The sequence below is a fragment of the Streptomyces roseofulvus genome, from assembly GCF_039534915.1.
Classification (GTDB): Bacteria; Actinomycetota; Actinomycetes; order Streptomycetales; family Streptomycetaceae; genus Streptomyces; species Streptomyces roseofulvus.
Genome location: NZ_BAAAWE010000001.1, coordinates 8,002,275 through 8,059,392, shown reverse-complemented (window position 1 = coordinate 8,059,392; position 57,118 = coordinate 8,002,275). Strand labels below are relative to the sequence as shown.

The following is a 57,118-nucleotide window of genomic DNA, read 5'->3' as shown; positions in this document are numbered from 1 at the left end:
GAAGGGGAAGGCCCTTGTTCGGCATCGAGGAGACGTTCGATCAGCGCTTCAGTGGCCATGACCGACAGCGTACGGCGGTCAGAACGCACGTACCGCGGGCGGCATGCCCGGGAAGTCCGCCGACTCACTGACCGACGCCCATTTCTCGACGTCGGCGAGCGCCCCACGGTAGACGCGGGTGAGGTTGCGAACCGCCTCTGCGCCCAGCGGGAGCCGGAGCGGCGCGTCGGGGGTGCCGAGCATGTCGCGGATCACCCGGGCGGCGCGGGCCGGATCGCCTTCCTGGATGCCGTCGGCCTCGGCCATGTTCGCGCGCACGGCACCGACCGTCTCGTCGTAGATGGAGCTCTGCTGCGCCGTACGGAGCACGTCGGTGGCGTTGAAGGCGGTGCGGAAGCGACTGGGCTCGGCGATGAGAACGCGGATGCCGAACGGCGCGACCTCACCCGCGAGCGCCTCCGACCAGCCCTCGAGGGCGAACTTGCCGGCTGAGTAGCTGCCGACGGCGGGGAACGACATCCGCCCGCCCTGGCTGCTCATCTGTACGATCGCACCCGAGCGACGCTCCCGCAGATGCGGCAGGACGGCACGCACATAGGCGGCCGGACCGAACAGATGCTGCTCGAGCATGGCCCGCAGCTCGGCATCCGTGATCTCTTCCGCGGCGCCGACCTGTCCGGCACCGGCATTGTTGACGAGCACGTCGACGCGCCCGAACACGTCCAGCGCCGTCTGCACGACGGCGGCCGCTCCCGCCGTGTCGCGCACATCGTGCTCGACGGCGAGGAACCGACCCCCGTACCGCGCCGTGAGACCGTCGAACCGGTCGGCCCGTCGCGCGGTCCCGATCACCTGCTCCCCGGCAGCGAGCGCCGCCTCCGCGAGGGCCAGGCCGAGGCCCGAGCTCGCACCCGTGATGATCCATGTCTTCGTCTCGTTCGTCGTGGTCACGGCACCGACGCTAAGCCTTCAAGCGCGCTTGAAGGCAAGCCGCAAGGACGAAGGCGCGTGCGGCTGTTGCAGATCACCGACATCGACGTGGCGGGCCGGACGGTCCGGCCCGGCCGGCGACCCATGCCGTCCCGATGGATCGCGCCTCCTGAACTGTGCCGCAACGCTGCCCGGCCCCACACGTGGCCTGGCCGACGGCCAACCCGCACGTGACGTTCACCGAAGGAACCAAGGCAGGGCGAGAGACCTGACCTCAACGGCGCACCCCTCTCACGCCCTTGACGACAGCGGCTACCCACCCCCGACGATCCGCAGCACCCGGCTCCATGGATCCCGAGCTCGTCGCCACCGCCTTCGGCACGGGCCCACAGGCCACTCCGCGCCACCTCGCCGACCGCGTCGGCGAGGGACACCGCCCAGCCTCGGAACCGAGCCTGAAACGGCTGGTATTACTGGGGCATGCATGAGGAGACCGCACGTTCCGCGATCGACATGTTCATCTCCGCGTTCAACGCCTCGGACGACAGCTATGTGACCGCCCTGCTTTCCCGGGCCTTGACCTCAGACGTGGTCTTCTGGGGACCTTTGGGTCGCAGCGAAGGACTCGCGGAGGTCGAGCGGTTCGTGCTGGACATCCGGCGCCACCCGGCGGGGACCGGCACGATGGTGCGCTGCTCAGCGGTGGACATGCCTGACGAATGGGCCCGGTACCAGTGGGTCTTCACCACACCCGACGGAGGCCCCCGCCTGGCGGGAACGGACATCGTCCATCTGCGAAGGAACCTCATCGACCAGATCATCGTCTTCGCCGGGGAGATCCAGCCGTCCACCTCCTGACCACTCCTTCTGCCGCTGTCCCCTGGGTTCCCTGGTCGGCCGGGAGAGCGTCGTGCGCGGCCAGGGGTCTCCCGTCGCATGTACGGTCACCCGGCACCCACCTGCGCCTGCCGTCCCCAGGGGCCGCCGCGTACCGGCAGCGGGGCCACATCCCTTGCACGTGAGGCGCCTTGAGGGGCGGCCGTTCAGCAGGTTTCCCTATAGGGGACGCCCGGCGCGTAGGTCTTCCAGTCCGACGGGGAGAGCCCGGTGCCCAGGCGGGCGCAGAGGGCTGCGGCGGCGCGGTCGGGATCGATGTCGTACGCCTGGACGAGTACGTGCGCGCCCGCCGCCCGGAGGGTGGTGCCGTCCGGGGCGAAGGCGAGGGCGCGGATCGTGTCGCCGGGCGTCGGGAGAGCGGCGCCGAGGAGGTGGTGGGACGCGGTGTCCCACAGTTGCAGCGTGCCGGAGTTCCCCGCGACGGCGAGGACCGTGGCGTCGGGCGAGAAGGCGAGCGCCGATACGGCCTCGTCCTCCACGTGGCGGGCTCCCGTGTGGGTGCCGGCGAGCGTCCCGAGGCGTGCGCGCAGGTCGCCGTCCCAGATGGTGACGCGGCCCAGCAGGTCGCCCGCCGCCAGCCGGGTGCCGTCCGGGCTGAAGGCGAGGGCGGTGGTGTCGTCACCGCCCAGCACACGCCGCCGGACCCGGCCGGTGGGCAGGTCGGCGACCGAGTCCGCCCAGGAGACGGCCGTGCCGCCGTCGGGGCGCAGGACCAGTTCCTCGCCGCTGAAGTCGGCCAGTGTGCGGAGGCGCTTGCGGGCGGGGACGTCCCACAGTTCGAGCACTTCGCGTTCACCGGTGCGGGAGACGGCGAGCGTCCGGCCGTCGGCGCCGAGGGCGATCCCGGAGAGGTCGAGGGGCAGTTCGTCCTCCGGGAGGGGCGTACCGCCTTCGCCGAGGTCGAGCTTGGCGAGCACGCGGCGCGCGCGTACGTCCCACACGGTGATGAGCTGGGGTTCGGCGGTGTCGGGGTCGATGCCCTGCAGGGCCCGGCCGTAGGCGAGGTATCCGCCGTCGGGGCTGAACGCCAGGCGATCGGAACAGCTGCTTTCGGGCGGTGCCGTGCCGGCGGCCGGCTCCGGGCGGGCTCCTGCCGGTTCCCCGTCGGCCGTGGTGCCCTCCGCGCCCGCGGTGGCTCCGCCGGCCGCCGTCCTTTCCGAGGCCGCCGTCCATTCGTCACTCGCCGTGCCCTGCCCGGCCGCCGTGACGTCGCCGTCCGCGTCCTCGGGTACGTCTTCCGACGGCTCGTCCGCCGGGACTGGCGGGCAGGGGGCGCCCGGCAGCTCGTCGAGGAGCCGGCCGTGGTCGTCCAGCAGCCGGTACGCGGACCGGTCACCGGCGCCGCCCACGGTGGCCAGCAGCCGGCCGTCCGGGCTCCACTCGGCCTCGTCGGTCGCCCGGTCGCGCCAGCCGCCGGTCACGGCGCGGCCCAGGGTCAGCGACCGGACGATCGCTCCGCTGCTGGAGGCGTACCGTATGGCGCCCCCGGCGACGTCGAGGCGCAGGGCGTAGGGGGTCTCGTTGACCAGCGTGTAGCGGAACACCGGGGCTGCGGTGCTCGCGGTGCGCCACAGCAGGATCTCGTTGGCGAGGGTGGCGGCCACGGCGAACCGGCCGTCGGAGCTGAGCCCGAAGTGCTGGACCCCTGAGGCCGCGAGCCGGAACACGGTACGGCCGCTGCGCAGGTCCCGGGCGCGGATGCCGCTGCCGGTGACCAGAGCGATGGCACGGCTGTCGGGGGTGAAGGCGAAGCCGCCCTCGAAGCAGTGGTCCTTGCCCGCGCCGGGCAGCCACGGCAGCGGCAGTTTCCCGCCGCGGCCGGTGCCCGCCGTGCCGGGGGCGGGCCGGAGGCTGCGGATCTCCAGGGGACGTTTGTCCGTGCACAGGGCGAGCCAGCGGCCGTCGGGGCTGACGGCGCTGTCCTGGACGGCTTCCTCGTCCCCGATGGGGAAGGCCAGCAGCTGACGCCGCCGCGCGACGTCCCAGACCTGCACGCCGGCCGGGTCGTCGAACTCCTCCCCCCAGCTCTGCACCACAAGAGTGCGGCCGTCCGGGCCGAACTTCGCGCTCATGGCGGACGGCACGGGGAGACGGCCCGTCCCGCGACCGGTGCGCACGTCCAGGAGTCGTATGCCGTCCTCCTCCAGCAGCGCCAGGGTGCGGCCGTCCGGGCTGAGCGTCGTCCAGGGCGCGCTGTCCCCCTCGCCGGGGTCCGCGCCGGCTCGGGCGGGGGTGTGGACGTGCGTGTGGGTGCGACGGTGAGTGCGTACGTCCCAGGTGTCGACGCGGTCCGGGGCGACGGACACCAGCGAGCGGCCGTCGGCGGTCAGATAGCGCTCGGCGGCCCCGGGAGCGGCGTCCGGAAGGGTGAAGACGTCCTGCTCCTTCTGCCCGAGGGCGCCCAGCAGGGCGGACCGGGTCTGCGGGGTGGGTGCGAGGCGCCAGGCGGCGACGCTCAGGCGCATCGCCTTGAGCGGGTCGGTCAGGCGCAGTCCCTCGGCGACGGCGGCGAGGCGCCCGGCCTCCGCCTCGACGCGCCTGCGGTCGCTCGTACGGCTCTCCTGCCACGCGACACCGACGGCGAGGAGGGCCAGGACCAACAGGCAGGACAGCGCTGCGGTCAGGGCGCGGCGGCGCCGGCGTTCCCGGGTGCGGCCGGCGAGAGAGGCGGTCAGGAAGGCGTCCTCGACCGCGGTGAGCGCGGCGGGCCGTCCGGGCTCAGTGCGGAAGTGCTCCTCGGCGGCGACCAGGCGGGCGCCCCGGTACAAGGCGCCGTTCTCGCGGCCGAGGTCGTCCCAGCCGCGAGCGGCCTCCGTCAGACGGCGGTGGGCGCGCAGGCGTTCGCGGTCCTCCTCGATCCAGGCGCCGAGCCGGGGCCAGGCGGTGATCAGTGCCTCGTGGGCCAGGCTGACCGTGTCGTCGTCGAGCGTGACCAGCCGGGCGCCGGCCAGCCGGTCCAGTACATGGGCGACGTCCTCGGGTGCAGCGATGTCGAGCTCGGCGCGGGGTGCGGGACGGCGGGTGTCCTGGGAGCCCTCGCCCGGTGCGATCAGCCGCAGCATCAGCAGCCTGGCGAGGTCGGCCTGCGCGGGCGAGAGGCGGGAGTGGACGTCCTCGGCGCTCTGGGCGATGGCGCCTTCCAGCCCTCCCGCGGCGTGGTACGCCTCCTCCGTGAGCGCCCGGCCGCGGCGCCGCCGCCAGGTCTCGCGCAGGACGTGCGACAGCAGCGGCAGGCCGCCGGGGCGGCCCTCGACCTCCCGCACGAGCCGGGCGGTGAGGGAGCGTTCGACGATCAGCCCGGCCGCCTGGGCCGGCCTGACGACGACCTCACGGAGCTCCGCCTGGCTCATGGGGCCCACGAGCACGCTCGTCTCGCGCAGCGCCCCGGCCAGGTCGCGGTGCTCGGCGCAGCGGGCGTAGAAGTCCGCCCGTACCGCGATGACGACCCGCAGGCGGCTGTCCGGACGGCGGGCGGCCAGCAGCAGGTCGATGAACGCGGCACGTTCGGCCTGGTCGCGGCAGAGCGTGTACACCTCCTCGAACTGGTCCACGACGACGAGCGTGTCCCCGGCCGCGTCGTCGCCGTCGCGGGGGCGCAGCGCCGCGGCATGCGTGGTCATGGGGTGCTCGCCGGGAGTCAGGACGCGGATGGCCGCGAGGCGGACCGGCACAGCGGCGGCACTGGCGGTGACGGTGGCGGTGACGGTTGTGGTGACGGTGGCGGTGGCGGTGGCGGTGCCTGCGTGGCCGTCGCGCCGCAGCGCGGGGATGAGCCCCGCCCGCAGCAGGGAGGACTTGCCGCTGCCGGAGGGGCCGAACACGGCGGTGAAGCGGTGCTCGGCGACCGACTGCCGTAGCACGGCGGTCAGTTCGACCCGCCCGAAGAACCGGTCGTGGTCGGCAGGTTCGAACCGGGCGAGCCCCTGGTACGGGGCGGCCTCGGCGACGTCGTCCTCCCGGGCGCTCGCGGCCAGTGCCTCCGCCTCCGTCTCGCGCCAGCGCCGCTCCCATTCGTCCGGATCGCCCCCGCAGGCCGTGACGTAGGCGCGGGTGACCGCCAGCGAGGGCAGGTGCTCGCCGGCCGCCGCCTGCGAGAGGGAGGTGACGGAGTAGTGGGCGCGCCGGGCCATCTCGCGGTAGGTGAGGCCGCCGGCCTCCTGACGCAGCTTGCGCAGCTCGTACGCGAACCGCTGGACCGGTCCCGCGTTCGGATCGACCGGTGTCTCGCGACGCCCCATGGTGTGTCTCCCCCCGTCCCCCTGTGCGCGGGTGCGTCTGCGCACGACGGGCCAGGCTAGGGAGCCCACCAGGGGTGCGGCAAGCGCCGATCCGGTCGCCGACCGGCGGTTTCGTGTTTGTTCGGTCCGGCGGAGGGGGCCTGCTGAACAACCGTCGGCGCTGGTGAACTCGGTGTTGCCGGCCCGGTCGGGGCCGGAGGCAGCCCCGGTCACGGGGCACTGACGGGGAGGAACCCTTCATGATCACGACACGTTCGGCCAAGCCCGCGCACCGGTCCCTGAAGGCCCTGGCGACCGCGGGAGCGGCAGCCGTGGTGGTGGGGCTGGTCCCGGCGGCGGCGGGGGCGCAGGCATCGGCCCCGGTGTCGGCGTCGGCGACGGCTTCGACGGCTTCGACGGTGGCGGCTCCGCAGTCGGCCGAGGTGACGACGGCCAAGGCGTCCGCGGCCGCGAGGAGCTACACCTACCTCCAGTTCAAGAAGAACAAGAAGGACCCTTCGAACTCCCGCCTGTCGCTGATCCACGTCCGGCAGATCAGCCCCGACAAGACGCGCTCGTACGTGCTCGACAGCTGGCGCGCGGGGTCGGGCCTGGGCGACGCGAAGAACGCCAAGAGGAAGGTCGGGCAGAACCCCTGCCAGAGCAACGTGGGCTGGCTGCCCAGCGGCGACTACAAGATCGAGTATTTCAAGAACAACTTCGCCGGCACCATCAACGGCATCGTCTGGAAGCTCCAGGACAAGCGGTGCAAGGCGAACGGGAAGAAGGGCACCAAGCGCGACGCGCTGTTCATCCACAGCGAGATGAAGTCCAACGGCAAGCAGGGCAGGACCGAGCCGACGCGCTGGGACGGCAACGGCGACTACAAGTCGGCCGGCTGCATCAAGCTCAAGCCGTCCGACATCCGTGAGCTGAAGGGCTACCGGAGCAACTTCCCGAAGCCCACGCGCCTCTACGTCTCCTGACGTCTCACCTTGGATCGGTCCGGCCCTGCCCTCCATCTCGGGGGCGGGGCCGGGCCCTTGCCGGGCCGCACCACACTGGGCGGGCGACTGATGCTGCGGACGCTTCGGGGCCCGGGTGGACCGGGCCGGGCTGCCGGGGCTGCCGGGGCTGCCGGGGCTGCCGGGGTCGGGTATGCCCGGCATGCGCCACGCGACAGTGTTCCGCGCCGGGATACGGCCGGATCCGACGAGATCGGTTCGAGCGACCGTCTCCCGGCGCACGGTGGAGGGGACGCGGCGCAGCTCCATGCCGCCGACGATGGGGCAAGGTGCCGGCCGCTGTTCCGGCGACGACGCTCCTGGGCCCCCGGCTAGTCAGTGAACGAGGGCACGTGGGGCGGTGTCACCGGTAGTCAGAGGTCTTCCGCACCTCGCCGAAGCGGGGGAAGACACGCTCCACGGCGAAGTCGTGTTCGTCCGCGGCCAGTCCGGACATCGCGTCGACCACGAACTCCAGCTGGTAACCGTAGTCGGACGCGGCCCGCGCAGTGGACTCGACGCCCATCGTGGTCACCAGTCCGGCGATCACCAGCGTGTCCACGTCCAGGGCGCGCAGGCGCTCATCCAGGCCGGTTCCGTAGAAGGCACCGACCGTTTGCTTGACCACCACGATGTCGCCGTCGTGCACCAGGCCGTCGGCGAAGTCGCTGCCGGGCGGCTGTTCCGCGACGCCCGGACGTTCCACCCGTACCATCACCACGGGTCGCTTCCGTGCCCGGAACGACTCGGCCAGCTCGCGGCCGCGCTCCAGCACTTCCACTCCCGTGTGGGGAGCGAGAGGAAGAGCGATGATGCGCGGCATCAGGTCGATCAGGACCAGGGCGGAGTGCATGCCGGTGATCATAAGACCGCCCCGCCCGGAAGAACAGATCTTCGAACCGAGCCCGCTCTTCCCGCCGTCCCAGGGTGAGATGCCGATGATGGACGGTGGCGATCCCGATGCCGAACCCGGCCGCGAGCTGGGCGTAGGCGTCACCGCAGGAGGGCCAGGGCAAGCAGGGCCTGGCGTGCCACGGGAGGTCACCGCCACCGCGTCCCGATGTCCCGGCGGCTGGCCGTCAGTTCTCCGACCAAGAACCGCAAGGTGCGGTTGGAGGACAAGTCGATGGAGGACGGACGGATAGTCAAGCACGCGAAGCTCCTTGCGGACACGGGTGATCTTGGTCGAGAAACCCGTTTACCAGGAGCTTCATAGCTGGGCAGGACAGTCCAACGCGTTCAGCGCTGGCGGCTCTGAAGTGGCCCGCTGACAGGGGGCTTGTGGCGGAAGCAGCCTGCTAGGAGTTGTCTTCAATGTCACGCCCACATCAGGAGCGAGGCGAGGGTGACGGCTGCTTGGTAGGACTCGGCGGTCTTGTCGTAGCGGGTCGCGATGCCGCGCCACTGCTTGAGGCGGTTGAAACACCGCTCCACCACGTTGCGGCGCTTGTAGAGCTGCTTGTCGAAGGCTGGCGGGCGTCCGCCGCGGCTGCCGCGCCGGAGCCGGTTGCGGACCTGGTCGGATCGCTCGGGGATGGTGTGGCTGATACCGCGCCGTCGCAGCCAGGTGCGGATGGCTTTGGAGCTGTAGCCCTTATCGCCCAGGACGTGGGCGGGCCTGATGCGGGGCCGTCCGGGGCCGATGCGGGGCACTCGTATCGCGTCCATCACGGCGGTGAACTGCGTGCAGTCGTTGGTGTTCCCGCCCGTGACCACGAAGGCGAGCGGGCGGCCGAAGGCGTCACAGGCAAGGTGGATTTTGCTGGTCAGGCCGCCCCGGGAGCGTCCGAGTGCCGGTGGGCAGAGCCCCCTTTTCGGGCCCCGGCGGCATGCTGGTGGGCTCGCACGACGGTGGAGTCGACCGACACCAGCCAGTCGATGTCCCCGGCCGCGTCCGCCTTTGCCTGCGCGGCCCGCAGCATCCGCTCGAAGGTCCCGTCCAGGGCCCACCGGCGGAAGCGGGTGTGCAGCGTTTGCCACGGCCCGTACCTCTCGGGCACATCCCGCCAGGCGGTGCCGGTGCGGAACTTCCACACGATCCCGTTGAGGACTCTTCGGTCGTCCAACCGCTTCCGGCCCCGCAAGGGCGCAGGCAGCAGCGGCCGGACGAACTCCCACTCGGCATCGGACAGTTCATGGCGACGTATCACCCGACCATGATCCACCACTCAAGATCAATTGAAGACACGACCTAGCCAGGCGTTTCGTCGCGCTTGCCTCTTCGGGCGAGGCTTCGGGCCTGCCCTTCGTGGATGTTGGTTGCCCACTCCCAGCCGGGCTTGGGCGATACGACCCGTGGGTCCCTGGACACCCGGGCGTCACGTAGGTCCTCCACGTACGCTCGATCCAGTTTGATCCTTGCACGTACCTCCTCATCTCTGGCGAGGGACCCATGTCCGGGGATGAGGACGTCGACGTCGTCCGCTACGCCCTCGAGTAGCCCCAGCCCGACCAGGTAGTCATCGATCGGGTTGCCGGTGTCGTTGAGCATGGGAACGAAGACGTCGGAGAGCATGTCGCCTGCGATGAGAAGTCGACGTTCTTCGATCAACAGAGCCGCATGGCCCGGGGCATGCGCCGGATGCTCAATGATCCGCGCCTTGGGGCCGTCCCAGGGAAGCTGCGTGGTTTCAGCAGGCAGGCCAGTGATCAGGCCGTACAGGTCGAGCGGTGTGTCCTCAGCGATTTCCGGGGGCAGCCCTTCGGTGACGCCGGCTTTCCAGTCCGCGTTCGACAACACCTCCTGCATGACGGCTGCGCAGCGGGCTGTGCCGTAACGGGGCGCTTCTCCGAGTTCAGCGTGCCAGAGCACGTGATCCCAATCGGGATGCGTCGAGAACCCTGCCACCACGGGCCAGCGCAGCTCTCGAAGGTCGTTCGCCAGGCAGGTCATCTCGGCACCGGTAATCCCGGCGTCTACGAGTAGCACGCCGTCCCTGCCCTGCACGACAACGGTGTTGTTCCCAAGCAACTCACTCTGGTGGATCAGCACGCCCTCCGCGACTTGCTTCAGCATGGGTCCCTCCCTGTTTGGTCTCCGCACCCTGCCAGGGGGGCTGGCGCACATCCACACAACCGGACGTGGCGAGTGAGGGTGATCCTGCGGCGAGACCGTCCACGGACAGCTTCCTCAAGGGCCAACCCGCGGCAACTGAGGACCCGAGGAATGCACTTCAGGATGGAAGAGGCTCCCTGTCGGCGGCACCATCCGCCTCAACAACACCCATAACTTCTCCGACGCCAGCCGCTCGACGAGATCCGTCATGCAGGGACCAACGAATGATCACGCCACAAGAAGCGACGTTCTGCTCCTGCGGGGCGGGGTCGGGGTCGGGGCCAACGGGGCCGGCGCCGAGGTGCCGTCGACAGGTGCGCAGCGCGAGCGCCAGGCAGTCGAGGCGGCAGTCCACTCGTGGGCGGCGGGGTTGCGGGCGCCGGTGCGGGGCTCACTGGTCAGGCGGGAGCCGGTCGGGGGTGCCGGCGCCGAGCGGACGGCATTGCGGTGCGGTGCTCACCCGCGCCCATCTCCGCACGAACTCGCACAACCGGCGACGATGACTTCGCAGTCAGCCATGACCCCATCAGCCAGGAGTCGCGCCTTCACAGCAGGGGAAGAGGCTCGGTCACGCTATCGACCTTGAGCCATTTCCAACCTGCCGGCGGGGCCGCGTGTTGTGACTGAGCGCTGCGTTGCCGACTGCGTCCGGACGAAGTCAGCCACGTTGGAATCAACTGGGCGATCGATCCCGATCATGACAGGATGACGGTTCAGGACAGGGGAGGCGGGACGGTATGGGGCTGGACTACAGCTATAAGATCTTCATGCCCCCTCGCAACGTTGCGAGAGCGCTGACCCGGCTGGCCGTGCTCGCCCCCCAAGGCCGCGAGACGCCGCCGCTTCCGGTGACCCTGCCGGGCGGAGAGCAGGTGATCGTGCCGTTCACCTCGAAGTTCAAGAGCGAACCGGTCGACTGTTCGGCAGGCGGCTCGCTCGAACTGGACACCTCGATCGTCGTCGGCGTCGACGACGCGGTGCGCGAGGTCTTCCTCCGCGATTCCGACAGGGTCGACGAGCAGGGACGGGTGTCGGTCGGGTACATCTACCTGACGGTCAGGTTCTCCCCCGCATGGCACCCGAACTTTGCGTCACTGCAGTTCACCGCCGCTACCTCGAGCATGAGCCGGATGTTCGTGCAGTCCGCAAGCGTCAGGAATGTCTTCACCGACCTCACCGCCACCACCGGTGGTGTGTGCTGCCTCCTCGACACCGAGACCGACATCTTCGACATCTGCTGGCTCAACGGCGAGACGATCAGTGGTGAGACTGTTCCTGGCACCCGTTTCTCGGGCTTCCAGGATCTCGTCGCCGCCTGGCGCGAGCCGGTGGAGTAGAACGGGGACGGCGCCCGCACGGGGATACGGCGCACCTGCCCGGTCAACGCTCAACCGGCCAACTGAAGCGCTCAGTCACACGTGTTGGACGGAACTGCGGAACGACGAAGCTCCTGGTAGACGGGTTTCTCGACCAAGATCACCCGTGTCCGCCAGGAGCTTCGCGTGCTTGCCTACCCGTCCTCGATCGACCTGTCCAGTCGCACCCTGCGGTTCCTGACCGGGCGTCTGACAGCCAGGCGGCAAGAGATCGGGACCCGGTGGCGGCGTCTGACCACCGGTCGTCAGGCTCTGCTCGTTCTGGCCCATCTGCGATGCGGCGACACCTACGCCCGGCTCGCCGCCGGGTTCGGTATCGGCATCGCGACCGCATACCGCTACATACGCGAGGCCGTCGACGTCCTGGCCGCGCTCGCGCCCACCCTGGCCGAGGCGATGCGCATCGCGCGGACCAAGGCGTTCGTGATCTTGGACGGCACTCTGCTGCCGATCGACCAGATCGCCGCCGACACCCCGTACTACTCGGGGAAACATAAACGCCACGGCATGAACGTCCAGGTCCTCACCGACCCGTTCGGCCGCCTGTTGTGGGCCTCGCCCGCGTCGCCCGGCTCCACCCACGACCTGACCGCCGCCCGCACTCACGGGATCGTCGAAGCTCTCACCGAAGCCGACCTCAAGTGCTGGGCCGACAAGGCATACCAGGGCGCCGGCGGCTCCATCCGGGTGCCCTTCCGCGGCCGTCGACTCAAGCGGTGGCAGCGCCGCCACAACAGCACGCACGCCAAGATCCGCTGCCTCGGCGAACAGGCCATGGCCACCCTGAAGGGCTGGCGTCTCCTACGGAAGCTCCGCTGCAGCACCAACCGCATCACAGCGGTCGTCCAGGCCGTCCTCGTCCTTCACCACGCGTCAGCGTGAGGTTGGAAAAGGCTCAGTAGCTTCTTCACTCGGTACCCCCCTCTTGGCTGGTGAGGAGGCTAGCACTCTGTGTGTAACTTGCATCCGAGATGGCGTCAGCTCGTCACTTGAGCGTTGCTCCGCAACTCGGTGCGGGGATGAGCAGATCGCCACCGTGGGATCACCTTGTCCGGTTCTGGCCCGGCTCACGATCGCAACGGATACCTGGCTGACCAGGCCGAACCGGGCGCAGGCATGCAGCCTTCAGAGTCGCGAGAATGCCCTTGATTCACAGCCTGCGGGAAGGCGGAGTCCCATGAGGGAAACAACGGGCATACCAACACCCTGAAGAAGGGTTCTCGCGCACCCAGGGATCAGGTGGACGCCTTCTGGCGGCAGCTGCTTCCCTTGGCCGGGCCTGGCCTCCCCCACCATGCCGAGGCGTCGGGTCGGAGCAGTCACGGCTCGTGGCCCTCTTCGCCGCCATCGAGGCGCCCGACGTCCTGGCCGCGTCTGGGCGATTCCTTGCTGAGGGGTGCGGGCGCCGGCGGGCAAATCACGGGCGTCGACGGTGCGGTCGGCGTCGGTGCGGATCAGACCGCCGGTGCGCGGTTTCCTCCAGGGCCTGGCGAAGTGCAGTGTGCGGTGGGCGCCGTGGGCCGTGCCGAGGAGGCGACTGCACGGAGACCACGGGCCGTCGTCGGCCCGCTCAGTAGTCGGGAACGCAGTCGCCATCAGCAGGATGTCCGGGGGCTTTCCACGGCGCGTGGGGAATCGTTGAGGGGCTCGGCGCGGGGACACAGGCTCGTCCGGGTCCAGTACGAGATCGTCGTCGACCCGGGGGCCACGGGCGCTGATGCCCCGGTCGGGAGTGAGGAGGGCGGGGTCGGTGGGCCACGCCGGCTATGGGCGGAGGCCGCGACGGCTGTCGTGCCGTTGCCGACCGCGAGAGGCGCGTCCCGTTCTCGGTTCGACGCTACTTCTGTGCTCAGTCGTCTTCAGGCGGAGTACTTGCTTGTGGACTCCGCGGTGTCGTGGACAAGCTCAGCGAGCTGCAGCACAATCCCGTACGTATCCATCCGGCCGTGGATGCGGAGGAAGTAGGAGCGGCTGGAGCACTTGAAGATCTCTCGCCGCATCACCGTCCAGAGCCTGTGCTCGTACGTGTTCGCCGCCTCCAGCAAGGCCGATTCGGCTTCCACCGCACTGCCGTCGAACTCCGCGAGCGTTCGTGCGTCTCGATCCGTCTCGCCGACACCGTCGACGGGTATGGCAAGCACGATCCACCGGGACAAACTGCGATCCGTTCTCCCCTGCACCGCCTCCTGCGACGCGCACCGCGCCAGTGTGGCACGCGCGCCCTCGTAGTCGCCTGACACCGCACAAGTCGAGCAAGAACCCGAGTCTCGACAGCGGTGTCGTGTGTCACCGGTCCTGCTGGACCGTGAGCCCGAGGTGATCGGGACGGCCTCGCGATCGGATGGCACCGCCGACCGCGTCAACCCCGGGGTGTAAACCCGTGGGCCGATGCCCCGACGAGTTGTCGGCCCGTGGGCCGATGCTGCGCGGGGGTGGCACTTGACAGTGTTCCCCCGTGCCCACGGACTGCCCGGCGCGGCACGGTCGACGTTCCGTCCCCACAGGAGGTCCCATGACCATCACGCCGTTCGACAGCCGGAAGGGCATGACGCGCCGCAGTGTGCTGCGAGCTGCTCTGGGCAGCGGGGCCGCCATGCCGCTCGTCGCCCTTTCCGGTCCCGCGTGGGCCGGCCCGGCCGCGGCCGATCCCGCCGCGACGCGGCTCAGGCTGCCCAAGCCGACCGGACCGCACCCGGTGGGCACGGTCCAGCTGCACCTCGTCGATCGGTCGCGTCCGGACGCCATCGCGGGCTCCGGCCACTTCCGCGAGCTGACGGCCACCGTCTGGTACCCCGCCCGGGACGTCCACCGGTACCCGGTGGCGCCCTGGATGCCGCCCGGCGCATTCCGGGCCTTCGTTGCCGACGCCGGCTTCAGCGACCTCGCCTCCGTGGGGCCGCTCTCCGCAGGCCACGTGGGCGCTCCGGTGAGGCGATCGGGCCGACGGCTGCCCGTGGTGGTGTTCTCGCACGGCGCGCACAGCCACCAGGGCGACCACACCGTCATCGTCCAGGAGCTCGCCAGTCACGGGTTCGCGGTCCTGACGGTGGCTCACCAGTACGACACCTACACCGAGTTCCCCGACGGCCGGATCGCCGTCCCGCTCCGCGACAGGCAGGCGCCGACGCGACCCGGAGATTTCGCCGCCGACCTGCGCTTCATTCTCGACTGCGTGGAGGACCTCGCCGAGGGGCGCAATCCCGACGTCGACCAGAGGAAGCTGCCGGCCGGCCTGCTCGGCTCCCTCGACCCACGGCGCATGGGCGCGTTCGGCTGGTCGAAGGGCGGGACCGCCACCGCCTGCGCCATGCTCGCGGACGAGCGTATCCGGGCCGGACTGAGCATCGACGCACCGATGGAGATGAACCCGCCACTGGCCGGAGACCTGGACCGGCCCTTCATGATGATGTCCGCCGAGTTCGGCCGGGCCACGAATCCCGCAGCCGCGGCGTTCTGGTCACACCTGCGGGGCTGGCGGCTGGACATCCAGGCCCAGGGCGCCGTCCACATCTCCTACGGCGACAACGAGGCGCTGTTCCCCCAGGTGGCGAAGGTGTTCGGATGGAACGAGCAGCAGCTCCAGGCCGTGATCGGCACCCTCGATCCCGACCAGGCGGTCAAGATCCAGCAGGCGTACCCGCTCGCGTTCTTCGACGAGCACCTGCGCCACCGTCGAGCGCACCTGCTCGACGGGCCGACCCGAGCCTTCCCGGCAGTGACGTATCTCCTCTGAACCGCCGGGACCGCAGCACCACGGTCTGTTCCAGTGGTAGGACGCTCCCTGGATCGGGTTGCCATCCCGGACGTCTCCCGCTCCCCAGAACCGCACGAAAGAGCGGCAGACCCGGGACTCCCCATAGCGCGCCAGGACGACATCGCTCCTCGGGTTCTGGCGAGACCTCCCGTGGACCTCCACTCCACCACTGCGGCCAACGCCGCCGGGTGCGGCGCCGGCGGCGTGCGCCGCTCAGGCGTTCCCCAGGGCCCCGCAAGACCCGGCCTTACGAAGACGCCCCCCGCCTCCTATCGCCTGGCGACGAACGCGTGGTCAGGGTCGCTGGGCCTCTCGAAGCCGTTCGACCTTTGCTGTCGGCTGCTGAGCTCGGTGGGGAGCGTCCCCCTCGCCTGTCCCGGCGCTCTGCTCAGCGGCTACCAGATGCCGTCGATCACCTCTTCGAAGACGAGGTGCCACTGTGACTCCTGGTCGGCGAACGGGAGGGGATCGAATGCCGTGATCCGAGCACGCAGAGCGTCCACGCGCTCCTCGCGGTCCACGTCGTTCTCTTCCAGGGTCTGGCGCAGGCTCTCGAAGTAGGTGAGGGCGTAGACGAGGGATTCGACGTCCCGGTGGAGGGGGCTGTAGGACATGAGAGTCGGGCCGTCGCTGAGGGCGTAGACGGTTCCGGAGTCTGGGTCGAGGCCGAGGGTGGTGTCCACGAGCGTGCCCAGCACGAGCCAGTCGCGGCACTCGTCGGGAGCGATCCCCCACTTGCTGTACCACCGAGGGATGTCGATGTGATCATCCGCTCGCTGACTGGCCTTCGACATGAACCATTCCGTGTCGGGCAGCCCGACCGTGCTCAGCAGGTGCGCGGTGCGGGCGTCGAGTCGATGGTGGGGTGTCGTGTAGCGGGGGCAGTAGACGACGCCCGTGGGTCCGAAAGCGGCGCGCACCTCGTCCGCGGTGACGGCGAAGTCCATGCAGGGACCCTACGCCCGGACCGAGGTCACGCCTTGCTCGGACACATGAATGTCCAAACACGTGCGACTACGTCTCGGTGCTCGACGAAGACGTCATCGACCACCACCAAGAGCACCCGGAGAGCCGGCCCCAGATCCGTCCCACCGACGCGTACCGGACACCACGTCAGGCGAATGGACCGAGTTCGAGGAGCCATTCGACCGCCCGCCGCCGTCACCGAGGCGGAGCGCCAAGGCGCTGGGGCGCCGTGCCCGGGTGCCCGTGTTCGGGCTCGGTCTGGGACGAGTCGTTGGCGCTTCAGACGACTCGTCCCTCCTTGCATCGCACTCACGGTGCCGTGGTGATGTCGGAGCAGGGGGGCTCCACGAACTTCTTGCCGATCTCCGTCTTCCAGTGCTCGGCGACCGACTCGACTGTCTTGTCCGCCGGTACCGGCCGGGTGAAGCGGGCGATCCACGTTCCGGCCTCCGGTCCCAGGACGGACACCTCGTAGCGGAGGCCGGGCTGCAGCGCAGCGGTGTTCTTGGGGAGGCCGATCTCCGCATCGTCAGGCAGCGTGCCCTTGTAGACGGCGAGGGTGCGGACCTTGAACGTCTGCACGCCGGCGTCGGCGCCCTTGGGTACGTACGCACCCTGCTCGACAACGTCGACCAGCGCGAGGTTCTGGGCGCGGGCGGCCTCGGCCGCGTCGGTCTGCGTCGGCGTGCACAGCGACTCCACGTGTACTGCTTCGTCCTGCTGGAGGAAGGCGTATGCGGTCAGGCCTCCCGCGGCCACCAGCGCGAGGCCGAGGGCTCCGGTCGCGAGCTTGTTCATGATCATCAGCCCCACAGCTTCTTGTAGTTGGCCTTGTCGACGTCCGGGATCCAGGTGATCTCGTACCCGGGCGTCGGCGCGTTCTTCCACATCAGGGAGACGACGGTGTCGGCCTTGTGGCACAAGCCGAGCGCGTGCCCCAGCTCATGCAGGGCGACGTACCGCAGCCGGTCCTTGGACGCGCCCCGCAGCTTCTGCTTGTTGAAGATGATGTAGTCGGTTGCGCCGATGTTGCCGTGCCTCTCGTACCGGCCGAGCGGGGCGGAGTCTCCCGTACCGAGGTTGGCGTCCTTGAACTCCAGGTCGTTGGAGGTGAAGGCGGAGTCCTCCACGATCTTGATCTTCGAGCCCCTGTACTGCCACTCCGAGATCGCGTACTTGCGGGCGTCGTCATAGGCGGTGTTGTCGGTCCAGCGGATCTCGCCGTCGTCGACTGCCGAGAACCCCTTGGTCTCGGTGGCGCCGCCGATGCAAGGCGCCGGCCGTGCGGCGGCGTGGGCGGTGAGTGGCGGGCCCGTGAGGGTGAGGCAGGCCGAAGCGGCGAGCACGAGCGGTAACGATCGCTTGTTCACGCTTTGCAGCGTAGCGGTTACTCAGTGCATCGATGCGAGAGTCGGGGCTGCCGAGGCAGAGACGTCCCGCCGCCCGCCCGCCGGCAGGAATCGCCCTGCCCCGTGATCGGCGGTGCATAGGGCGGCTCGGACACAGCCCCGAGGCCCGGCCGCTCGAGAGTCCCTCACGAAGTGAGCGCGCGCGACGGCCCGTTGGGTGTCGATGGTCGCTGCTGTCGCCGAACAGCGCCAGGGCAACGGTGCGCGCTTGGGCGTGCAGCCAGCGATGGCGTGCTCCACATGCTCGCCGGGCCAGTGGTACCTCACGCGCCCCTCGGCTGGGCGGTGGCGGTATACACGGCCCCCGCCACGGGTCGTGGCCGCACCGGTACAGCGGTGGTCGCGGCATCGACGGAGCGTCAACTCCCGCTTGCCCGGCGGCGGCTAGTCATGCTTGTGTCCGAGTGGTTCGTCCTGCTCGTCGGGCCCGGGACGGTGCTGGTGACTGGCGGCACAGGCGTCATGGGTCTCGGTCATCGGGATGTCGGGGCCCACCTGGACCGCCCGGCTCTGGTACGCGCCGGCAGGGGCGCACGGCCGCCGTGGTGAGGAGCGTCCGGCGCCAGGAGAGTCGAGTTGATCCGCGGGCCGGTGTCGAGGGCGGGGACCGGTTCGGGCCGGTCAGTATCGGAGAGTCGGTACCGAGAATTCGGCGGCCGCGGGTGCGCTCGTCTTCTGTGGGGCGGAGCTGGGCCGGCGTTCCTGAGGGCTCGTCGGCACGATGGCGGCTGTTCTGGCTGGGCGTGTGGTGAGGCTGTGTGTTGCGGCTTGGCGCGGCGGTGGTCAGGTCACGGAGTAGAAGCGGATGGCGACTTCGGAGTCGTCGCCGCGGGCGAGGCCGACGAAGACGGTGCGGGCGAGCCAGAGGTGGGCGGGGGCATCGGTGCGGAAGACGGGGGAGGTTCGGTAGTACACGCCTGCCTCGGACACCTGCAGGGCGCCGTCGTACTGGGCGGGGGCGGCGGGATCGTCCTCGTGGTAATAGCCGCGGTTGGTGATGTCGATGACCGCGCCGTCATCGGCTTGCAGGAGGTAACGGGCATCGAGCTGGTAGACACCGCTGCGTCTGTCGCACCAGTCGCCGCCGCCGGCCAGGACCTTGCCGCGCAGGCCCGGGCCGTCGACGGTGCCGCCGGTGATGGGGACGTACTCGGTGACTTCTCCGGCACCGTGCCCGATATGGAGCGAGGGAGCGAGGAACGCACGGACCTCGAAGGCGAAGCGGAGGGCAGGGGTGAAACCCGGTCCGGCGACGGGATGCGAGTCTGGGGCAATCACGGCACTCCGTAAGAGGTGCGGGGCTGGCGGGCGTGGCGGTTCGGCTGATCCTGGCAAGGCCTTCCCTCAATGGTCAACGCTGTTGACGTAGTGCGGTTGCGCCGTCGCCTCGCCAAGGGCCTGTCCTTGTCTCGCCGACCCGGACCGGCTACTGGTCAGCCACCATCTGGACGACGGCCGCGCGCTTCCGGGCAGCAGACTGCGCGTCGTCCACGGGCTCGACTTCCCGTGGCCGGCCGCCGCCTCCGGCTCTTCGAGGATCCCGGCAACCTCGACGTCCGATCGGCACCACGGGGCGCTCGCACTGGCGCGGAGCGTTCAGGCGCCGTATGAGGAGATGCGCGCGCTCGCCGGCATCGGTAGCTGTCTCTTCGGCGGCGGCCGGCAGAGAGCACTTCTGTGGTTGTTCGCTGCGGCAGGTTTTCCCGGGGGGTCTGATCCACGCAGCGGCCTGCCCTGGACCGTCCCGGCCTCTGCTTCTTTGACAGCGGTGTGCGGGCGGCCTCGGTCATTCTCCGTTCGCGCACCTCTCCGCCTCCGCCAGGAAGCGCGCCACCGGACCCAGGGTCAGCAACCCGCTCGCAGCGCCCGCGTGTTCGTCGCGGGCGGCGTGCAAGGCTGTTGCCGCGCGGGCGGCGAGGGGGCGCTCGTCGAGGCGGGCGGCGGTGTGGGCGGTCAGGCACCAGAGTGCCTCCTGCATGTGGTCGGGCGGCGGTTCGGGCGTCATGGACAAGGCGGTACGGGCCTCTTCGACGCGGTCGCGGGCGAGGAGCACCAGGGGGCGCGTCCAGGGGTGGTACGGCCCCCAGTCGAGAGCCGGATCGGTGGGCGCCGGGCGGCCGTGCAGGAGACGTACTCCGAGGAGGGCGAGGGCGAACAGGCCCCGGTGCAGCCCGGGCATGCCCGCCGTCTCGGCGAGGGCGTTCTCGGCGGCGCGGTACTGGGCCGCGGCCGTGGCGGCGGTCGGGCCGCCTGGTTCGGTGCTGTGGGCGGCTGTGGCCCGGGCCCGGAACCAGCCGGTGAGCACGGGGACGAGGGAGGCCTCGGTGCTGACGGCGAGCTGCTCGGCGGCCTCGGCGTGTGCGGCCGCGGAGGCGAGGTCGCCGAGGGCCGAGGCGGATTGCAGGCGGATGAGCCGGCCGAGCACGGCGAAGTCGGGCAGCTCGTGTCGTGTGGCCAGGTCGAGGATCTCGCTGCCGATCACGTCCCGTACGGGCGCGAGGCCGGGCCGGGTGAAGGACTGGAGGAACACGCCGTTGAGGGCGAAGGCCAGCAGGGCCGGATCGCCCAGTTCGCGGGCCAGCGCCTCGGCCTCGCGCGCCGCCTCGCCGGCGCGGGCCTGCTCGGCTGCGGACAGATCGGCGCTGCGGCTCTCGACCGCGACGGTGGCCAGCAGGCGGGCGCGTAGTGCGGCAGGGCCGTCGGTGCCGAGTGCGGTGAGCGCACGCTCGGCCGCCGCGACGACGGCGCGGGACTGCTCGGGGTCGTCGGCCCGGCTCCACAGGGCGGGCACGTCGTAGGCGCCGATGATGCGGGCGGTCAGCGCGGTGTCTCCGGTGCGTTCCGCCGCCTGAACGGCGGCGAGGCGGTCGCGCCGCGAGTGGACGAGGGCGTCGCCGCCCGCCAGGGCAAGGGTACGTGCCAGCTCGACGGTGGTGCGGGGGCCGAGTCGTACGCCTGCGGTCCACACGGACGGCGGCGGCTGGAGGGTCGCGCCGCCCCGGAGAATCTCCGTCTCCAGGTGCCGGAGGTCGGCTCCGGGGTCGAGCCCGAGTTGGTCCGCGAGCATCGAACGGGCGCGGCGAAGGGTGGCCAGTGCGTCCGCTTGGCGGCCTGCCCGGTGCAGGGCGCGGGCCAGCAGCCCCCAGGCCGGTTCGCGCCAGGGGTGTTCGGTGACGTGGGTGCCCAGTTCGGCGACCAGCTCGGCTCCTGCGCCGGAATCGAGGAGCAGGCGGGCGCGCAGCTCCACGCCCTCCAGCCTCAGCTCCTCCAGTCGCGTCCGTTCGCGCTGGGCCCACAGGGAGCCGGTCACGTCGGCGTAGGCCGGGCCGCGCCACGCCGCGAGGGCCTCGTCCAGGTCCGTCAGGGCGTCGGGGGTGCGCCGGGCGCGGTCCAGGGCGTCCTCGAATCGGTGGACGTCCACGGTGTCGCGCGGCAGGTGCAGAGCGTAGCCGGGTCCTTCGGTGACGAGGATGCGCGGCGGGGTGCGGGGAGGCCGGCCGGGTTCGAGGGCGCGGCGCAGTGCGGCGACGAACGTACGCAACGCGCCGACGGCACGGACCGGCGGCTCGGCCCACAGGTCCGCCACCAGGGTGTCGGTGGTGACCATCCGTCCGCCGGCGGCGACGAGCCGGGCGAGTACCTCGCGGTGGCGGGGTCCGCCCAGGTCGACCGGCGTGCCGTCGTCGTCGAGGGCACGTACGGCACCGAGTACGTCGATTCGCATGCCCTCCATCTTCCGCGTCTCGGGTCGGCGGCGTCGAAGCGTACTGATCGGCTGCTGATCGCTGTCGCCGACGCTGACTGCGTCACTCCCCGGACCGCGGCTTTCGCCGGTCCCCCGAAGCCAGAAGCGGATCTTCCATGACTCCCACTCCCACTCCCACCCCCACCATTCCCGGTTTCGAGCTCGTCCGTCTGCCCGGTGCCGACGGAATCGAGCTGGCCGCAGCCGTCGGCGGCCACGGCAGCCCGGTCGTGCTGCTGCACGGCTTCCCCCAGACCCACCTGATGTGGCGGCACGTCGCCGAGCGGCTCGCCGGCGAGCACACAGTGATCTGCCCTGACCTGCGCGGATACGGCGCCAGTGACAAGCCGGCGGCCGCCGGCCCTGAGGTGTACTCCAAGCGCACCATGGCCGCCGATGTCGTCGCCCTGGCGGCAGCGCTCGGTCATGAACGCTTCGCCCTGGTCGGCCACGACCGGGGCGCCCTGGTCGCCTTCCGGGCAGGACTGGACCACCCCGAGGCCCTCACGCATCTGGGCATCCTCGACGTCGTCCCCACCCTGGACATGTGGGACGTCCTGCACGGCGTCCCCGCGGCGGTCGGCTACCACCTGTTTCTCATGGCGCAGCCGCCGGGCCTGCCCGAGACGCTGATCGCCAACAGCGCCGACGTCTTCTTCGGCTCCTTCCTCGACGCCTGGGCCCGCACCCCGGCCGCCATGCCGGAACCGGTCCGGTCCGCGTACCTGCGGGCCAGCGCCGCGGCCGTGCCGTCGATCGTCGCGGACTACCGGGCCTCGGCGGGCATCGACGTCGCACACGACCAGGCGGACCGGGACGCGGGTTCCCAGCTGGCCATGCCCGTGACGGTCGTCCAGCAGGACTGGGGCGCGCGGCTGGGCTACGACGCCTCATCGGTCTGGCGCGCGTGGGCGCCGGACCTGGACCACCGGCTGACCGGCGCGGGGCACTTCATGGCGGAGGAAGCGCCTGAGGAGATCACCGAGGCGATCCGCGACCTGCTGCTGCGCTGATCGCTCCGTCGGCGGGAGCGTGGAGCCGGCCGGCCCTGCCCTACGTGGTCATGCCATTTCTACGTAGCGGTGGACCAGGTCGAAGCGCCGGGCCGCCGCATCCTGCCGGCGGACCACCCAGTGAGCCACGCCGGAGTCCAGTTCGGTGACGTCCTCGCCGCATCTCCAGCTGGCCAGGAGAGCCCAGTCGTCGGGGCTCTTTCCGTGGTCCGTGCCTGCTCGGGCGGAAGGACCGGCGTCCACGGGACCACGGGCGTAGTGGACGGGGTCGTTCTGGGGCGAGACCGGGTGGCCGCCGATCTGCAGGGACCAGGCAGGGCGGTGGCCGCCCACTTGCGCCCAGGCGTCGCCGAGTTCGTCGGCGAGTTCGAACTGCTCGTCCTCGGGGAAGCCGCCCCACCTGTCGAGGGCGAAGCTCTCCGGCATCTGCGCGCTCGGCTGGTGCCAGAGCGTGCGGAGTTCACGCGGTCGGTACGGCTCGCGCCGGCCGTGTTCGAGGGGGCTGCGGGTTGTCGGGGTGCCGGCGGGGACGTACAGCACCGCGTCGGAGACCTGTCCTCCGATGCCGTACATGTCGGTGCCGGCGAACAGGAGCAGATGGCCGTCGGCGGGGAGCGGGAGGTCGGTGGCGCCGGGCGGCAGAGCCGCGAGGTCGATGCCGGCCACGAAGGGATCCGACGGCCTCGGCACGCCGTGCGGCAGCAGGGGGTCGCCGCCGATCCGGGCCACCAGGGGACCGTCACCGCCCTCCGCCAGGTACGCCGCCGGACGGGCCACCCGTATCCATTCCTCCACCTCCTCCGATGGCAGCCCTTGGGATGCCGCCTCGGCTCGGAAACGGTTCATTCTGTCCATGATCGCATCGGTCATCGGGCCACCCTAACGGGCTCATGGGCAGCGACGGTGAGTGGCGAACTCACTTGAAAGCACAGCTCTTTGGCGGTGATGACCTGCGATACCGGCGAAGCCGGCGAGGCAGGTGGGGGCTGCCTGCGCGGTCGGGATCAGGACGGTCGAGGCCGCTGGAGTCCCTGGAGGAGGAGAGCGATCAGGCGTCGGGGGTCGTAGCGGGGGTCATCGTCGCGCCCGATGCAGAGGTTGCCGACGCCGCGCATCAGCTCGTACGGCTGCGTACCCGGCGCGATGTCGCCGGATTCGACGGCGGCGTCGAGCAGTTGGGCGCAGACGGGCAGCAGGCGGTCGAGGAAGGAGGCGTGCAGGGCGGCGAAGCGTTCGTTGTCGGACTGCAGGGCGTCGGCGAGACCGTGTTTGGTGACCAGGAAGTCGACGAAGAGGTCGATCCACTGGCGCAGGGCTTCGAGCGGGGACCCGGCACTGGCCAGCAGGGTCGGGCCGGCCTCGGCACACGCCTCGATCTGGTGGTGGTAGACGGCCGTGACGAGATCCGCCCGGGTCGGGAAGTGGCGGTAGATCGTGGCCATCCCGACGTCCGCCCGTGCCGCGATCTGGCGGATCGGCGCGTCGATGCCGGAGAGGACGAACACCTCGGCGGCGGCGGTGAGCACCGCCTGCCGGTTGCGCCGGGCGTCGGCCCGCTTGCCTCTGGACGGCGAATCCCCTGCCGGGCTCTCGGTGGCCATCACGCGTTCCTTCCACACCGATTGACAAAGCGGAGCAGCGCTTCGAATACTAAATGGAGCGTCGTTCCGTTTCAGGTTAGCCGAAACGGGCCGCTCCTGACCGCCATGCCCGACACCGGTCGCAGGCGACCGGCGGGAGCATGTGCCACCGAAAGGAAACCGCATCGTGAGCACATCCACCGCCCCCACCGACGCGCTGGGCGCGACCGTCCCGGTCCTGTCCTTCAGCCCCGTGGTCCTCTCCGTGCCCGGGCGTCCCGTGGACCTCCAGGTGCGCGTCACCGCGCCCGCGAGCGGCACCGGCCTCCCCGTCATCCTCCTGTCCCACGGTCACGGCCCCTCGAACAACCTGTCCTCGCTCAACGGCTACGCGCCGCTCGCCGACTTCTGGGCCGCTCGCGGATTCGCCGTCGTCCAGCCCACCCACCTCACCTCCCGGACACTGAGCCACCTGGTCGCCGACGCACCCGGCGCACCCGACTTCTGGCGTTCCCGCGCCGAGGACATGACCCACATCCTCGACCGGCTCGACGAGATGGAGCGCACCGTGCCGCAGCTCGCGGGGCGGATCGACCCCACCAAGGTCGCCGTCGCCGGGCACTCGCTCGGCGGCTTCACCGCCGCCCTCCTGCTGGGCGCCGGGCTCACCGACCCCGACACCGGCAGCGTGGTGCACCTCGGCGACCCCCGCATCAAGGCAGGCGTCCTGCTCGCCGCGCCCGGCAGAGGCGGCGAAGTCCTCAACGGGCCCATGGCCGAGCAGTGGCCGATCATCGGGGCCGTCGACTTCTCCACCATGACCGCACCCGCGCTGGTCGTCGCCGGCGACAAGGACGATTCCCGGCACTTCACCGACATGGGGCCGGACTGGCACGCCGACCCCTACACCCTCGCCCCCGGCCCCAAGACCCTGCTCACCCTGTTCGACGCGGAGCACGGGCTCGGGGGCATCGCCGGATACGACGCCGCCGAGACCACGGACGAGAACCCCCGGCGTGTCGCCGCCCTCGGCCGGCTCACCGCGGCCTACCTCAGCGATCAGTTCCACCCCGGCACGCCTACGTGGCCGAACGCGTGCGAGGAACTGACGACCGGCCCGCGGGCGGTGGGACGGGTCGAATCCAAGTAGCCCCGCACACGCGCGGCCGGCCCGCCGGGCGAGGTGGGGACGGCACAGCGGGGGCGGGCTCGTACTCGAGGACGGTGGCAGGCTGGCCGGTCGGCACGGTCCGAAGCGCCTCGGCGCCCGGCGCCGTCGGCCGCGGTCGACCGCGGTCGGCCGCCTTGATTCGCAGCCGCCGCGCACCGCACAGACCGGTGAACGACTGCTGCCCGTACTCGTACTCGTCACCGATCCGGTCGCGCACTGCTGCTCCGGGGGCGCCTGCCTCAGCCCTGGAGGGTGGCGAGCCAGTCGATCAGCAGACGGTTGACCTCCTCCGGGCGCTCCTGCTGGATCCAGTGCCCGCAGCCGTCCAGGAGGTGGGAGGCCGACAGACCGGGCAGGGTGGTGGGGTACGCGTCGATGGCGTCGGACATCCAGGTGGTCGAGGCGTCCAGAGCGCCGCCGACGAACAGGGACGGCTGCTTGATCGGAGCTCCGCGGTGGGGGGTGAGGTCCTCCCAGTCGCGGTCCATGTTGCGGTAGCGGTTGAGTGCGCCGGTCAGCCCCGTACGCTCGAACTCCCCCGCGTACACGTCGAGATCGTCCTCGCTCAGCCAGGCCGGGAGCACCCCGGCGGGGAAGCGGTCGCGCAGTCGGCCGCCGCCTCGGGTGACGAAGTGCGGGTCGGGCCGGCCGTCGGCGGGCATGGTGTCGGCGGACAAGGCCGCGTAGAAGCCCGCGAGCCAGCCCCTGACGTCGGGCTCGATCTCCGCCTCGGCTCGGCCGGGCTCCTGGAAGTAGGAGACGTAGAACTCCTGCTCGGGGCCGCCGACCTGACCGAAGATGTCGGTGGGGCGGGGACCGCCGGGCGGCGCGTAGGGGACGCTGAGCAGACCGACGGCGCGGAAGACGTCGGGATGGAGCAGGGCGGAGGTGGCGGCGATGGTGGAGCCCCAGTCGTGGCCGACGACCACCGCGCTCTCCTCGCCGAGGGCGCGCACGACCGCGACGTTGTCCTCCACCAGGTCGAGCATCCGGTAGGCCCCGGTCGCCGCGGGCTTGGAGGAGCGGCCGTAGCCGCGTACGTCGATCGCCACCGCCCGGTGGCCGGCCGCGGCGAGGGCCGGGAGTTGGCGGCGCCAGGAGTACCAGGACTCGGGGAAGCCGTGCACGAGCAGGACCATCGGGCCGGTGCCCTGCTCGACCAGGTGGAGGCGTCCGGCCGGGGCCTCGACGGTGCGATGGCGGAGCGCGGTGGTCGGCTGGGGCTGCACGGGCTTCTCCTCGGCTCGGGGCGACGCGGCTGCCCCCCGATCATGCGGCGCGGCACCTTTCCAGAGCGATCGGTCTTGCTGTTTCGGCAACCTTTCGTGGCGGCGGAGGCGGCCGACGGTGGCGACGCTCACCCGGCAGCCATCTTGATGACCACGCCGTCGGCGCAGCATCCGCGAGGTTGCCTGCCTCGTACGGAGTCACCCGATCGGGCGAGACGCCGAACCTGCTGTCCGGGGGCGGTACAGCTGGTACGCATGGCCCGCTGACCTGCATGAATGCCAAGCGGTTCGAGACTGCTGATGGGTGCCGACGTCACGCAGCCCGCGTTGCGCGGCGGTCCCGCTCGCCGCCGAAACAGAATCCTTCTGGGTATGAGTGTCTACGAAGGTCAGCATGTGTACGGAATGCACGGGATGCACGTGGTCCACGACGGTCCACGGGACGCGCCGCCGCTCGTGCTCATCCACGGGTCGGGGGCCTCGGGCAGCTCCTGGGGCCCGGTGGTGCCGGCGCTGGCCAGCCGGTATCACGTCATCCGGATCGACCTCCCGGGCCACGGCCAGTCCCCGCCAGCGCAGTCGTACGACGTCCCGGAGCAGGCGGCCAGCCTCGCCGCGGCGCTCGATGAGCTCGGCCTTCGTCCGGTCACCGTGGTCGGGCACTCCAGCGGGGGGTACATCGCCACCGCCCTCGCCGAACGGCGCCCGGACCTGGTGGGGTCGCTCGCACTGATCAGCAGCGGCCCGAGTCCCGACGCGCTCCTTCCGCAGCCCGCCTTCCTCCGGGCCCTGATGAACCCGCCGCTCGGCCCGCTGCTCTGGAAGGTACGCTCCGACGCGATGCTCCGCCGGGGGGTGACCGCGGTCTGCAACCGCCCGGTGGACGTCCCGGACGCCCTGGTCGCCGAGGTGCGGGGCATCGGCTACCGCACCTTCAGGACGGTGCTGCGCCAGAACACCGCGTACATCGCCGAGAGGAACGTACCCGCGCGCCTGACCGCACTCGACGTGCCGGTTCTGGTGATCTTCGGCGCGGCCGACCCCCGCTGGGATCCGACTTCGGCGCACCACTACGACACCGTGCCGCACGCGCGAGTCGAGCAACTGCCCGGCGTCGGTCACTTCCCCATGCTCGAAGCGCCGGAGGCGACCAGCGAGTTGCTGCTGCGCTTCGCGGCAACGGACCGCTGACACCCATCGCCCAGAGGAGTCGTCCCGTAGCGGGTTCCGCGGTCGGAGGCCGTCGGAGGCAGGCCGGCGGGACGTGCTTCTCCAAGGAGAGCCCAGGACGCCCGCCGGCCGGCGGGCGTCCTGGATGTGCTGCTGGAGGGGCCGGCCGCCGCCTTCTCGTTCCCGACCGTTGGTGATGGCCTCCAGTCGGGCCACGATCGGCGTGCGCGTCAGGCGAGATGTCGTCCCCGCCGGCGTCTGGATGATCGCGGAGTGACTCCACGGCGGTGGGCACCTGACTCCCCGGGCGCTCGGAGAGGCCGCCGCGATCGAGGTCGGCCTCGCTGCCCGAGAGCAGAGGCACACCGCGATGCAGGGGGCCTCGCGGCCCCTCACCCGTCGTGCAGGGCGACCAGCAGAACCCGAAGCCGGCTCAGCCGCGGGGACCTCGGATCTGCCGCGAAGAAGGCTTCGTCATCCCAGCGGGCAGCCGGCGGACCGCGCTCGGGCACCCGGAGGACGCCGCCGGCCGCCGGCCCGGGCCTCGACCGGGCCTGTCCCTGCGGTGCAGCGGTCGCGACGCTCGCGGCCGACTGCTTGGGACCCTGCGGGAGCGTGACGCAGAGCAGGCTCGGTGCGGATTCGGCAGTACGTCGGGTCCTCGGGCTGTCGCCGTCATCGAGGCAGAGTCTGGGTGACGCGCCACAGGCGGCGGGGCAGGTCACCCTCCTCGAAGGCGTGGACCTGGTTGAGGGTCCAGCCGTCGGCGAGGGCGTCGACCAAGGCGCGGTCGAAGAAGTGGACGGCGAAGCCGCCGTGCTCGAAGATGTCGTCGCCGTGTGGGGTGCCAGCGCCGTAGTGGGCGTCTCCGGTGTGCCGGACGGTGTAGACGAGGACACCGCCGGGCCGCAGGACGCGGCGGATCTCGCCCACCGCCGCGTGGATCTCCTCGGTGGACAGGGCCATGCACAGCAGCATGTGCGCGAAGACCGCGTCCACGGAGGCGTCCGGCAGCGGCAGCGGGTCGCGCACGTCGTGCGCCGCGGTGCTGATCTGCCCGGCCACGCCCTGCGCCTCGGCCGCGACGCGCAACTGCTCCAGTCCGGTGGGGCTGAAGTCGGTGGCCTGAACGGTGTAGCCCTCGCGGGCGAAGGAGAGGGCGTCGCGGCCGTGCCCGGCGCCGAGCTCCAGCACGTCGTGGGCTCCGACCGTACGGAAGACGCCGGCCGCGTAGACCGCGGGCGCGGACGGCTCCTCGCCGTACATCCCCGGATGGGCGCTGTAGGTGTCCTGCCAGTGCCGCCGCTGGATCTCGGCCAGCTCCTGCTCGTCCGCCACGTCTTCGACCTTCCCGTTCGTGTCCCGGGGCGCAGCTTAGACGTGCCGTACCTCCGACCGGTCGGTGACGGCCGGAGGGGCGTACATGATGACCGCCATGCCGGCGAGGCACGCCGGGGCTCCGATGGCGTCGCGGCGCTCAGGGCGGTAACCGGCGAAGGCCACGCCTCCGGCGCTCGACCCGGCCCACGAAGGTCCCGTCGTACAAGTCCTGGATGCGGCCTCGTCCGGTCGCGATGCTCGAAGAGCGGGGGGTGAGATGGAACTCCTGGTTCGGGCCGCATCGGAGCGGGGGATCGGTTCTGCGCCGAGGCGGTGGCGCGCTCGCTGTCCCAGGCGGGCGAAGTCGAGCGGGCCCTGGACGTCCTGGAGCCGTACATCGTGGCGGCGGAGCGCGAGATCAGGAGGCGTCAAGCGCCGCAGGTCGGGCTGAGAAAGCTGCCACACAGGCCGTCGCCGCGGCACAGCGGGCGATCGACGCTGCGAGCGCCGCCAAAGGACTCCGCACGGTCGCCGCCGGCGCTACGGCCTGCGGTGGCGCAGGGTTGCGGCGTCGGCCCCGGGTTCGGCGAGCCGGGCCACCGGCCGGACCTGCGACGAAACCCCCGCCGCCGGGGGGTACCGGACAGGGCGGAGGTTTCGTCATGTCCGCCAGGTGTCAGTGGAAGAGCAGGGAGGCGTCGCCGGCGGCGGTGGTGACCGATCCGGGGCAGAAGAAGCTGCCGGAGGTCTTCGTCGCGGTGAACGCCTGGTTCACGTACCTACGGGTGGTGCCGTCGCGGTTCAGCAGGACGTTGGTCGCCTTGTAGCGGCAGGAGATGCCGTACTGCGTTCCCGTGATGTCGATGACGTCGGCCTTCGCCTGGCCGGCCGCGTCGTCGAAGGTGACGTTGGGGTTGTTGTTGAGGGCGGCGGTGATGCCTCCGGTACAGCTGAGGTTGCCGCCGGGCGTGTTGATGCTGGTGCGGTCGATGGACAGCCCGGTGGGCGGGTTCGCGCTGGTCCGGGCATTGGTCCAGGTGCAGGTGCTGCCCGAGACCACGATCACGCCGTCGACCTGCTGCGTTGCGGTGGATTCGAAGGCGTTCGCCGCCGTGGCCGCTCCGGCGGTGGCTGCGATGATCAGGGCGGTGACACACGTGAGTGTCGAGAACTGCCTCATGTCGCTCCTTCTGGCCGCGTCCTTGTGGGATGTGCGCGCTACGGAAGGTCCCATGGTGACCTTGAATTGTCAGGAGCACGACAATCGATTGGCCGGATAACGCTTCCTGAGTAAGAGCTTTGGCGGGGGCGTTGCGGCACGCACGGGAGCGGGGACGCTGTCTGGCCGCGTGTGGGCAGAACGTGGGGAGCCGGCCGTCCCGACCGCCATCCGCGTCACGGCGGAGAGCGCGAGGATCGCGGCAGCGAACCGGCGGCGTCAGCTGTTGGTCCGCGTGGAGGCGCTCGGCACTCCCCCGCTGACCGGCACAGGGTGCCGGCCTTCAAGGACGGCGCGCCGAAGCCCCCCCCCTCGCCTCGGGCTTCTTGCGCTCCGCCCCGCCGGCCGACGGGCGGTTCGTCGCACCGCGGCCGACCGAGGAGTCGGCTTCCACGGCTCGGTCGAAGCCCTGCCACAGGTGGAACCGGTCGGCGACCTGTAGAGCCAGCGCGGACCCGCGCCGGGCGCCCGCGGCATGAGCGCCGGCCCCGCCCCAGCAGATGATCTCCACGCCAGGTGGCGGATCAGCCGGGCGGCCGGCGGCCCGGCTCACGCATCGGGAGCACATCGACCACGCGGCGGTCTTCGACGCTTCCCGCCGCGGCACATCCCGCCGGTCTCCGACGGACTCCTCCGTTCACTCGACGAAGCTCAAGGACCAGCCCTGGCGTGCGACGACCGGCTCACACAGACGACCGACCAGGTCCGAGGTCCGGGTCCGGTTCCGGTCGCGCCGCCGGCGGGAGGGCCAGCAGGAGCGGGGAGCTCAGCCGGGCGTCCGGGTGCATCCGTAGCAGCTGGTGGACCACCCCGGACAGCCCCGGGAGCAGCCCCGGTGCGAACGCCTCCTTGGCGAGGCCGCCGACCGGGCCTCGCTGTTCGATGCCGGTGAGCAGCTCCGCGTCGGCCTCCGTGGCGGACGGGCCCTCGTACCCCTTCAGGCCGCGCAGGCGGTGGAGGATCTCCCAGAGTCCGAGGTCGCCGTGGCAGAGGGTGTGGCTCCAGCCGAAGCCCTCGCGCAGGCCGGCCGGACCCGCACGGAGTGCGGTGTCCAGGTGGCGGGGGGCGCCGGTTCGCTCGTGGAGGTCGACGGCGGCCAGGCCGATGCCCGTGCTGCCGTGGCACCACGCGGTGGGATGGTCGATGTCTCCTCCGACGCGGGCGTCGGCCCAGGCCCGCTCCCTGGGCGAGTACAGGGACTCCTCGAAGTCATGGGCCAGGGAGCCGAGTTCGTGCCAGCGGCGCCGGTCCGCCGTGCTTCCGGCTGGGGAGAGGGCGAGCCTGGTGAGTGCCCAGCCGACGCCGGTGGTGCCGTGGGCGAAGCCGCCGATGCCCTCCGGGAACATCACGGTGGACCACCGTGCTCCGCGGTCGTCGACGACCGCGGTTCGTTCCAATCGCCGTCCGGCTCCGGCGGCGACGTCCAGCCACTGTTCCTGGCCGGTGAGTTCGGCGAGGTCGAGCAGGGGGACGACCACGCCGGCCACACCGCCGAGCACGTCGAGTGCCCGGTCCTCGGCGATGAGCTCCGGGGTCAGCAGCGCGGCCCTGGCGCGGGCGCGGTCGAGGAGTCCGGGGGTACCGAGGAGGCGGTGCAGGGACGCCCAGGTCCACACCTGCGAGGCGAGTCCGGTGAACCCGCCGAGCTGGCGGGTGGGCGTGGTGTCCTCGGTGGCGGCCAGCACCTCCAGGGTGCCGGCCAGCAGGGACTCGACGCCGGCCACCGGGTCGGCCCGCCCGGCCCGTTGCTCCCGCAGGTACTCCGCGAGAGCGAGGGCGACGCCGCCCTGGCCGGTGTAGAGGTCCGCGCCGAGCGGGCGGACCGCCCAGCCGTAGTCCGTGAGCACCGGACTGATCCAGGTCGCGGTGGCGTCGGTGCCGCGTACGGCCGCCGCGCGGATGGTCTCCACGGCTGCGGCGGCCAGCGTGCGCCGCCGTCGGTCGAGGTCGTCGGCGCTCGGCGAGAGGGCGGGCGTCCGTACCCGGTCGGGGAGCTGCCGTTCGTTCAGATAGGCCCCGACGAGCGCGCTGCGGATGGTGTCCCGCTCGCGGGCGAGATCCGCCTGCCGCCACCCGGCCAGGAAGGCGGCCGAACGCTGCTTGTCCACCCGCTCGCCGAACACGGGGACGTCGCCGACCAGCAGGTCCGCGATCTCCCCGTCGATCACGGCCGGTTCGCGGGGCGCACCCGGGGCGGCGAGGGCGTTGCGGTGGAGGATGTCCCGGGCGCGTTCCAGGGCGGCGTCGGGGTCGTGCAGCGAGGCCGGGTGCCAGAGCATGCGGCCGATGTCCGTGTACGTCTGCGTGGGCCGTCGGATCCTGCGGACCTGGCAGCCGTCGAACATCCCCACCAGGGTGGAGAGTTCGCCGTCGGTGTCGAGTTTCGCCAGCGCCTCGGTGACTCCGTCGAATCCGGTCAGTACCTGCCCCCAGTGGCGGATCAGCACCGGCTCGGGGCTGGGGTGGTTGCCGGCCGGCGGCAGGTCCACCACACCGACCTCCATGCGGGCGGTGTCCAGTCCTCCGTCCGCGATGACCGGGATACGGATCTGCGGCTGCTGACCCGGCAGACCGCCCGCGGCCGAGAGGTCCACGCCGGCGAGGGCGTAGCCGTCGGTGCGGAGCGGCAGGATGCCGGTGCGCAGCACGGTGTTGCGGATCGTCCGGGCCGCCTGGTCGACGGCGTCGCCGCGCCCGCTCGGCGGAACTTCGACATCGGGCGTGAACAGGGCCTCGGCGTCGACCACGGCGGCCACCGGGCCGTGGGCGACCAGGTTCTCGGCGTGCAGGTCGGTCCCGCCGAGGAGTCGCATCACCGCCAGCCAGCCGCCCAGGGCCCGGTAGAAGCGGGCGAGTTCCGCCTCGTCCCGGCAGTAGCGGTGGCCGAGGTGTTCGGCCCAGCCGTAGCCGTCCCGGACCACCGCTCTCGGCACGCCCAGGTCCTCGGCGCCGGGGACGGCGGCGACGAAGGAGCGCAGCGCGGCGTCCACCTCCACCGGGCGCGGTTTGTACATGACGCTGCCCGTCTCGAAGAGGAGCCGGGCGACCGCCCGCCCTCCGTGGTGCGTGTCGCCGCGGGCGAGCTCCAGCGCGCGCAGTGGTCCCGGATCGTCGCCGAGCAGGACGGCGATGGCCTCCCGGTCCGCGGCGAGCCGTGTGCCCAGTTCCAGCGCGCCCTCGATGAGGAGGCGCCCGCACGCGAAGGCCCGTTCGCGCAGCGCCGGGTACCGCCGGTGGAGGGTCTCGGCGAACGCGGGGGCGGAGGCGCGCCGGAGGAAGGCGTCCCAGCGGGCGGCCGAGTCCGCGCCGGGCAGTTCGCCGGCCAGGCCGGCGGCCCGCAGCTCCAGCAGGAGTACCCGGTTGAGCCGGAGTTGGAGGGTGCGGCTGAGGGCTTCGCGCGTCGCCTCGCGCAGTACCGACCGCTCGTCGGCACCCAGCCGGGTGAGTTCCGGGATCCGGTCGTCCAGCGTCGCGTACAGGGGGCGCGCGAAGGTGTCCACCGGTGCCGCGAACCATCCCTCGGGCGGCGGTCCGTCGGCCGAGCGGTCCGCTGCCACCGGTTCCACCATGCTGAGTCCTCTCCTGACGGCTGGTACGCGCGATCTGACCTGAGGTGGTGCCGCACGGGCCGGGGAACCCGTGAGGACTCCCCGGGTGTTGCGTGCGGTGCGTACGGCGGTTCGTCAGCAGCAGTAGCTGTGCCACGAACCGGTGCAGCTGCTGCACCCGGTGAGCAGCGCGTCGGCGGCGTCGGTCAGCGCGGCCTCGCCGGCCGCCCCGCCCACGTAGAGCGGACCGGCCGGGTTGGCGGCGCCGAAGGCCGTTTCGGCGCCCTGGAGCCAGGCGGTGACGATCTCGTCGGTACGGGTGGTGGACATGACGGGCATGCGGTTCCTCCTATGAATCGCCGGGAATGCACGGGGCTACAGAATCCACCGGATGATGTCCGTCCGGATCTCCCAGAACCGGCCAATCGTCAAACGGGCGTTCGCGCGCGCCCCGTCCGGCCTGGAAACCGCCGCCGCGCCGGCGGCCCTGGGGGTCGCCGATCGGTGCGCCGGGACGCGAGACGAGGTGGCGGACGGTGCCGCCCCGCGCGCGGCCCGGCCCGGCGAGCCGGCCCGGACGGAGCCGCGGCGGACGGTGACCGCGCCCGTCAAGTGGCGCGGGCCGCACGCATTCGGCCATTCACCGTCCGCACTGCGGACGCTTCGCACCGCTCCACGAGACCGTGCCGGGGCGTCGGCGACGGGCCGATGAGCACCCGGGAGCGGTCCGTGATCTCGTCCGGGTTTCCCAGTCGCCGGCAGCGGTCAGAGTGGAGCGGTGGGTGTGCGGATGGCCTCGTCCACGGTGGCCTTGCGGGCTGCGGATCCTCGTCTTCCACCGCAACCCCCCGCAGCGGCGCCGCGGGCGAGGTCCGCAGACGCGCACGGGAGCGGTGCCGAGCGAGGACACCGTGGGGCGGGGTCGGGTCGGGCCCGGCGGCAGCTTGCTCCGGAGGTACGTGGGCGTGCCCAGGGCCATGCTCGGAGCCCAGGCGTGCGAGTTCATCGGCATCGTCGAGGACACCGGCTCGGCGGTGACCACCCTCAAGCGCGGCGACCTGCTCGTCGCTCCCTTCGCGGTCTCCGGCCAGACCTGCGCTTCTGCCGCGAGGGCCTCCACACCTCCTGCGCCCATCCGCAGGCGGGTTCTGGGACGGCGCGGCGGACGAGGGCGGTCAGGCTGAAGCGGTCCGCGTCCCGATCGACGACGGCACGCTCGTCAAGCCAGTCGTCGTGGCGGGCTCCGCTCTCATTCCGTCCCTGCTGACCCTGTCGGACGTCGTCGGCACCGGCTACCGCGCCGCCGTCGCCGGCGGTGTCAGCGAACGCACCCGCGTCACGGTGATCGGCGCCGGCGCCGTCGGACTGCCGGCGGTCCTCTCGGCCAAGCGGCGCGGCGCACAGCAGGTCATCCTCATGGGCCGCCACCAGGCACGCACCGACCTCGACCGCGGGTTCGGCGCCATCGAAGTCGGTCGCGAGCTCGGCGCCATCGGCGTCGGCCGCGGGTTCGGTGCCGTCGGCGTCGTCTCCGCCCGCGGCGAGGAAGGCATCCCAGCCGTCCGCGAGCACGCAGGCACGTGGTGCTGGAAGCGGTCGGCCACAGGCCCGCCTGCGAACGGGCCCTCGGAGTGGTCCGTCCCGGCGGCGTGATCAGCCGCGTCGGCGTCCCCCACTGCGAGGACGCGCCGATCGGCTTCGGCAGCCTCTTCCGCCCGACATCCGCCTCACCACGGAGCTGATGCCCGAGGGCGGAGCGGACACCTCGGCTGGTGTCCGAGGCGTCCACGCCGCATGGCGGTGCGTGGCGGAGGAGACGAAAATGGGAGGGGCCGGGGCAGGAGCCGTCCGGTCAGCGGACACGGCCGTCGGTTCAGGTGCGAAAACAGGTGATCGATCATGTGTCGGTGGCTCGCTTACTCGGGAACTCCCCAGCTCCTCGACACCATCCTCTACAAGCCGGCCCACTCGCTGATCGACCAGAGCCTGCACTCCAAGTTGGGTGTCGAGACGACGAACGGTGACGGGTTCGGGGTCGGGTGGTACCCGGAAGGCAGCGAGGGCACCCCCGCGCTCATGCGGGATGTCGGTCCGGCCTGGAACAACCGTAATCTTCGGGAGCTCGCTGACCACGTCCGCTCCCCGTTGTTCTTCGCCCACATCCGGGCGTCGACAGGTACGGCCGTACAACAGACGAACTGTCACCCCTTCCGGCACGGCCGCTGGATGTGGATGCACAACGGTTCCGTCGCCGGCTTCCACGCCATGCGGCGCGACCTCGCTCTGCTCGTGGCGCCCGCGCTGTACTCCGAGATCGAAGGGACGACGGACTCGGAGACCATGTTCTACCTCGCGCTCACCTTCGGTCTGGAGGAGGACCCGCCGGGCGCGGTCGCCCGGATGGTGGGAGTCGTGGAACGCGTCGGCCGCGAACACGGCGTGGAGTACCCGATGCAGATGACGGTCGCCGTCAGTGACGGGGCTTCTGTGTGGGCCTTCCGCTACTCCAGCCAGGGCCGCTCACGATCGCTCTTCTACAGCAGCCGGGTGGACTCACTGCGCAAGCTGCACCCCGAAGTCACCTTCCTTCAGGAAGTGTCCGACGAGACCCGCCTGGTGGTGTCCGAACCCCTCGGCGATCTGCCCGGCGCCTGGAACGAGGTACCCGAGAGCAGCTACGGCGTCGTCCAGGCCGGCGCCGACGAGTTGCGGCCCTTCACCCCGGAACCGGTCTGACGGAGCGGGGCAGCACATCCTCACGGCCCGTTCGACGTCGTGGCCACGTCTGGAGCCGGCTCCGCTCATCAGGAGGGGTACTTCCAGTCCCCCGGGACGAGAGTGCCTCAGCCGGCGGTCAGGACAGGCGTCGGCCGCGACGGCGGTCGGCCGCGCTCGGTGGCGGTGGTTCCGGGGCGGGTACCCGCCGCGGCCGGGGCTCGCCCTCCGTGACGCCGAACCGGGGCGGCCCCTCGGGCGAGGCGGCAGCGGAGAGGTGCCCCCTCCCCGAGCGGGTCACGGCGCCCTGCCGAGTGCCAACCGGCCGGGACCGGACGGGGGTTCGCTTCGAGTGCGAGCGGCGGAGCGGCGGCGACGCCGTGCGCTGCGTCCCCGCTGGGGGCACGCCGCCGCCGCCCTGCGTCAGGGGCTCAGAGACCGGACTGCCCCGTCTCGTCGCGCTCGTAGTTCGCAAGGGCGAGACCGAGAGCGAAGAACGTGGGCGCCCATTCCCCCACGAAGATCCCCCAGCGGTCGGCCCGTTCCAGGTTCTCGCGCCTGCTGGAGGTCAGCCACGTGGCGAGCGACAGTCCGATCGAACCGACCGCGGCCAGATACGCGTGCTCACTGCGGACTCCGGTGTCGTGAAGCTTCTTGATGATCATTGAGTGACCTTCCGGTGAGAGCGGGGGGGCGGGGGCGAGACCTCGCCCCTGCCGGGACGGGCGGCGCGACCGTTGCGAGGCCGGTCGACGTCACAACGGGGATTTCGTTCGCGCGCTCGCGACCGGATGCGAAAAGGAAGGACTTGAGTTGTATGGGCGTATGTGTCACGGCAAGGCGAAATGCTCCGGCCCCTCGCAAAACCGCGGCACGGGTGCGGACGGACAACCCACCAAGACACGGTCGAGGCTTTTCCGACCACGAGACAAGGCACCTGCCATCACCTCTCGTACCACCGGTGCGGCTGTCGCTCTGTGCACCGCCGCCGCGCTGACGCCACCGGCCGCGGTCTCGGAGGGCTCGCCGCCCTCGCCGACGTACGGGAAGGAGACCGCCTGGTCGTGGGGAGGCGTGACGGAACCACGGTCACCTATCCCCGGGACGAGGGCGGGTACCAGAACAAGCTGGTCGTGCCGTCACCGCGGTGACGGCACGGCGCGGCACCCCGGAGGCGCCTGGGCGCCCGCCGGCAGCTGCCGGTCGTGTGGGGTGCGGCGGGTCCGTGCATCCGGGGGCCGCGGTGACGGCGTAGTAGGGAGTGATGGTCCGCCCCTCCCCGGAGGTCACCATGCACATCCTCATCGGACTGATCGTCGTCGCCGTGCTCCTGGCCGGGTTCGTCCTCGGCTTCCGTATGCAGCGGGAAACCACGGCCCCGCCCCTGCCGCACGAACAGCCCCGTCGCCCCGCGACCGACCGTCTGCCGGGAGAGATCTCTGAGTTCCGGCGCGCCGTGGCCGTTCCCCGTCTCGACCGCACGCAGCGGCTCAGCCCCTACCAGCTGTGGGGGCGCACGGAGCCCGTCGCCGCCGCCGAGGACTGAGGCGGGGCTCCCGTCGCGTCGGGCCGTCGCGCGAGCGGCGGCCCGACGGCTGTCGGGGACCGGCCCCCTGCCGAGGGGTCCTCGAAGATGTCGGGTCACAGGGCTCCGAACCGAACGTCCTGCCGGATGCACGCTGTGGCACGGGGACATCCGCGGACGACCACCTGACCCGTTCGGGGCGAAGCGCATCCGGAACGGGCCGGAGACGGAAGTACGGGACTGATCCGTCCGCCCCACCACGAGGATGCGCCCCATGTCCGATCGGCACGATCCCGCCCCGTACGACGCCCTGCTGCTGCTCTCCTTCGGCGGCCCCGAGGGCCCGGACGACGTGGTCCCGTTCCTGGAGAACGTGACGCGCGGCCGCGGCATCCCCAAGGAGCGGCTCAAGGAGGTGGGGCAGCACTACTTCCTCTTCGGCGGCGTCAGCCCGATCAACGGCCAGAACCGCGCCCTGCTCGACGCGCTGCGGACCGACTTCGCCGAGGCCGGCCTCGGCCTGCCGGTCTACTGGGGCAACCGGAACTGGGCCCCCTACCTCACCGACACCCTCCGCGAGATGGTCCACGACGGACGCCGCCACATCGCCGTCCTCACCACCAGCGCGTACGCCTCCTACTCCGGCTGCCACCAGTACCGCGAGAACCTCGCCGACGCGCTCGCCGCGCTGGAGGCGGAGGGCCTGCCCCTGCCCCGGGTCGACAAACTCCGCCACTACTTCAACCACCCCGGCTTCGTGGAACCCATGGTGGAAGGCGTCCTCGCCTCCCTCGCCGACCTCGACGAGCCCGTCCGGTCCGGCGCCCACCTCGCCTTCACCACCCACTCCATCCCGGACTCCGCCGCCGACACCTCCGGCCCCGTCCCCGACCACGGCCCCGGCGGCGCCTACGTCGCACAGCACCTCGACGTCGCCCGGGTCATCGCCGACGCGGTGCGCGAGCGGACCGGCGCCGACCACCCCTGGAAGCTCGTCTACCAGTCCCGCAGCGGCGCCCCCCACATCCCCTGGCTCGAACCGGACATCTGCGACCACCTGGAGGAGCTGAGCGCGGCCGGCGCCCCCGCCGCCGTCATGGTGCCGATCGGCTTCGTCTCCGACCACATGGAGGTCCTCTACGACCTCGACACCGAGGCCACCGCCAAGGCCGCCGAGCTCGGCCTGCCCGTCCGCCGGTCCGCCACCGTCGGCGCCGACCCGCGGTTCGCCGCCGCCATCCGCGACCTGGTCCTGGAACGGGCCGCCGCCGAGCGCGGCACGCACGCGCAGCGGTGCTTCCTGGGCGCCCTCGGCCCCTCCCACGACCTCTGCCCGATCGGCTGCTGCCCGGCCCGCGCCGAGCGCCCCGCCGCCGCCGGAGCCGACAGCCCCTGGGCGAGCGCCCGCTGACCGACCGTGCCTCCGCCGGGAGCGTTCACCGCTCCCGGCCCGCGGCGCCGGCGAGGGGAGCGACCAGGAGGCGCTCGACGGTCGCCACCGGGTCGGCGCCGGGAGGCAACGCGGGCGGGCTCCCGGTCACGGCGCGGGCGGCGAACCCGCCCTCCAGATGAGGCATCCGTACGTCGAGGACACGGACGCCCCTGGCGCGCTGCTCCCGGCCCACCACCCCCAGCCAGACGGCGAGCGCCGCCTTGGCGGCCGCGTAGTCGGCCATGCCCCGCGGCGGCGCGTCGACCACCGCTCCGGTCACGACCGCGACCGCCCCGCCCGCTTCGAGGAGGGGAAGGGCGCCGCGGACGACGGCCATGGGTGCGAGGGCGTTCACGGTCATCAGGTGCTCGGCGGCGGCCTCCCCGACGTGTTCGGCGCTCCCGAAGCCCGCCACGCCGACGGCCACGACGACACGGTCCAGCCCTCCGAGGGAACGGACGGCCCACGCCGCCAGTCCCTCGCAGCCGTCGAGGTCGTAGGCGTCGAAGACGCGGTGGGGGCACGCGCCCGAGCGCCGCGACCGCTCGGCGAGTCGCCGCGCGTCCCGGCCGGCGAGGGCCACCGCCGCTCCCCGCCGGTGGAGCGACCGCGCCGCGAGGCCCCCGATCTCCCCCGTCGCCCCCACGACGAGCACCCGCGCTCCGGTGATCCCCACGCCGTCGTCGGGGAGTCGGGGCTCCTTTCGCCGAGCGTCGCTCACCGCGGCGGATCTTCCGGAACCGCCGGCGAGGACGTGCCGGGGAGCGCCGGCGGCGTCGCCTGCCCGCCGCGCGTCAGGACGCCGGCGGCCCGGCGCCGTGCGAGCGACTCCGCGGCGGCCTCGCGCGGGTGACGCCGACGCCAGTACGGGTTGTCGTGGGGCAGCTTGCTGGAGACCCGTCCGTACATCCCGAACGTGAGAACCAGCAGCCCCATGACGAAACTGAACATCACGTTGGTCATGCCGAAGTCGAGGAAGTTGGCCGGCCGGTCCAGCACGAAAAGGTGGTAGAACCCGCTGATCAGGAACAGGCTCCCGACCGTCAGGTTCAGGGTCGAGGCGGCGTTCCCTCCCACGGCGGCGCCCGCCAGCAGGACGAGCCCCACGACGACCGAGATCGCGCTCAGGGCGGTGTTGGTGGTCATCCCCGCGATCCGGTCGCCGGAGGTGTCGAAGGGGCTGAGCGCGTCGGCGAAGCCGAGGCACCCGAACACGAGCAGGATGCACCCGCAGAGGGCCGCACCCCAGCGGTACACCGTGGCCAGATGGTGGTCCACGGGCAGTTCGTCCTTGAGTCGCACAGCGTTCCCCTTGCTTCTGGTCCCCCGCTGCTTCCGGTGTCCCCCCGGTTCCCGCCGGGGGGGGGCGGATCGCGGGCGGACCGACGCCTTCTGGGGCACCTTTCGTGGTGCTTCAGCACGTTTTTCTCGACCCGCCCCGGTCCGGATGCGCCGCCGGTGCCCTCTCCCCCGCCTGGCGGACCCGCGCGGAACGGCGCCGTCCGCACCGCCGGCCGCCGCATCCGACGGGTGTCCGCGGGGCGAACAGGTGCGGAGGTGTACGGACGGTGCCGCGGAGCACCGCGCACGGGAACGGATGCGGCATGACGGACACGCACTGGCTCTTCGGCGATCAGCTCGGGCCCGCCTTCCTCAGGGCGGGAGACGGCGGTCCCGCCCGCGACGCACGTGTCGTGATGATCGAATCGCGGGCCGTCTTCCGCCGCCGCCGCTTCCACCGGGCCAAGGCCCACCTGATCCTCTCGGCGATGCGGCACCGCGCCGCCGAGCTCGGTGACCGGGTCACGTACGTGCGGGCGGACACCTACCGGGAAGGGCTCCGGCGCGCCGTCGGCCGCGGGCGGGTGACGGTCCATCACCCGACCTCACGGGCGGCTCTGCGCCTCGTACGTTCCCTCGACAACGTCACCGTGCTGCCGCCGCGCGGGTTCCTGGTCGGCCCGGAGTCCTTCGCCGACTGGGCCGGCGGACAGCGCACGCTCCGCTTGGAGGCCTTCTACCGGCATGTCCGCCGCGACCACGACCTCCTCATGGACGGCGGCGATCCGGCGGGCGGCACCTGGAACCTCGACCACGAGAACCGCAGGCCGCCGCCGCGGGGGGTGTCGTCGCTCGGTGCGCCCGCGCCGTACCGCCCGCGGGAGGACTCCGTCGACGACGAGGTGAGGCGCGACCTGGACCGCTGGGAGAGGGACGGGGACGTCTCCTTCGTCGGCCGCGACGGTCCGCGGGCGTTCCCGGCCGACCGCCGGGAGGCCCTGGCCGCGCTGCGGCGATTCCTGAGCCACCGGCTGGCGGGGTTCGGCGCGCACGAGGACGCCATGCTCGCCGCGGACGGCACCATGAGCCACAGCCTGCTGTCCTCGTCCCTGAACCTCGGGCTGCTCGATCCGGCCGAGTGCGTGGAAGAGGCAGAGGCCGTCTGGCGGGAGGGCGGGGCGCCGCTCCACTCGGTCGAGGGGTTCGTCCGCCAGATCGCCGGCTGGCGCGAATACGTCTGGCACCTCTACTGGTACTTCGGCGAGGAGTACAGGAGGTCGAACGTGCTCGGCCACACCGGCGCCCTGCCCCGCTGGTGGGACGAGCTCGACGCGGACGCCGTGTCGGCCCGATGCGTGGCGACGGCGCTGCGCCAGGTCCGGGACACGGGGTGGACCCACCACATCCCGCGCCTCATGGTCCTCGGCGGTCACGCCCTCCAGCGCGGCTGGGATCCCGCGGCCGTCACGGACTGGTTCCACCGCTGCTTCGTCGACGGGTACGACTGGGTGATGCTGCCCAACGTGGTCGGCATGTCCCAGTACGCCGACGGCGGCAGGATGACGACGAAGCCGTACACCTCCGGCGGTTCGTACATCGACCGCATGAGCGATCTGTGCGGTCCCTGCCGCTACCGTCCGGACAGGCGGGTCGGCGAGGACGCCTGTCCGTTCACCGCCGGGTACTGGGCCTTCCTCCACCGGCACCGGGACCGCCTCGGCCGCAACGCCCGCATGACCCGGGCGGTGCGGGGTCTGGACCGGCTGCGGGACCTGCCCGAACTCCTGGAGCAGGAGCGGGAACGGGAGCGCCTCCGGGGTGACGCGCCGCCGTGACACGAAGGGTTGACCGGCGTCGCGCCGCCGGCCGCGGGAGCACCCCGGCCCGGGTCGGCGTCCTCCCGCGCCGGGCCCCTCACTGCCGAAGAGCCGTCAGGCTCGTGTCCTCCCGCCGGTGCGGGTCCTGTCCTCCGGAGCGACCGGTCGGCGGAAGGGTCCTCCACGTGGCGGCGCGGCGGCTTTCCGGCCCGTAGCGGTGCGGGGCGCCACGGCCGTGTAGTGGCGGGCCAGGGCCCGCGCCATGGCGTTCGAGGAGTAGGTGGAGCGGACGAGACCCTGCGCGCTGCGCGCCATCGCGGCCGCAGCGCCTTCGTCGACCCGGAGGAGCCGGAGCAGCCCCTCGCCGAGCGTCCGGGCACAGGAGGTGTCGATCAGCAGGCCGTTGCGGCCGTCGACCAGGTAGTGCGGGACGCCGCCGCGTACGGGAGCGGCGACGAGGAGTCCGGCCTCCATGGCTTCGAGCACGGCCAGCCCGAACTCCTCCTTGGCGCTCGGGCACACGTACCGGGCGTGGAACCCGTTCGCGGGGTCGGCGAGTCGACGCTCCAGGGTGCGTACCTCGGCGTTGGCGAGAGCCGGCAGGAGCAGCAGGCGTTCCGCCGCCTCGGGGAAGGCGGCGACGGCCTGTTCGACGCGTGCGCGCATCGCGTTTTCGACAGGATCGGCGTCCGAGGGACTGCCGCCCACGCAGACGAGGACCGATTCCCGGAAGGCCCCCGACTCGGCCCAGGCGCGGACCAGGACGTCCTGCTGTTTGACGGGGTGCAGGCGCCCGACGGTGAGCAGCACCGTGGGCGTGCGCGACCGGCCCGGTCCGGCCGCGGCGCCGAGGCCGGCGCCGACGGCCGCGAGCAGGGAGTCGATCCGCCGACCGGCGTCCGCCGGAAGGCGGTACGGCGGGATTCCCTCCGGCGGGGCGTCGGGGGCTCCTCCGGCCCTGCCGGCCAGCTGCGGGAAGTGGTGGAGCAGCTCGTCCGCTCCTCTTCCGGGGCCCGCGATGCCCACGACGCGGTCGGCACGGTCGACCAGCCGGTCCGCGACGAACACCCGGTGCAGGTCGTGCCGGAGGGCGTTCGCGTCGCTGCCGGGCGCGGCATGCCGCTCCGTCATCTGGCGGTGCGGGTCGGGCGCGGCGGTGAAGACCACGGCAGCGCCCGACCGGCGGGCCGCTTCGGCGAGGGCGAGCGAGCCGTCGTCGGCGTAGCGGACGTGGAGCACGTCGACGGGCCTGCCGAGTGAGCCGAGGAGTCGGGTCGCCCACCAGGCCAGCGCCTCGCGGTGTCGCCCCAGTTCCTCGGGCCGGACCTGCCGCGGGCTGTCGACGGGGAGCCTGAGCACCCAGTGCCGCGGGCCCCGCCGGCGCAGGAGGACCGGGTCGGCCTCCAGTTCGGGAACGCAGGCCGTGACCAGGGTGAGGACGCCCGCGACGCCGTCGGTCCGTGCGAGCGCGTCGCCGAGGGCTCCCAGCAGGACGCCGAGGCCGCCGCTGAGCCCCTCACCGGGCCGGTCCAGGTGCCCCAGGAGCATGGACTGGGCGATGAGCGTCCCGGGCCGGAGCTCCGCGCTCTCCGGGGCGGCGGGGGGAGCCGGGGCCCGCAGGGCCTCGCGGAGCAGGCGCTCATAGGCGTCCGCGGGGCGGGTTCCGGGCGTGACGGCGGCGCGGGGCGGCAGGAGAGAGCCGTCGTGCGCGGCGAGAAGACGCCAGGCCGCGTGGCGTACCGTCCGTTCGGGCGCGCGGGCCAGCCGGAGCAGCTCGGGCCGCGCGAGCGGGACGAGGGACTCCGCCGCGGCGAGATCGAGCAGGGTCGCGACGAGATGGGGGCGGCGGGCGCCCTGGAGGCCGCGCCGCACGGCGGCCGCGGCGCGCTCCGTCCCGTGGCGCCGGACGGCCTCCGGCCACGCGTCGAAGACGGCCGCGCGGGTGTGGTCGCCGTCGGCGAGGAGCCGTACGCACGTCTCGGGAGGCGGTGTCCGGCCCGCCCGTACGCGGCGGCGCAGCCCGGCCAGGGCGAGGTCCCCGGAGGTCGCGGCGGCGGGCCGGTCTGCCGGTGCGCCGTCGGGTCGGTACTCGGCCCGGACGAGTTCGGCGAAGAGGTTCGGCGCGGCGGAACGGCGCCCAGGGGAGGGACGGTGCGCGCGCCTCCAGTAGGCGGCCCTGGCCGCCGCGAACGGATCGGGCCTTCCGGAAGGGCGGCCCCAGGGGGCGGGGTCGACGGACACGGCGGAATCGGGGCGTTGCATCGGAACTCCTCGACGACAGGCGGCGAGGAGTTGTTCGCCGGGGGCCGGGGGCGTGGATGCACGGGCCTTCGACGGCCGGGGGGGGCAGGCATCGGGCAGCGGCCTCGCGGGCGGCAGGCGGTCCCGTCGGCCTCCTCGCGCGCGGCAGGCGGTCCCCGCGACCGCCCCGCCCGCGGCGGACGGACCCCGCACCTCGCGCGCCCGGCGGACGGTCCCCCGGCCACCTCGCGCCCGTGCAAGCGGTCCCGGTGCCGTGCACGCGCGCATCCGTCGGACGGCGGGCGGGGGAAACCCCGGGCATGAAGCGCTCGCGTCCCGGTGTCACCGGAACCCGCCGGCCACGCGTCGTGGTGGTCGCTCCTCCCTTCCTCTCCCACGCCCAGCCGCTGTCCGTGCTGGCGGGGGCGCTCGCCCGGGCGGGCTGCGAGGTGCACCTGGCGACGGCGCCGTCCTTCGCCCCGCTCGCGGAGGCAGCGGGGGTGCGGTTCGTGCCGCTGACCGTCACGCGGAACGCGAACACCGGTGTCGCCCGGAGCACCCGCCAGGGGGCCCGGGAGGCGGAGCGGCTGGAGGAGTTCCTCGCCTCCACCCGGAGCGGAGCCGTCGCGGCGCTGCTCACCCAGGCGCTGCACCGTGGCGAGGACCTGCTCGGGGACCCGTCGGCCGTTCTGTCGCGGCTGCGGGAGCTGCACGCCCGTCTGTCGCCCGACTGGTACGTGGTCGACCAGCTGAGCTACCCGGTGACGCTGGCGCTGCACTGTCTCGGCCTTCCGTACGCCACGTACTGCCCCGGACACCCGACCTATGTGCCGCACGCGCCCGAGGCCTTGTTCGGCGTACCCCACGCGTGGCCCCGTGCGGTCCGTCCCGGCGAGCAGGATCTGGCCGCGCTGCGGCGCGCGGCGGAGGCGGCCGAGGAGGCGTTCACCGCGCGGTTCGGCGAGGTCGCGCGTGCTCACGCGCCGGCCGCTCCGGCGCCCGGGCGCGCCTTCGCGCTGGCGTCGCCGCACGCGGTGGTGTTCGGCTACCCGCCTTTCCCGTGGCTGCCGGAACGTCCTCGGGGGACAGCGGAGTTCTTCTACGGAGGGCACTGCTCGCCGCCCGCGGAGCCGAGCCCCGGTGGGGCGTGGGAGGAAGTGGTGCGCCGGCTCCGGACGGTCCGCCGCCGGTTGGTGCTCGTCGCCCTGGGCACCTTCCTCTCGGCCCGCGACGACGTGCTGGCCGTCGTCGTGCGCGGGATCCGCTCCCACGTCCCCGACGCCGCGGTGGTGGTCGCCGCGGGCGACCGGGCGGGCGCCCTGTCTCCGCTGGCGGGGCCGGACGTGCACATCGCGGACGTCGTGCCGCAGCGCTGGCTGCTGGCGCAGGCCGACGCGATGGTCCACCACGGCGGGAACAACTCCTTCACGGAGTGCGTCGTCTCCGGGACGCCGGCTCTGGTCCTGCCGTTCTCCAGCGACCAGTTCTGCATCGCTCACGACGCGGAGAGGGCGGGCCTCGCGCTCTGCCTCGACCCGTCCCGGCTGACTCCGCGCGCGGCCGGAGAGGCGCTGCGGGAGCTGCTGGCGGAGGCGCCGCCCGGTCTGCCCGTATGGACGCCCGAGGTGCGGCGCCGGGGCCCGGACTGGATGGCGCGGCGGTTGGCCCGGACCATGGCCTCGGTGGGCCCGGTTCGGGTGTGACCGGCTCCGCGTCCGCCGGGACGCGTCCCGGCGGACGGATCAGAGGCCGAGGACCCGGAAGAGGAAGAGGAGCCCGACGAGGAGGGCGCCGACGAGGATGACGGAGACCCAGATCATCGGGTGCTCCCAGATGCCGCCGTCAGCGCGTTCGGGGTGCGCCGAGGAGGTGGAGCCCTCGGCGGGCGGGGTTTCCTCAGGAGGTACGAACGGCACGCTCATGATCGCTCCCTGGAGGTGCGGCGGCGGGACGCCGCCGGGTTCTCCACCGTCCCCCGCCGTCGCCTCGACCGCCAGACGCGTCGATGGTGCATCGATACCGGGCGCTTCATCGTGCCCGCACGGCACCGTTCGTCATCGTGCCCGTACCGCCCGTCCACCGGTTGCCTGCGCTTCGCCCGGATCGCGCGGCCATGCCCGCGCTGCCCCGTGCGGACGTCCGCGGCCGCTCCCCGCTCGCCGCGCGGGTCGCGTACCGCCTTGCCCGTCCACTGCCCCTGCCCCGGCGGGCCGTCTCCACCGCCGGGGCCCCGGCCGGTCGGTGAGGGGTGGCCGCTCCGCACGCCGTCGGCGCATCCGATCGGGCCCGGCGGTCGGAATCCCTGACGACCGGGGCCGTCACGTGCCCCGGCGGGGACGGGAGGAGGGCCGTTGCGGTGGTGAGCGTGGAGCGGGTGATGGTGGTGCGGCGTCCTTTGGCCGAGGTCGTGGCCTATCTGGAGGACTTCGCCCGGACCGAGGAATGGGACCCCGGCACCCTCAGCTGCGTACGGCTCGACGACGGGCCGGTGCGGCCGGGCGCGCGGTGGCGGAACACGTCGCGTTTTCGGGGCCGTACGACCGAGCTGCGGTACGAGCTTGTCGTACGGGAGCCCGCGCGGCTCGTTTTCGTCGGGGAGAACCGGACGGTGACCGCGCGGGACGACCTCCGGTTCGCCGAAGAGGGGACGTCGACGCGGCTGACCTACTCGGCGTCGCTGGCCTTCAAGGGCTTCGCCCGGCTGGCCGCGCCCTTCTTGCGCGGGGAATTCGAGGGACTGGCCGACGGCGTGGTCGCCCGCCTGCCGGCGGCCGCCGCCGCGTGGCGTCCGTGACCGCGCCGCCGGGCTCCCCTCGCTTCCGCTTCGTGGGGTGGTGACCATGCACGACACCGTCCGCGGCATCACCACGGGCGCTGTCGCCCGCCGTCTGGGCGTCTCCCCCACCACCGTGCGGTCCTGGGAACGGCGGTACGGAATCGGCCCCGCCGTGCGCGGGGACGGACAGCACCGGCGCTGGAGCCCCGCGGACGTCGCGATGCTGGAGGAGATGTGCCGTCTGACGGCCTCGGGCGTCCCGCCCGCCGAGGCGGCGCGGGCCGCCCGTGAGGTGCGGGCATCGATGGAGGGCGGCGGGGCGGGCGCACCCGTCGTGCCCGCCGTACCCGTTGTGCCCGCCGTACCTCTCGCGGAGGCGGCGGAGCCGGAGACGCCGCGGCGCCCGGCGGGCGGGGGCGGCCTGCCGCTGGGCCACGTGCGCCGGGAGTGCCGTGGCCTCGCCCGTGCCGCCGTACGCCTCGACGGGCCGGCCATGGAGACGCTGCTGCGGGCGGCGCTCGCGGAGCACGGGCTCGTGACCGCCTGGGAGGAGATCATGGCCCCGACCCTGCACGCCGTGGGCCGCAAGTGGGAATCGTCCGGCGACCGCTACGTCGAGGTCGAGCACCTGCTCTCCTGGCACATCTCCACCGCACTGCGGCAGGCCGCCGTCACCGGGACAGCGCCGGCGTCCCCGACCCCGCCGGTTCTGCTGGCGTGCGTCCCCTCGGAGCAGCACACACTGCCGCTGGAGGCGCTCGCCGCCGGGCTGGCCGAACGGTCCCTGCCGACCCGGATGTTCGGTGCGGCGGTTCCCGCCGAGGCTCTGGACGCGGCGGTACGGCGCTCCGGCCCGGCCGCCGTCGTCCTGTGGTCCCAGGCCCGCTCCACCGCGAACCACGCGCTGGCCCGGCACGTCGCCGGGACGGCGTTCGGGGTGCAGGGCGCACGCACCGCTGCCCTGGTCCTCCTCGCGGGCCCCGGCTGGCTCGGCCGGACGCCCGACCCGGGGATGGTGCGCCCCGCCGGCCTGCGCGAGGCGCTCGGCGTCGTCTCCCGGCTGTACGGGGAACGGGCCGGGGAGGCGGAGGCGCCGGAGGGCGGCGGAGACTGAGCACCACTGCGTCCCCCGGGCGCGCGTCGTGCGGTGCCGTGGGCCGCCCGCCCGTGCCGCGCCCGGCCGGCGGGCTTCTGGAGTCCCTCGGCCGTCCCGAGCGGCGGGGTCGGCGCTCGCCGCCGCCGGGCCGTGGCCGCCGGCCCCTCGCCCTCAGCGGCCGGCGCCCGCGAGTTCGAGGCTGTGGCGCATGCGCAGGAGGCCGCGGCGGGCGTGGCTCTTGACCGTGCCCAGCGGCATACCGGTGCGGTCGGCGATCTGCGTCTGGGTCAGATCGGCGAAGTACGCGAGTTCCAGGATGTCGCGCTGCACGCGGGGGAGCCGGGACAGCTCCTCGGTGACGACCAACCGGTCGAGGATCCGCTCGGGCCCGTCGTCGGCCCGGTTCTCGTGCTCCAGGGAGCCGCCCAGGGCCGCCGCGAGCTCGGTGCGGCGGGTGCGGGCCGCGAGGGCGTCGGCGATCTTGCGCCGGGTGATTCCGGTGAGCCACGCGGGCAGCGTGCCGCGATCGGGGCGGAAGTTCGCCCGGCCGCGCCAGGCGGCGACGAAGACCTGCTGGGTGACGTCCTCCGCCTCCCGGGCGTCGCCGAGGGCGCGGGCCGCCAGAGTGTGGACCAGGCGGCCCCAGCGCTGGTAGGCCATGGCCAGGCAGTGCTCGTCGCCGCCGACCAGACCGCGGGCGATCCCCTCGTCGGTGACCGTGGCGGCGTCGGGGGCGAGAACGGCGACGGGTGTCGCGTCGGCCGCGGCGGGGGCGGGGGCTCCGGTCGTCGGGTGCGGGGTCATGGCGCTTCCTCCTCCGGATGGTGGCGCAGGTGCCCACTGGGTGTGCGTGTCGCGTGGGCGCCGGCGCCGGGGCCTCAGCGGCCCCGTGCTCCCTCACGGTCCGCCCGGCGCGCCCGCTGCGACAACTTGCATCGTTTCCGCATCGAAGTGACCTGAAGGTGGAAGCGCGGCGTCGCCACCCACGCGCCGGCTCGTCGTCCGGTGCACCGGTACCTGCGCGACGGGCTCGCGGTCGGGGCGCGGGCCGTGCCGCCGCCGAGCGGACGACGACGTCCGCATCCGCCGGGCGTCCCACGGCAGAAGAACCCGGTGGACGGAGCCCAGCCATGCGCCGCCCGGGCGACGGACACCCGAGCGCAACCCGCTGACGACGCACCCACGAGAACGAGGACGGCATGGAGAGGACGAAGGACGGATCGCGGTACGACGCGGTGGTCGTCGGAGCGGGGGCCGCGGGCCTCGCCTGCGCGGGCGACCTGTGCGGAGTGGGACTGCGGGTGCTGCTCCTGGAGGCGGGCGACACGGTCGGCGGCAGGATGCGCACCGACCAGGTGGCCGGCTTCACCGCGGATCGCGGCTTCCAGGTGTTCAACACGTCGTATCCGCAGGTGAAGCGGCGCGTGGACCTGAAGGCGCTGCGGCTGCGGCCGTTCACGCCGGGGGTGGTCGTGCACACCGACCGGGGACCGCGCCGGTTCACTGACCCGACGCGGCGGCCGCGGGACAGCCGGGATCTGCTGCCGGGGCGGCTCGCGTCGGCACGTGATCTGGCGGCGCTCGCCGCGCTGTCGGCACGGGACGCGCTGGCGCCGGCGTCCGTACTGCGGCATGGCGCCGACGGCACGACGCTCGACGCCCTGGCGGCGGCGGGCGTGTCACCGCGGCTGGTGGAGACGTTCTTCCGGCCGTTCCTCTCCGGTGTGTTCCTGGAGGACAGCCTGGAGACCTCGGCGCGCTTCTTCCACCTCGTGTGGCGGAGCATGCTGCGCGGCACGTTGTGCCTGCCGGCGGACGGGATCGGCGCGGTGCCCGCGCAGCTCGCCGCCCGGCTGCCGCGGAACGTGCTGCGGACCGGGAGCGCCGTCTCGGCGCTGACGCCCGGTGGCGTCGCCCTCACGGACGGGCGAGAGGTGCGCTCCCGGACCGTCGTCGTCGCCACCGGGCAGCGGATCGCCGGTGAGCTGCTGCCGGGGCTGCGCGTGCCCGACGGACGGACCGTCACCACCCTGTACCACGCCGCCGTCCGTGCTCCGCTGGACGAGCCGGTGCTGGTCGTCGACGCTCGGCGCAGGTTCCTCAACACCTGTGTCCTCACCGCCGTACAGCCCCGGTACTCCGCCGACGGCCGGGCGCTGGTGTCGACGTCCGTGCTCGGCCGCCCCGGCCCGGTGGAGACGGAAGCCGTGGTCAGAGCCCTGGGTGAGGTGTACGGCACGGAGACGGGTGACTGGGAGCCCGTCCATCGGGTCACCGTCACCGACGCCCTGCCGGCCCTGCCGGGCCCTGCGCCGCTGGTCCGGGACGTACGGTGGGCCCCCGGCCGGTACGTGTGCGGGGACCACCGGGCGACGGGGTCCCTCCAGGGCGCGCTGGCGTCGGGTGCGCGGGCAGCCCGCGCGGTCCTGGACGATCTGCGGGCGGGCGCGGTCTGAGGACCGGCCTCCCGTACGTCGGACGGCCCCGCGCCCTTCACGGGGGTGCGGGGCAGACCGGAGTCCAGGCCGCGCGCCCGTACCACCGGGGCATGAGCACGGTGCCGACGAGCGATCCGCGCTCGCGCAGAGGCGTGACGTATCGGGTCGCCGTCACTCCGGCAGGCATCCGCCCAGGCCGTCGCCGCGCCGGCGGTGTTCGGCCCCTGCGGCGGCGCCTGCTCCACGCCGCAGCGAAAAGAAACGATGTCTTGAAGAGCGGTGATGCTGCGTGCCGCAAGCCCGTACTACGAAGGGTGCCGTGATCAGGATTTCGGAAGCGGGAGGTTCGCAGCTGTGCACTCCATCGCTCTGTCGAACCACCCGGCCGGGGCTCCGCGATGGGGTCGAACGCACCGAGAACCACGTGGCCTGAGGAGAATGTCACGATGACCGTCACCGACACCTACGGCACGCACGCCCACACGGCCCAACACTTGGCCGACCTCCTCGCCGAGCTACTGCCAGTGACCTTCGCCGAGCGCGACAGCGACTACTTCGGCGTCTATTTCCTCGCCACACTCGCCGACACGACCCGCATCAGGGTCCAGTCCAACACCGTTCCCGGAGACGACGGCGAAGACGACCTTCTTGAGGACGACCATCCCGACGTGTCCGTCCTCCTCATCGTCACTGCACCGGCCGAGGCTCAGCTCCTGAGGACGGAGCTTGCAGCCGTCGACGGACTCACACGACTCCGATCCTCCCGAGGTTGATAGGCCACCGATCCATAGGTATTGACGAATGCTCACATCGAAGCGAGCGGCCGTGCTCGGTGCTGGTCCGGCTCGTGAGGGTCGGGCTATGCGTCCCAGTCGTCTTCTGGTTCGGATTCCCGTACGAACCAGAGGTCGAGCGTGTACTGCTCAGTCGTGGGGCACTGTCTCCAGGCTGCTCCGAGTTGTCCTGCGTCCCCTTGCTGCTCGGCAGCGTGCTTGATGCGGGTGTTGTAGGAGGCGGCCGCTTCTCGCCCCTTCCATGCCGCGTGTCCGTCGTAGACGCCGGGTCTGGGCAGGTCCATCTCGCCCGCCGGCCCGAAGGTGAGCTGCATGATGACGAGTTGGCCGGTCTCCGATTCCAGAGAGACGGGAACAGTGCCTTCGGCGTCTTCCGGGGGCTGCTGGGGAGTGTCCCAGACCTGGGTCCTCGACCGTTCCCACGCCTCGTCGCTGCCGAGGTAGGCGTCCGAGTCGTGGACCTCCACGAGCCTGCGGTCCGGTCGGACGTTCGTGCTGAATGTGGTGATCAGAGGCACGGGGGCGAGGGCTCCGGCAGGGATCGGGGAATGGTGTAGGGGGAGGACGTGTCTCGGCCGTCCTGGTGTTGCAGCCCAGAGCCGTCGTCGGCGTGTTGCAGAGGGCGAGCCTACGCGTTCCGGCGGAGCCGTTCCTCGGCTTCGGCGGGGGTGTCGCAGTAGCCGGGGCGGGCCACGAGGACCGTGGTGAAGTAGTAGCCCTGTTCGTCGTCCGGGTCGTCATCGGCTTCGAACGCGCGCCAGAAGCTCAGCAGCAGGTCGGGGGCGACGAAGGAAGCGGGGTCGTCCTGGTGGGCCTCGATCGTGGTGTGTTCGCGTACGCGGGCGACCACCTCGCGGGCCGTCAGGGCGAAGACGTCCACGTCGTGGAAGAACACCCGGTCCGTCGTGTCCATCGGGCGTGCGAGCTCGACCGCCTGGAGGACGCCCCGCATGCAGTGGATGCTGACCATCAGTCCACTCGGACGGAAGATGTGCTGTCCTGGCCGGTCCGATTCCGAGACCGCGGAGAGGTCTCGGAGCGAGTCCAGCGCGGCGTTGGCGTCCTGCCTGGTCATACCGATGTGGAGCGGACCGACGCCGGTCGGTGGGGCGAGGTGGAGATCCATGCGGGCATGATGGCAAAGGGCACTGACAGCGTCGCGTGGGCTTCGCGAACTGGGGGGCTGCACCGTCACAGGCCGGTGAGCTCTTCCGGACCGGGCTGGACTGGGCTGAGATCCCCGGGCGGCGTGAGGGCGCAGCCGGCTTCAGCGGGTTCTTCGGCGCGTCCTCGGGTGCTGGTGAGAGGGTGCCTCCGGGCTCGGGGTGGCCCGACGGGCGTACGCGTGCGCGCCGGCACCCTTCAGACCGCGATCCAGGACAAGGAACCGCACAGCGCCGAGACCCCGCCTGCAGGCTCGCCTCGTTCGGTCCCGTGCCTCAGCCGCCCAGGACGCGCCGTCGGCTCAGCGAAGGCGACGACGTGTCCCTGTGGACGGTGGCGCACGAGCCGGGTTCACCTGGGCGGGCGGCCTCCTGCGCAGCCACGCCCTCGCACTCGTCACCGGTGATGCCGCGCGAACCTTCACCGCTGCCGCACCGCGCTCGACGGACACCCGCCCAGGCGCCGAGTCGACAACGCTGCGGGTCAGCGCACCTGACGCGCCGCCTCCACCAGCCCCCGCATCACCCGCAGGTCCTCGCCCATCTCCGGGTGCCACTGGACACCGAGCACCCACCCCGGGCCGTCCGTCTCGACCGCCTCCACCGTGCCGTCCTCCGCGTGGGCCGAGGCCATGAGGCCCCTGCCCAGGCGGTCCACGGCCTGGTGGTGGTAGGTCGGGACCTCGGCGAGCTCCGGTACGAGAGAGGCGTACCGCGTGCCCGGAACCGGCTTCACCGCGTGCCGGCCGATCACCCCGACCGCCTCCACGTGCCCGTCCAGGTGCTGGACGAGCGTGCCGCCGAGCGCCACGTTCAGGAGCTGCATGCCGCGGCAGATGCCGAGCACCGGAGTGCCGGAGGCCAGGGCCGCGTCGACCAGGGCCAGCTCCCAGGCGTCCCGGGCCCGGGCGGGCGGGCCGGTGCGGGGGTCGGGCTCGGCCCCGTACCGTACGGGCTCCACGTCCGCCCCGCCCGCGACGACCAGGCCGTCGAGCCGGGCCACGACCGCCGCCGCGTCCTCGGGTCCACCCGGCGGGAGCATGACCGGGAGCCCGCCGCTCTCCCGTACGAGACGCGGGTACTGCGCCGGGAGCAGCGCGGCTGTCATGTCCCATACGCCCCAGCGCGCTTGGTCCAGGTAGGTGGTCACGCCGATCAGCGGCTTGGTCACGGTACGGCCTCCAAGGGTGCGGAGTGGCGGGTGGGTCAGTCGCGTTCCAGCTCGGCCTCGGCCGCGGCGAGCGCCGCGAACTCCTCCTCCGGAGCGCCGGCCACCAGATGGTGCCGACTGTAGAACGCGAAGTAGGCGAGCGCGATCACGTACACCCCGAGCGCCATGAACGCCGCCGTCCGGTCCACCAGGAAGGTCGCGACCAGCGCCGAGAGGGCCAGGACGAAGGCCACCGACGAGGTCACGATCCCGCCGGGCGTGCGGTACGGCCGGTGCAGGCCCGGCTCCCGGCGGCGCAGCACGATGTGGGACAGCGCCATCAGGGCGTACGAGATGGTGGCGCCGAACACCGCGATGTTCAGCATCCGCGCCCCGTTGCCGGTCCCGGCCGCGAGGGCGAAGCCGATGGCGCCCGGGATGAGGAGTCCCAGGTAGGGCGACTTGCGGCGGCTGGTGAGGGAGAGGAAGCGGGGCAGGTAGCCGGCCCGGGAGAGCGCGAACAGCTGGCGCGAGCCCGCGTAGATGAGCGAGAAGAAGGACGCGACCAGGCCCGCGAGGCCCGCGTAGTTCACGAAGCGGCTCAGGGCGGTCGGCTCCCCGTCCCCCTGGAGCGCCACGACCAGCGGGTTTCCGGCCTCCTGCACGGCGGCCGCACCGCGGGCCCCGGTGGCGGCGAAGAAGGTCATGACGGCGAGCAGCACCAGGATCCCCATGGAGATCGCGAGCGCCCTCGGCATCGACCGCACCGGGTCCTTCGCCTCCTCGGCGGCCAGCGGCACGCCCTCGACGCCGAGGAAGAACCACATGCCGAAGGGGAACGCGGCCCAGATCCCGAGGAGTCCGAAGGGCAGCCAGGAGTTCGAGCCGAAGGCCTCGCCGTCGACCGGGATGTCGTTCAGGCCGTCCACGTGGAAGTCGGTGAACGCGCCGAGCGCGAAGACGACCAGGGCCGCGACCGCGATCCCCGTCACGATCAGGCTGAAACGCAGCGCCTCACCCACGCCCCACAGGTGGATGCCGATGAAGAGCGCGAAACAGACCAGATAGACCGGCCAGCCGGACTCCAGGCCGAACAGCCCGAGGGACTCCACGTAGTCGCCGATGAAGATGGAGATCGCGGCCGGGGCCAGGATGTACTCGATGAGGATGGCGGTGCCGGTGAGGAAGCCGCCCCATGTTCCGAGCGCCCGGCGAGCGAAGCCGTAACCGCCGCCCGCGGTGGGCAGGATGGCGGAGAGCTCGGCGAGCGCGAAGACCAGACAGGCGTACATCGCGCCCATCAGGACGGTGGCGACGGCGAGCCCGCCGAAGCCGCCTTTCGACAGACCGATGTTCCAGCCGGAGAAGTCCCCGGACACGACGTACGCCACGCCGAGGCCGGTCAGCAGCAGCCAGCCGGCGCTGCCGCGGCGCAGGGCCCGGCGTTCCAGGTAGTCGTCCTTCGGCGGCGTGGTGTCTTCCAGCGTCATGGCAGCGTCAGCTCCCCGCAACGAGCCCAATGGAGTGGTGCCATACCTTTGCGGTGGTGAGGGGGGCAGCGCAACCCCCGTGCGTTACTTTGGGGTTACGCCGCCGAACGCCTGAGGTCACGCCAGAACCTCGCATGCCGCATCCCCATACCCGCGGTGCGCTCCCGCATCACCTCGCACGCCGCGCTGCCGCCGCCCTGTCCGACGCCGAGACAGGGGGGCGTACTGGTACTGGGAGTGCTCCGGATTGCGCAAGAGGAGCGGGCCGCGGTCCAGGAAGGTCGTCACGACCGGCTGCCGTCGGCCCGACGGAACCCGCTCGGCGGGCAGTCGCTCCCCCTCCGGGCCACCGGTCGAGCCCGTACCACCTGAAGGAGGTGTTCCGCCTCCCTTCAAGCCCTTGCGCGGCCGCAGAGCACGGCGGCCAGACGGTCGACCCACTCACTCGCATCGGACACGATCGCGATTATCCCTCCAACCCTTCCCAAGCAATGGTGCTTCCCCATACCTTATGACTCCCGGCAGGCCCGAACGAGGGGAATCGCCCCGTGGCAGACCGCACAGCCCCGCTCGCCGCCGAGGACCTGCGTTCCCTGGTGGCGGGCGGTGAGATCGACACCGTCGTTTTGGCGTTCCCGGACATGCAGGGCCGCCTTCAGGGCAAGCGGTTCGCGGCCAAGTTCTTCCTGGACGAGGTTCTCGCCCATGGCACGGAGGGCTACGACTACCTTCTCGCTGTCGACACCGAGATGAACACCGTCTAGACCCTCGCCGCCGCCACCCCACCCCCCGCTCCCCCACCCGACAGCCGGGCGTCGCAAGGCGCCCGGCTGTCGCGCGTACCCGACACACCGACGTACCGAGTTCCCGATGTACCGACACACCGACGTACCGAGTTCCCGATGTACCGACGCACCGACGTCTCGACAGGAGAGCGCCCATGAAGCTCCGCCCGACCGCCGCCTCGGCGGCCGCCCTCGCCCTCGCCACCACCTGTCTCCTCCCCGCGACCGGCGCCGAAGCCAAGCCCGCCGCATGCCCCACCCTGAACAGCTCCGCGGGCTGGTACGGCGACAACAAGGCCCGCATCGACGCGCTGATAGCCGACCACTGTCACGACAAGGGCGGCCGGAAGCCGGTCGCCGTCTTCGACTGGGACAACACCGTCATCAAGAACGACGTCGGCGACGCCACCTTCTACTGGCTGCTCCGCAACGACCGCGTCCGGCCCCCGCGGGACGGCGACTGGTCCACCACCAGCCGCTACCTCACCCCCGAGGCCGCGACCGCCCTCGGCGAGGCCTGCCCCGCCGACGTCCGCACCCTCCCCACGTCCACCGACACGGCCTGCGCCGACGAACTGCTCTCGGTGTACGGATGGGGCGCGACCACCGGCGGGAAGACGGCCTTCACCGGCTACGACCACCGCCGCATGGAGCCCCAGTACGCCTGGCTCGCCCAGCTCCTGCATGGCTGGACCACCCGCGAGGCCGCCGCCTTCGCCGCCGCCGCGCGCGTCGAGAACCTCGCCGCGCCTCAAGGCGCCACCCAGCAGGTCGGTACGGGGCAGGTCACCGGCTGGGTCCGCCACTACGAC

Annotated in this window: 48 protein-coding genes and 2 pseudogenes (2 of these 50 only partly in view); 20 read left to right on the top strand and 30 right to left on the bottom strand. The window is 72.3% G+C overall.

Features of this window, described 5'->3' with window-relative positions; all coding sequences use genetic code 11:
- Positions 1–59: the start of a MerR family transcriptional regulator gene (locus ABFY03_RS37200; protein ID WP_319007988.1), read on the bottom strand. Its footprint begins 415 nt before the window's first position; 59 of the gene's 474 nt are visible here — the first part of the coding sequence; the start codon lies at positions 57–59; the stop codon falls past the left edge of the window.
- A gap of 19 nt (positions 60–78) precedes the next feature.
- Positions 79–951, bottom strand: coding sequence for an SDR family NAD(P)-dependent oxidoreductase (locus ABFY03_RS37195; RefSeq protein WP_319007989.1), 873 nt, complete (start codon positions 949–951; stop codon positions 79–81).
- A gap of 459 nt (positions 952–1,410) precedes the next feature.
- Between ABFY03_RS37195 and ABFY03_RS37190 the strand changes: the two genes are divergently transcribed.
- Positions 1,411–1,788, top strand: coding sequence for a nuclear transport factor 2 family protein (locus tag ABFY03_RS37190; protein ID WP_346172136.1), 378 nt, complete (start codon positions 1,411–1,413; stop codon positions 1,786–1,788).
- 185 nt (positions 1,789–1,973) lie between these two features.
- On the opposite strand, the gene ABFY03_RS37185 is transcribed toward ABFY03_RS37190, so the two are convergent.
- Positions 1,974–6,065, bottom strand: a complete 4,092-nt coding sequence (locus tag ABFY03_RS37185; protein WP_346172135.1) for an nSTAND1 domain-containing NTPase — start codon at positions 6,063–6,065, stop codon at positions 1,974–1,976.
- Positions 6,066–6,304: 239 nt separating this feature from the next.
- Here ABFY03_RS37185 and ABFY03_RS37180 point away from each other — a divergent pair, with 239 nt between their 5' ends.
- Positions 6,305–7,030 carry a hypothetical protein gene (locus ABFY03_RS37180; RefSeq protein WP_346172134.1) on the top strand — a complete coding sequence of 242 codons (726 nt, stop codon included), beginning with the start codon at positions 6,305–6,307 and terminating at the stop codon, positions 7,028–7,030.
- A 382-nt stretch (positions 7,031–7,412) separates the two neighbouring features.
- Here the strand turns inward: ABFY03_RS37180 and ABFY03_RS37175 are convergent, their stop codons facing one another.
- From ABFY03_RS37175 to ABFY03_RS37165, 3 genes are all read right to left on the bottom strand, one after another.
- Entirely contained in the window at positions 7,413–7,901 is a 489-nt protein-coding gene (locus ABFY03_RS37175; RefSeq protein WP_346172133.1) for an isochorismatase family protein, read from the bottom strand.
- 464 nt (positions 7,902–8,365) lie between these two features.
- A protein-coding gene (locus ABFY03_RS37170; RefSeq protein ID WP_428838207.1) for an IS5 family transposase occupies positions 8,366–9,195 on the bottom strand; the annotation gives its coding sequence in 2 pieces (ribosomal slippage) (positions 8,366–8,841 and positions 8,841–9,195; 831 coding nt in all).
- Positions 9,196–9,239: 44 nt separating this feature from the next.
- The gene (locus ABFY03_RS37165; protein WP_346172132.1) at positions 9,240–10,064 is read right to left on the bottom strand and encodes an MBL fold metallo-hydrolase; all 825 of its coding nucleotides are present in this window, start codon (positions 10,062–10,064) and stop codon (positions 9,240–9,242) included.
- Positions 10,065–10,840: 776 nt separating this feature from the next.
- On the opposite strand from ABFY03_RS37165, the gene ABFY03_RS37160 reads away from it, so the two are divergent.
- Positions 10,841–11,440 (top strand): hypothetical protein, encoded by a 600-nt coding sequence (locus ABFY03_RS37160; RefSeq protein ID WP_346172131.1) that lies wholly within the window; start codon positions 10,841–10,843, stop codon positions 11,438–11,440.
- A 165-nt stretch (positions 11,441–11,605) separates the two neighbouring features.
- On the top strand, positions 11,606–12,361 hold the full coding sequence (locus ABFY03_RS37155; RefSeq protein WP_346172130.1) for a transposase family protein: 756 nt from the start codon (positions 11,606–11,608) through the stop codon (positions 12,359–12,361).
- A gap of 977 nt (positions 12,362–13,338) precedes the next feature.
- Here ABFY03_RS37155 and ABFY03_RS37150 read toward each other — a convergent pair.
- Positions 13,339–13,719 carry a hypothetical protein gene (locus ABFY03_RS37150; RefSeq protein WP_346172129.1) on the bottom strand — a complete coding sequence of 127 codons (381 nt, stop codon included), beginning with the start codon at positions 13,717–13,719 and terminating at the stop codon, positions 13,339–13,341.
- 272 nt (positions 13,720–13,991) lie between these two features.
- On the opposite strand from ABFY03_RS37150, the gene ABFY03_RS37145 reads away from it, so the two are divergent.
- Positions 13,992–15,212 carry an alpha/beta hydrolase family protein gene (locus ABFY03_RS37145; RefSeq protein ID WP_346172128.1) on the top strand — a complete coding sequence of 407 codons (1,221 nt, stop codon included), beginning with the start codon at positions 13,992–13,994 and terminating at the stop codon, positions 15,210–15,212.
- Positions 15,213–15,628: 416 nt separating this feature from the next.
- Here the strand turns inward: ABFY03_RS37145 and ABFY03_RS37140 are convergent, their stop codons facing one another.
- The 5 genes from ABFY03_RS37140 to ABFY03_RS37120 all read right to left on the bottom strand — a co-directional run bounded on the left by ABFY03_RS37140 (position 15,629) and on the right by ABFY03_RS37120 (position 21,332).
- On the bottom strand, positions 15,629–16,180 hold the full coding sequence (locus ABFY03_RS37140; protein ID WP_346172127.1) for an SUKH-4 family immunity protein: 552 nt from the start codon (positions 16,178–16,180) through the stop codon (positions 15,629–15,631).
- Between the two features lie 328 nt (positions 16,181–16,508).
- Positions 16,509–17,003, bottom strand: coding sequence for a hypothetical protein (locus ABFY03_RS37135; protein ID WP_319007999.1), 495 nt, complete (start codon positions 17,001–17,003; stop codon positions 16,509–16,511).
- Positions 17,003–17,569: a matrixin family metalloprotease gene (locus ABFY03_RS37130; protein WP_346172126.1), complete on the bottom strand. Its 567-nt coding sequence runs from the start codon at positions 17,567–17,569 to the stop codon at positions 17,003–17,005. The genes ABFY03_RS37135 and ABFY03_RS37130 overlap by 1 nt, the downstream gene beginning before the upstream one ends.
- A gap of 822 nt (positions 17,570–18,391) precedes the next feature.
- Entirely contained in the window at positions 18,392–18,886 is a 495-nt protein-coding gene (locus ABFY03_RS37125) for a DUF3237 domain-containing protein (protein ID WP_346172125.1), read from the bottom strand.
- A 508-nt stretch (positions 18,887–19,394) separates the two neighbouring features.
- Positions 19,395–21,332: an AfsR/SARP family transcriptional regulator gene (locus tag ABFY03_RS37120; protein WP_346172124.1), complete on the bottom strand. Its 1,938-nt coding sequence runs from the start codon at positions 21,330–21,332 to the stop codon at positions 19,395–19,397.
- Positions 21,333–21,469: 137 nt separating this feature from the next.
- Between ABFY03_RS37120 and ABFY03_RS37115 the strand changes: the two genes are divergently transcribed.
- Positions 21,470–22,366, top strand: a complete 897-nt coding sequence (locus tag ABFY03_RS37115; RefSeq protein WP_346172123.1) for an alpha/beta fold hydrolase — start codon at positions 21,470–21,472, stop codon at positions 22,364–22,366.
- Positions 22,367–22,414: 48 nt separating this feature from the next.
- On the opposite strand, the gene ABFY03_RS37110 is transcribed toward ABFY03_RS37115, so the two are convergent.
- Positions 22,415–23,212 (bottom strand): DUF1963 domain-containing protein, encoded by a 798-nt coding sequence (locus ABFY03_RS37110; protein WP_346172122.1) that lies wholly within the window; start codon positions 23,210–23,212, stop codon positions 22,415–22,417.
- A 158-nt stretch (positions 23,213–23,370) separates the two neighbouring features.
- Entirely contained in the window at positions 23,371–23,967 is a 597-nt protein-coding gene (locus ABFY03_RS37105; protein WP_319008005.1) for a TetR/AcrR family transcriptional regulator, read from the bottom strand.
- Positions 23,968–24,133: 166 nt separating this feature from the next.
- Between ABFY03_RS37105 and ABFY03_RS37100 the strand changes: the two genes are divergently transcribed.
- Positions 24,134–25,096, top strand: a complete 963-nt coding sequence (locus ABFY03_RS37100; protein WP_346172121.1) for an alpha/beta hydrolase family protein — start codon at positions 24,134–24,136, stop codon at positions 25,094–25,096.
- 260 nt (positions 25,097–25,356) lie between these two features.
- Here the strand turns inward: ABFY03_RS37100 and ABFY03_RS37095 are convergent, their stop codons facing one another.
- Entirely contained in the window at positions 25,357–26,346 is a 990-nt protein-coding gene (locus ABFY03_RS37095) for an alpha/beta fold hydrolase (RefSeq protein WP_346172120.1), read from the bottom strand.
- Positions 26,347–26,718: 372 nt separating this feature from the next.
- On the opposite strand from ABFY03_RS37095, the gene ABFY03_RS37090 reads away from it, so the two are divergent.
- Entirely contained in the window at positions 26,719–27,537 is an 819-nt protein-coding gene (locus ABFY03_RS37090; RefSeq protein WP_346172119.1) for an alpha/beta fold hydrolase, read from the top strand.
- Between the two features lie 654 nt (positions 27,538–28,191).
- On the opposite strand, the gene ABFY03_RS37085 is transcribed toward ABFY03_RS37090, so the two are convergent.
- From ABFY03_RS37085 to ABFY03_RS37065, 5 genes and pseudogenes are all read right to left on the bottom strand, one after another.
- Complete coding sequence (locus ABFY03_RS37085) at positions 28,192–28,854, bottom strand: class I SAM-dependent methyltransferase (protein WP_319008009.1); 663 nt, start codon at positions 28,852–28,854, stop codon at positions 28,192–28,194.
- A 36-nt stretch (positions 28,855–28,890) separates the two neighbouring features.
- Positions 28,891–29,077: pseudogene (locus tag ABFY03_RS37080) on the bottom strand (YnfA family protein); the annotation flags it as partial.
- A 435-nt stretch (positions 29,078–29,512) separates the two neighbouring features.
- Complete coding sequence (locus ABFY03_RS37075; RefSeq protein ID WP_319008010.1) at positions 29,513–30,016, bottom strand: hypothetical protein; 504 nt, start codon at positions 30,014–30,016, stop codon at positions 29,513–29,515.
- A 722-nt stretch (positions 30,017–30,738) separates the two neighbouring features.
- Positions 30,739–33,624, bottom strand: coding sequence for a type 2 lanthipeptide synthetase LanM family protein (locus tag ABFY03_RS37070; RefSeq protein ID WP_346172118.1), 2,886 nt, complete (start codon positions 33,622–33,624; stop codon positions 30,739–30,741).
- A 114-nt stretch (positions 33,625–33,738) separates the two neighbouring features.
- On the bottom strand, positions 33,739–33,942 hold the full coding sequence (locus ABFY03_RS37065; protein WP_319008012.1) for a DUF6229 family protein: 204 nt from the start codon (positions 33,940–33,942) through the stop codon (positions 33,739–33,741).
- 894 nt (positions 33,943–34,836) lie between these two features.
- Between ABFY03_RS37065 and ABFY03_RS37060 the strand changes: the two genes are divergently transcribed.
- Both ABFY03_RS37060 and ABFY03_RS37055 read left to right on the top strand, forming a co-directional pair.
- The gene (locus tag ABFY03_RS37060) at positions 34,837–35,256 is read left to right on the top strand and encodes an MDR/zinc-dependent alcohol dehydrogenase-like family protein (protein ID WP_346172117.1); all 420 of its coding nucleotides are present in this window, start codon (positions 34,837–34,839) and stop codon (positions 35,254–35,256) included.
- Between the two features lie 246 nt (positions 35,257–35,502).
- Complete coding sequence (locus tag ABFY03_RS37055) at positions 35,503–36,339, top strand: class II glutamine amidotransferase (RefSeq protein ID WP_319008014.1); 837 nt, start codon at positions 35,503–35,505, stop codon at positions 36,337–36,339.
- A gap of 410 nt (positions 36,340–36,749) precedes the next feature.
- On the opposite strand, the gene ABFY03_RS37050 is transcribed toward ABFY03_RS37055, so the two are convergent.
- Entirely contained in the window at positions 36,750–36,983 is a 234-nt protein-coding gene (locus tag ABFY03_RS37050) for a hypothetical protein (RefSeq protein WP_346172116.1), read from the bottom strand.
- Between the two features lie 599 nt (positions 36,984–37,582).
- Between ABFY03_RS37050 and ABFY03_RS37045 the strand changes: the two genes are divergently transcribed.
- The gene (locus ABFY03_RS37045; RefSeq protein WP_319008016.1) at positions 37,583–37,864 is read left to right on the top strand and encodes a DUF6479 family protein; all 282 of its coding nucleotides are present in this window, start codon (positions 37,583–37,585) and stop codon (positions 37,862–37,864) included.
- 253 nt (positions 37,865–38,117) lie between these two features.
- Positions 38,118–39,254, top strand: coding sequence for a ferrochelatase (locus ABFY03_RS37040; protein WP_346172115.1), 1,137 nt, complete (start codon positions 38,118–38,120; stop codon positions 39,252–39,254).
- 25 nt (positions 39,255–39,279) lie between these two features.
- Here the strand turns inward: ABFY03_RS37040 and ABFY03_RS37035 are convergent, their stop codons facing one another.
- Together ABFY03_RS37035 and ABFY03_RS37030 are read right to left on the bottom strand one after the other, a co-directional pair.
- Entirely contained in the window at positions 39,280–39,996 is a 717-nt protein-coding gene (locus ABFY03_RS37035) for an SDR family NAD(P)-dependent oxidoreductase (protein ID WP_319012900.1), read from the bottom strand.
- Entirely contained in the window at positions 39,993–40,577 is a 585-nt protein-coding gene (locus tag ABFY03_RS37030) for a DUF4383 domain-containing protein (protein WP_319012899.1), read from the bottom strand. The genes ABFY03_RS37035 and ABFY03_RS37030 overlap by 4 nt, the downstream gene beginning before the upstream one ends.
- Before the next feature lie 302 nt (positions 40,578–40,879).
- On the opposite strand from ABFY03_RS37030, the gene ABFY03_RS37025 reads away from it, so the two are divergent.
- Entirely contained in the window at positions 40,880–42,391 is a 1,512-nt protein-coding gene (locus tag ABFY03_RS37025) for a cryptochrome/photolyase family protein (RefSeq protein WP_346172114.1), read from the top strand.
- Between the two features lie 96 nt (positions 42,392–42,487).
- Here the strand turns inward: ABFY03_RS37025 and ABFY03_RS37020 are convergent, their stop codons facing one another.
- Positions 42,488–44,635 carry a glycosyltransferase gene (locus ABFY03_RS37020; protein ID WP_346172113.1) on the bottom strand — a complete coding sequence of 716 codons (2,148 nt, stop codon included), beginning with the start codon at positions 44,633–44,635 and terminating at the stop codon, positions 42,488–42,490.
- Positions 44,636–44,934: 299 nt separating this feature from the next.
- Between ABFY03_RS37020 and ABFY03_RS37015 the strand changes: the two genes are divergently transcribed.
- Positions 44,935–46,317 (top strand): glycosyltransferase, encoded by a 1,383-nt coding sequence (locus ABFY03_RS37015; RefSeq protein WP_346172112.1) that lies wholly within the window; start codon positions 44,935–44,937, stop codon positions 46,315–46,317.
- A 39-nt stretch (positions 46,318–46,356) separates the two neighbouring features.
- On the opposite strand, the gene ABFY03_RS37010 is transcribed toward ABFY03_RS37015, so the two are convergent.
- Entirely contained in the window at positions 46,357–46,536 is a 180-nt protein-coding gene (locus tag ABFY03_RS37010; protein ID WP_319012895.1) for a DUF6480 family protein, read from the bottom strand.
- Between the two features lie 437 nt (positions 46,537–46,973).
- On the opposite strand from ABFY03_RS37010, the gene ABFY03_RS37005 reads away from it, so the two are divergent.
- Together ABFY03_RS37005 and ABFY03_RS37000 are read left to right on the top strand one after the other, a co-directional pair.
- Positions 46,974–47,408: an SRPBCC family protein gene (locus ABFY03_RS37005; protein WP_346172111.1), complete on the top strand. Its 435-nt coding sequence runs from the start codon at positions 46,974–46,976 to the stop codon at positions 47,406–47,408.
- 46 nt (positions 47,409–47,454) lie between these two features.
- Entirely contained in the window at positions 47,455–48,504 is a 1,050-nt protein-coding gene (locus ABFY03_RS37000) for a MerR family transcriptional regulator (protein ID WP_346172110.1), read from the top strand.
- 153 nt (positions 48,505–48,657) lie between these two features.
- Here the strand turns inward: ABFY03_RS37000 and ABFY03_RS36995 are convergent, their stop codons facing one another.
- The gene (locus ABFY03_RS36995; RefSeq protein ID WP_346172109.1) at positions 48,658–49,290 is read right to left on the bottom strand and encodes a sigma-70 family RNA polymerase sigma factor; all 633 of its coding nucleotides are present in this window, start codon (positions 49,288–49,290) and stop codon (positions 48,658–48,660) included.
- A gap of 395 nt (positions 49,291–49,685) precedes the next feature.
- Here ABFY03_RS36995 and ABFY03_RS36990 point away from each other — a divergent pair, with 395 nt between their 5' ends.
- Both ABFY03_RS36990 and ABFY03_RS36985 read left to right on the top strand, forming a co-directional pair.
- Positions 49,686–50,942: an NAD(P)/FAD-dependent oxidoreductase gene (locus ABFY03_RS36990; RefSeq protein WP_346172108.1), complete on the top strand. Its 1,257-nt coding sequence runs from the start codon at positions 49,686–49,688 to the stop codon at positions 50,940–50,942.
- Positions 50,943–51,370: 428 nt separating this feature from the next.
- Positions 51,371–51,697: a hypothetical protein gene (locus ABFY03_RS36985; protein WP_346172107.1), complete on the top strand. Its 327-nt coding sequence runs from the start codon at positions 51,371–51,373 to the stop codon at positions 51,695–51,697.
- An 86-nt stretch (positions 51,698–51,783) separates the two neighbouring features.
- Here the strand turns inward: ABFY03_RS36985 and ABFY03_RS36980 are convergent, their stop codons facing one another.
- The 4 genes from ABFY03_RS36980 to eat all read right to left on the bottom strand — a co-directional run bounded on the left by ABFY03_RS36980 (position 51,784) and on the right by eat (position 55,521).
- Positions 51,784–52,236, bottom strand: coding sequence for a hypothetical protein (locus ABFY03_RS36980; protein ID WP_346172106.1), 453 nt, complete (start codon positions 52,234–52,236; stop codon positions 51,784–51,786).
- 110 nt (positions 52,237–52,346) lie between these two features.
- Positions 52,347–52,844, bottom strand: a complete 498-nt coding sequence (locus ABFY03_RS36975) for a hypothetical protein (RefSeq protein ID WP_346172105.1) — start codon at positions 52,842–52,844, stop codon at positions 52,347–52,349.
- 521 nt (positions 52,845–53,365) lie between these two features.
- Positions 53,366–54,052: a gamma-glutamyl-gamma-aminobutyrate hydrolase family protein gene (locus ABFY03_RS36970; protein ID WP_346172104.1), complete on the bottom strand. Its 687-nt coding sequence runs from the start codon at positions 54,050–54,052 to the stop codon at positions 53,366–53,368.
- Between the two features lie 35 nt (positions 54,053–54,087).
- Positions 54,088–55,521, bottom strand: coding sequence for an ethanolamine permease (gene eat / locus ABFY03_RS36965; RefSeq protein ID WP_319012887.1), 1,434 nt, complete (start codon positions 55,519–55,521; stop codon positions 54,088–54,090).
- A 548-nt stretch (positions 55,522–56,069) separates the two neighbouring features.
- Here eat and ABFY03_RS36960 point away from each other — a divergent pair.
- Positions 56,070–56,282 (top strand): annotated as a pseudogene (locus tag ABFY03_RS36960) (glutamine synthetase); the annotation flags it as partial.
- 179 nt (positions 56,283–56,461) lie between these two features.
- On the top strand, positions 56,462–57,118 hold the 5' portion of the coding sequence (locus tag ABFY03_RS36955; RefSeq protein WP_346172103.1) for a haloacid dehalogenase-like hydrolase. Its footprint extends 621 nt past the window's final position; only the first 657 of its 1,278 coding nucleotides appear in the window; its start codon is at positions 56,462–56,464; its stop codon lies beyond the right edge, outside the window.

Coding starts and splice junctions, on each gene's coding strand:
- ABFY03_RS37065 (WP_319008012.1), bottom strand. CDS start 33,942: ATGCCCGTCATGTCCACCACCCGTACCGACGAGATCGTCACCGCCTGG.
- ABFY03_RS37020 (WP_346172113.1), bottom strand. CDS start 44,635: ATGCAACGCCCCGATTCCGCCGTGTCCGTCGACCCCGCCCCCTGGGGC.
- ABFY03_RS37140 (WP_346172127.1), bottom strand. CDS start 16,180: ATGGACTTCGCCGTCACCGCGGACGAGGTGCGCGCCGCTTTCGGACCC.
- ABFY03_RS37165 (WP_346172132.1), bottom strand. CDS start 10,064: ATGCTGAAGCAAGTCGCGGAGGGCGTGCTGATCCACCAGAGTGAGTTG.
- ABFY03_RS37075 (WP_319008010.1), bottom strand. CDS start 30,016: ATGAGGCAGTTCTCGACACTCACGTGTGTCACCGCCCTGATCATCGCA.
- ABFY03_RS37050 (WP_346172116.1), bottom strand. CDS start 36,983: ATGATCATCAAGAAGCTTCACGACACCGGAGTCCGCAGTGAGCACGCG.
- ABFY03_RS36985 (WP_346172107.1), top strand. CDS start 51,371: ATGACCGTCACCGACACCTACGGCACGCACGCCCACACGGCCCAACAC.
- ABFY03_RS36995 (WP_346172109.1), bottom strand. CDS start 49,290: ATGACCCCGCACCCGACGACCGGAGCCCCCGCCCCCGCCGCGGCCGAC.
- ABFY03_RS37105 (WP_319008005.1), bottom strand. CDS start 23,967: ATGGCCACCGAGAGCCCGGCAGGGGATTCGCCGTCCAGAGGCAAGCGG.
- ABFY03_RS37000 (WP_346172110.1), top strand. CDS start 47,455: ATGCACGACACCGTCCGCGGCATCACCACGGGCGCTGTCGCCCGCCGT.
- ABFY03_RS37175 (WP_346172133.1), bottom strand. CDS start 7,901: ATGCACTCCGCCCTGGTCCTGATCGACCTGATGCCGCGCATCATCGCT.
- ABFY03_RS37045 (WP_319008016.1), top strand. CDS start 37,583: ATGGTCCGCCCCTCCCCGGAGGTCACCATGCACATCCTCATCGGACTG.
- ABFY03_RS36990 (WP_346172108.1), top strand. CDS start 49,686: ATGGAGAGGACGAAGGACGGATCGCGGTACGACGCGGTGGTCGTCGGA.
- ABFY03_RS37115 (WP_346172123.1), top strand. CDS start 21,470: ATGACTCCCACTCCCACTCCCACCCCCACCATTCCCGGTTTCGAGCTC.
- ABFY03_RS37180 (WP_346172134.1), top strand. CDS start 6,305: ATGATCACGACACGTTCGGCCAAGCCCGCGCACCGGTCCCTGAAGGCC.
- ABFY03_RS37185 (WP_346172135.1), bottom strand. CDS start 6,065: ATGGGGCGTCGCGAGACACCGGTCGATCCGAACGCGGGACCGGTCCAG.
- ABFY03_RS37025 (WP_346172114.1), top strand. CDS start 40,880: ATGACGGACACGCACTGGCTCTTCGGCGATCAGCTCGGGCCCGCCTTC.
- ABFY03_RS37055 (WP_319008014.1), top strand. CDS start 35,503: ATGTGTCGGTGGCTCGCTTACTCGGGAACTCCCCAGCTCCTCGACACC.
- ABFY03_RS37145 (WP_346172128.1), top strand. CDS start 13,992: ATGACCATCACGCCGTTCGACAGCCGGAAGGGCATGACGCGCCGCAGT.
- ABFY03_RS37190 (WP_346172136.1), top strand. CDS start 1,411: ATGCATGAGGAGACCGCACGTTCCGCGATCGACATGTTCATCTCCGCG.
- ABFY03_RS37070 (WP_346172118.1), bottom strand. CDS start 33,624: ATGGTGGAACCGGTGGCAGCGGACCGCTCGGCCGACGGACCGCCGCCC.
- ABFY03_RS36975 (WP_346172105.1), bottom strand. CDS start 52,844: ATGGATCTCCACCTCGCCCCACCGACCGGCGTCGGTCCGCTCCACATC.
- ABFY03_RS37110 (WP_346172122.1), bottom strand. CDS start 23,212: ATGAACCGTTTCCGAGCCGAGGCGGCATCCCAAGGGCTGCCATCGGAG.
- ABFY03_RS37090 (WP_346172119.1), top strand. CDS start 26,719: ATGAGTGTCTACGAAGGTCAGCATGTGTACGGAATGCACGGGATGCAC.
- ABFY03_RS37015 (WP_346172112.1), top strand. CDS start 44,935: ATGAAGCGCTCGCGTCCCGGTGTCACCGGAACCCGCCGGCCACGCGTC.
- ABFY03_RS37160 (WP_346172131.1), top strand. CDS start 10,841: ATGGGGCTGGACTACAGCTATAAGATCTTCATGCCCCCTCGCAACGTT.
- eat (WP_319012887.1), bottom strand. CDS start 55,521: ATGACGCTGGAAGACACCACGCCGCCGAAGGACGACTACCTGGAACGC.
- ABFY03_RS37120 (WP_346172124.1), bottom strand. CDS start 21,332: ATGCGAATCGACGTACTCGGTGCCGTACGTGCCCTCGACGACGACGGC.
- ABFY03_RS37010 (WP_319012895.1), bottom strand. CDS start 46,536: ATGAGCGTGCCGTTCGTACCTCCTGAGGAAACCCCGCCCGCCGAGGGC.
- ABFY03_RS37040 (WP_346172115.1), top strand. CDS start 38,118: ATGTCCGATCGGCACGATCCCGCCCCGTACGACGCCCTGCTGCTGCTC.
- ABFY03_RS37135 (WP_319007999.1), bottom strand. CDS start 17,003: ATGATCATGAACAAGCTCGCGACCGGAGCCCTCGGCCTCGCGCTGGTG.